This window comes from Nonomuraea aridisoli, assembly GCF_003236395.1.
Lineage (GTDB): Bacteria > Actinomycetota > Actinomycetes > Streptosporangiales > Streptosporangiaceae > Nonomuraea > Nonomuraea aridisoli.
Genome location: NZ_POUD01000006.1, coordinates 1 through 54,957, shown reverse-complemented (window position 1 = coordinate 54,957; position 54,957 = coordinate 1). Strand labels below are relative to the sequence as shown.

Here is a 54,957-nt window from a genome sequence, read left to right as displayed (position 1 = left end):
GGCCCACCAGGGCGTGGCGCAGCTGGGCCATGCGCGAGATCGCGGGCAGGCCGTGGCCGGAGACGTCGCCGATGGCCAGCAGCAGGCGGCCGTCGGGGGCCTGGGCGGCCTCGAACCAGTCGCCGCCGAGGTTCGCGGTCTTCTCGGCCGGCACGTAACGGACCGCGATGCCGGTGTTCGGCAGGTCGAGGCAGCCCGCGGGCGCGGGCAGGATGGCCTCGCGCAGGGCGAGCATGACGTGACGTTCCTCGGCGGCCCGCTCGCGGGCCTCCAGGAGCTGGCGGCGCGACTCCGAGACCATGCGCTCGGCGCGGCGGCGGCCGGTGATGTCCTGGATGACTCCGTGCATGCCGACCGGGCCGCCGGGGCCGGCCAGCGGCTCCAGCACCACCCGCAGGTCGCGCAGGTCGCCGGGGCCGCGCCGGATGCGGAACTCCGCCTGCACCGGCTCCTCGCCCTGCAGCACCGACCAGAGCAGGCGGTCGAGCGTGGCCGCGTCGCCGGGCTCGACGTGCTCGGCCAGGTCGGGCAGGGCGATCGGGCCATGGCCGGGGTCGCGGCCGAAGATGGCGTACACCTGCTCCGACCAGACGGTCTCGCCGGTGTGCAGGTGCCACTCCGCCCAGCCCATGTTGCCGAGCCGTTGGGCGTGCGCCAGCCGTACGGCGAGCATCTCGGCGTCGGGCTCGGCCCCGAGCAGCCCGGCCGCGCCAATGACGTCGACCATGTCTCACTCTCAAAGCGCAGTGGAACTGGACAATTGGCCCCACAATACGTGGTCGGTGATGTGCGCAGCGTGGTGATGGGCGGCCGTGTTGTGAGTCCTTTTCGCGGATTTTAGGCGGCGCCATTACGAGTAGATTGAGCCTGTGACGTCCTCAGACCTGTATCCCGTGTCCCGCCTGGCCGCCGTTCAGGAGGCCACCGCCAAGGCCGGCCTCGACGCCCTGCTCCTGACGCCCGGTCCCGACCTCCGCTACGTCAGCGGTTACGACGCCAAGCAGCTGGAGCGGCTTACGTGCCTCGTGGTGCCCGCCTCCGGCGAGGCGTACATGATGGTGCCCCGGCTGGAGCTGCCCGCCGCGCAGGCCTCGCCGGCCTCCCGTCTGGGGCTGGAGTTCGTGGCGTGGGACGAGACCGACGACCCGTACGCGATCGCCGCGGCGCGGCTGGGCCGCGTGGCCAAGGTGGGTCTGGCCGACCGCATGTGGGCGATGGCGTCGTTGCGCTTCCGCGACGCGCTGCCGGGCGCCGAGCAGGTGCTGGCCGGCAGCGTGCTGCGTGAGCTGCGCATGCGCAAGTCGCCCGCCGAGGTGGCCGCGCTGCGTGAGGCGGGGGCGGCCATCGACGCGGTGCACCGGCAGGTGCCGGAGTTCCTGCGGGCCGGGCGCACCGAGCGGGAGGTGGCCCGCGACATCGCCGAGGCGATCCTGGCCTCCGGGCACGCCGCCGCCGACTTCGTGATCGTCGCCTCCGGGCCCAACGGCGCGAGCCCGCACCACGACGTCTCCGACCGGGTCATCCAGGCCGGTGAGCCGGTCGTGGTCGACATCGGCGGCCACCTGCCCAACGGCTACTGCTCCGACTCCACGCGCACCTACAGCGTGGGCGAGCCGCCCGCGGACTTCACCGCGTACTACGAGGTGCTGCGCCGCGCCCAGGAGGCGTCCTGCGCGGCGGTGCGGCCCGGGGTGTCGTGCGAGTCGGTCGACGCCGCCGCGCGCGACGTCATCGCCGAGGCCGGGTACGGCGAGTACTTCATCCACCGCACCGGCCACGGCATCGGCATCGAGGGGCACGAGGACCCGTACATCGTGGCGGGCAACGGCGAGCCGCTGGAGGCCGGGTTCGCGTTCTCGGTGGAGCCGGGCATCTACCTGGCCGGCCGCCACGGCGCCCGCATCGAGGACATCGTCGTGTGCACCGAGGACGGCGTCGAGCTCCTCAACAACACCACGCGCGAGCTGGTGATCATCTGACGGGGTAGGCGTTCTGGAAGGCGAGCCGGGCGTCGGCGCGGCCGGCGATGCCGGTGAGCAGGTCGTCCAGCTCCATGAACACCTGCCAGGCCGGTGCACGGCCGTTCTCCCGGCCGACCAGGCGGTCGGGACGACCAGTCGCTCCAGGGCGGGCTCGCGCTTCGCCTTCCACACCTTGTCGGCCAGGCTGACCAGGTGGTCCTCGAGCGTCGTGCCCGGCTCGGTCCAGCGAGCGTCGGTGCGGGCGAAGCGGGTCAGGCGCTCCGGGACGCCCCGGGCCAGCAGGAGACGGTGGCCGGCGGGTTCGTGCGCCGAGCCGGGGCCGGTCAGCTCGCCCGGGTGCAGGCACTTGCCGATGTCGTGGGTGTCGGCGAGGGCGCGCTGGAGGGGTGTCACGCTGTCACCCTAGGCGCCGTGGCAGAGTCGCTGTCATGTTCACGGAGATCACGTACGCCACCCGGCCCGGGTCCGGGCGGCCCAACGAGGACCTGGTGGTCGCCGGTCCGTCCTGGATCGTCGTGCTCGACGGGGCCACGGCGGCCGGCGGGGTCGACTCCGGGTGCGTCCACGACGTCGCGTGGCTCGTGGGGCGGCTCGGGGGCGAGCTGGCGGCCGCGCTGTCGGGAGGCGACGGCGGGTCGCCGGCGGCGATCCTGGAGGCGGCCGTCGAACGCACGGCACGGGCTCACGCCGGCACCTGCGACCTGGGCAACCCCGACTCGCCGTCGGCGACCGTGGCCATGGTGCGCGCGCGGGAGGGACGGGTGGAGTACCTCGTGCTGGGCGACTCGCCGGTGGTGCTGGCGTTGGCGGACGGCGGGGTGCGGGTGGTGGCCGACGACCGCTTGGAACGGCTGCCGGGCGGGCGGCCGTACAGCGTGGAGCTGGTGCGCCGGATGCGCAACGCGCCCGGCGGGTTCTGGGTGGCGGCGGCCCGCCCCGAGGCCGCCCGCGAGGCGGTCACGGGCGAGGTGGACGCCGGCGCGCTGCGCGCGGTGGGGGTGTTCACCGACGGGGTGTCCCGGCTGGTCGACTGGTACGGGTGGAGCTGGGCGTCCGTCCTGGCGCTGCTGGCCGAGCGCGGGCCGGCGGCGGTGATCGGCGCCGTGCGCGAGCTGGAGACGGTCAGGGGCCCGGTGTGGGGGAAGCCGCACGACGACGCCACGGCCGCCTGGGGGCGCCTCGGCGCGCCTCGGCGTGGAGGTGTCGGTCACGGGCAGCGAAGCGGGCTGATCGGTCACGCTGCTGATACCTTGATCGATAGTACGTGATCATGAAACAATTCCCGCCACAGGTGTATATCCGTGTATGGGGGGTCGTTCGCCCATGATCCGCGAGCAGATCGAGCGGCCCTAGATGCCGGACGACGAGCTGGGCGAGGCGTACGCGCTCGGTCGGACGTGCGCGCTGGCCGCCGAATGCGGCAGAGACCTGCGGCGCTGCGCGCAGATGTACGGCGGGCTGTTCCCCGCGGCGGCCTTCGGCAGCGAGTTCTTCACCTCCCTCACGCTGGCGACCGCCTTCAGCGCCCCCTGGGCCGGCGCCGAACGCCTGAAGATCCTCAACCGGGCCGCCCTGTGGGTCGCCGCCCTCGACCGGCTGGTCGACCACACGACCACCACCCGCGAGCAGGTCAACCGGCTGACCCGCGAGTGCCTGTCGGTCGCCGACGGGGCGGTGCCGCGCTCCGCGATCACCCGCTTCCTCGCCGACCTGCGCGACGAGCTGGCCACCGTCAATGCCTTCCACGGCCTGCGGGGACTCTGGCGCGACCAGCTCGCCCGGACGCTGGCGGGCATGGCCACGGCGTGGGTGTGGCGCGACACGGGTGCCGTGCCGACCCTGGCGCGCTTCCTCGACAACGCCGACAGCCGGGGGTCGTGCTTCGTGGACCTCTCGCACTGGATCTACACCGCCGACGACTGGGCCAGAACTCACCTGGACGAACTGCGCAGCGTCAGCGGCCACGTGCAGCGTTACCTGCTCCTGCTCGGCGACGTGGCGACCTACCGCAGGGACGTCAGCTGGGGCGACCTGAACGTGCTGGCGCTGGGCGTCAGCCGCGGCGAGGTGACGGCGGAGATGGAGCGGCTGGCCCGCGAGGCGGACGTCCTCATCGAGCGCATCCGCCGGCACAGCCCGCGTACGGCCGCCTATCTGCGGCGGCAGATGGGGTTCAGCGCCGGCTTCACCGGAATTTCGGGTTTGCGGTGGCCGGGGCAGCTCTGATCTTCTGACAGACTGCCTTGACTTTTAACCTGTTAGTACGTCGGATTGCGCTACTTAAAGCGACAAATTGGGACATATTATTCTTGTAAATTATTGCGGCTTGAGTGGGAATTGTGGCGTTGCTAGGGTGTCTCGGTGCCAGGCATGTGGATCTCGACGCGCCTTGACAGGTACCACTGACCACGGCACCTCAGGGGTGGGGTTGTGCATGCGCGGGAAATGTACAGGCGGTGCTGAATGGAATTCGGTCGTTATGACCGTTGGCGGCTGCCGACCGCCATCAAGATCCTGATCGCGGGAGGTTTCGGCGCGGGAAAGACCACCATGGTGAGCGCCGTCTCCGAAACCCGCCCGCTGCGCACGGAGGAGGCTCTCACGCAGGCCGGCGCCCACGTCGACGACCTGTCCGGGGTCGAGCGGAAGCTCACCACCACCGTGGCGATGGACTTCGGCCGCATCACGCTGCGCAACGACTACATGTTGTACCTGTTCGGCACGCCGGGCCAGGAGCGCTTCTGGTTCGTCTGGGACGAGCTGGCGCTGGGCGCGCTCGGCGCCGTCGTGCTGGCCGACACCCGCCGCCTGGAGGACTGCTTCCCGTCGGTCGACTACTTCGAGAAGCGCGACCAGCCGTTCATCGTGGCGCTCAACTGCTTCGACGGCAGCGACCCGTTCACGGTCGGGCAGGTGCGCTCGGCGATCGGGCTGGAGCCCGGCATCCCCATCGTGCGCTGTGACGCCCGTCGCCGCGACTCCGGCAGGGAGGTGCTCATCACGCTGATGGAGCACGCGATGCGCAGGGGCGTCACCCCGGTCGGGACCATGTCATGACCATGACCGGCTACCTTTGACCGATGGAGGAGATCGACCGCCGGATCGTCACGCTGCTGGCCCGCGACGGCCGCATGAGTTTCACCGACCTGGCCAGGGAGACCGGGCTCTCGGTGTCAGCCGTCCACCAGCGCGTACGCCGCCTGGAGAAGCGCGGAGTCGTCCGCGGCTACGCCGCGATCATCGACCACGACGCGGTGGGGCTGCCGCTGACCGCGTTCGTGTCCATCAAGCCGATCGACCCCGCGGCGCCCGACGACGCCCCGGAGCGGCTGGCGCACCTGTCGGCGATCGAGGCCTGCCACAGCGTGGCCGGCGACGAGAGCTACATCCTCAAGGTGCGGGTGGCCTCGCCGGTGGCACTGGAAGACCTGCTGCAGCAGATCAGGGCCTCCGCGAACGTCTCCACCCGCACCACCGTCGTGCTGAGCACCCCGTACGAGCACCGCGCCCCCGAGCTGGCCCCCTCCGAGGAGGCCGGCGAGCCGGAGACCCGGCAGGACGGCATCGCCTGACCGCCTCGCGCAGCCAGTCGGCGGCGGGGGTGAGGTTGGCGGCGTGCGCGGCCGTGCCGCCGGCCTCCTCCGTGGCGGGGTGCGCGGACAGCATGACCGTGTGGATCGGGCCCGGCGGGCGCGGGAAGTGGGCCCGGTGTGGCGTGCTCGTGTGGCGCCGCTCATCCCGGGAGCGGGGAGCCGAGGACCTCTTCCCGTACGGCGTCCAGGGCGACGCTGAGGGCGCCCGCCAGGACGGGGTTGCCGCCGACGGTCGACAGCCGGACCGGCGGCCGGGGGATGGTGAGGGCGTGCAGCTCCTCCTCGACCAGCCGGCGCAGCGGTTCCCCGCCTGCCAGGGGGACGCCGCCGGTCAGCACGATCAGCGAGGGATCGATGACCGAGGTGATCGCCGCCAGCCCCACGGCCAGCCGGGCGGCCACGTCCCGCAGCCCGGCCAGCGACCGGCCCTCGGCCTCGCGCGCGGCATGGGCGACGGCCTGGCGGAAGTCCGCGCCCGGCACGCCGTACGAGCGCAGCACCTGCAGCACCGCGGCCCCGCCGGTCAGCGCCTGCAGGCCGTGGCGGCCGTAACGGCCGGTCTCCCGGGCCGTCGGCGCGCCGGGGGCGGGCATGTAGCCGACCTCGCCCGCGCCGCCGGTCGCGCCCCGGTGCATCCGCCCGCCCAGCACGATCGCCGAGCCGATGCCCTGGTCGGCCCAGAGCAGCACGAAGTCCGCCCGGCCCCGGGCGGCGCCGTGCGCCCGCTCGGCCACGGCGGCGAGGTTGACGTCGTTCTCCACCGCCACCGGGACGCCGAGCCCGGCGCTGAGCGCCGGCACCAGGCCGGGGATCTGCCAGCCGGGCACGTCCTCGGCGGCGGCGTACCCCAGAGCGCCGGTGGAGGGGTCGATCGCGGCCTGCACGCCGATCACGACGCGGCGCAGGGCGTCCGGCGGCCGGGCGCCGCGTAGGGCGGCGGCGAGCCGGTCCACCAGCGTGCCCTGCAGGGGATGGGGGGTGGGCAGTGTGTGCTCGCCGACGACCGTGCCGGTGATGTCGGCGATCCGCGCCTCGATGCGGCCGGGGGTGACGTCGAGGGCTCCGGCGTAGGCCGCCGCCGGGTTGATCCGGTAGACCTCCGCCGTGCGTCCCGGCAGGCCCTCGCGCACGCCGTCGAGCACCACCAGCCCGGCCGCCCGCAGCCGGACCAGCAGCTGGGACGCGGTGGGCTTGGACAGCCCCGTGAGAGCGCCGATCTCGGGACGGGTCAGGGGGCCGCGTTCGAGCAGGGCCCGCAGGGCGGCGCGATCATTGATGGCGCGTAGCAGACTGGGGGTCCCCGGAACCGGTCCGGTCAAGGCGTCTCCGTCGGATGATCTGTCAGGAAGCCTTCCTGACAGGGAGACGACCCTAAAAAGATCCGTGCGGGCCGGTCAAGGGGCGCGAGCACTCGTCCGGAAAGGGGAAAGTGATGGGAGTGCCGCGACGGGCATGCTAATGTCGTCGTTTGTCGTAACAACAAGCAGAATGGCCCGGAGTGTCCCATTAACCACATTAATGGTCAGGTGGCGGCCCGTCAAACCGAGCTCGCCCGAGAGCAGGAGTACGTCGGCCGCCTCTACGACCGGCTCGACACGCTGCGCGAGCGCACCCAGCGTCAGCTCAAGGAGGTGCTGGCCAGCGGCGCCGTCGGCACGATGCAGAACAGGTCGGAGCGCGACACCTTCGCCGAGATGTACGCCACCCGCCTCGCCCGGCTGTGGGCGGTCGAGCGCGGCCTGGTCTTCGGCCGGCTGGACCACGTCGACGAGGGCCGCCTGTACATCGGCAAGCTCGGCCTCACCGACGACGACCAGCAGCGCCTGCTCATCGACTGGCGGGCGCCGGTGGCGCAGCCGTTCTACCGCGCCACCCCGGCCGCCCCGATGGGCGTGACCAGGCGACGGCACCTGCAGACCAAGGGCCGCACCGTCGTGGGCGTCGACGACGACCTGCTCGACCTCGACTCCCTCACCGACGACGACCGCGCCACGCTCAACGGCGAGGCCGCGCTGCTGGCCGCGCTCGACGAGCGACGCACCGGCCGCATGCGCGACATCGTCGCCACCATCCAGGCCGAGCAGGACCGCGTCATCCGCAGCGACCTGAACGGCGTGCTCGTGGTGCAGGGCGGCCCCGGTACCGGCAAGACCGTCGTGGCCCTGCACCGGGCAGCGTACCTGCTCTACACCCACCGGGAGCGGCTGGAGCGCCGCGGCGTGCTCATCCTCGGCCCCAACCTCACCTTCCTGCGCTACATCGAGCAGGTGCTGCCCTCGCTCGGCGAGACGGACGTGCTGCTGTCCACCGTCGGCGAGCTCTACCCGGGTGTGACGGCCACCGCCCGCGAACGCCCCGAGGTGGCCGCGCTCAAGGGCGACCTGCGGATGACCGACGTGATCGCCAAGGCCGTGCGCGACCGGCAGCGGGTGCCGCGCAAGCCGATCGAGCTGCCCCTCGGCCGCGTCACGCTCACGATCGACCGCGCCATGCTGGACGCCGCCAAGAACAAGGCCACCCGCTCGCGCCGGCCGCACAACCAGGCCCGCGCCGTGTTCGTGCGCTCGCTGCTCAACGCCCTGGCCAGGCAGCAGGCCCGCAAGATCGGCAAGGGGCTGCTCGACGAGGACGACCTCGCCGACCTGCGGGAGGACCTGCGTACCGAGCTGGTGGTCAAGACGGCGCTCAACCGGCTGTGGCCGTACCTGACGCCCCAGCGCCTCCTGCTCGGCCTGTACGGCTCCCAGGAGCGCCTCGACCACGCGGCCTCCGCGCTGGCCCCCGCCGAACGCGCCCTGCTGCGCCGCGACGGCGGCCCGTGGACCGACGCCGACGTGCCGCTGCTCGACGAGGCCGCCGACCTGCTCGGCGAGATCGACGAGCAGGTGCTGCGCGCCACCGCGCTGCAGGCCGAGGAGGAGCTGGCCGCCGCCCGGCAGGCCGAGGAGCACGAACGCGAGGCCGAGCTCGCCTACGCCCGCGAGGTCCTGGAGCTGACCGGCCTGTCCGACGTCATGGAGGCCGAGCGGCTGGCCGAGCGCCAGCGCGGCGAGGGCCCCCGCCTGACGACCGCCGAGCGCGCCGCCGCCGACCGCACCTGGGCGTACGGGCACGTCATCGTGGACGAGGCCCAGGAGCTGTCGCCCATGGCGTGGCGGGCGGTCATGCGGCGCTGCCCCACCCGGTCGATGACGATCGTCGGCGACATCGCCCAGACCGGTTCGGTGGCCGGGGCCCGCTCCTGGGGCGAGGTCCTCGACCCGTACGTCGCCGGGCGCTGGCGGCAGGAGCGGCTGACGGTCAACTACCGTACGCCCGTCGAGCTCATGGAGGTGGCCGCCCGCGTCCTCGCCACCGTCGACCCCGCGCTGGAGGCGCCCACGTCGGTGCGCGAGTCCGGCGCGCGGCCGTGGTCGGCGCCCCTGACGGCGCTTCCCGAGATCGTCAAGGCCGAGGTCGGCGAGGGCGGCAAGGTCGCCGTCGTGGTGCCCGACGCGCTGCTGGCCGACCTGGGCGAGCAGATCACCGGCGCGGTGCCCGGCGCCGTCGTCGTACGGCCGGGAGCGGGCCGGGCCGGGGGAGAGCAGGCACTCGACGCGCCGGTCGCCGTCCTCGGCGTGGCCGACGCCAAGGGCCTGGAGTTCGACTCGGTGATCGTGGCCGAGCCGGACCTCATCGCCGCCCAGTCGCCGCGCGGCCCGAGCGACCTGTACGTCGCCCTGACGCGCGCCACGCAGCGGCTCGGGGTGGTCCACGAGCGCCCGCTGTCGGACGCGCTGCGGGGCTTGCCAAGCCGCTCGACGCTGTCGGCAAATGGGGTTTGACCGGCTTTGCAGCCACCGGCCGAACATGTCCCACCTGCGAAAACTTGATGTTTCTGCTGATCGGGACACGGTTGACATCTGAGGTGGAGTCGGTAGTTTGCTGCGCAGTCCAGCACGGGACTTGGCCGGTTGGCCGTCTCTGACATCGCCGGATCCTGCGTCCGTGACGGAGCGTGACTTCGTCCACACAGCCAGGTGCAGGGCCGTCGGTCCGTCGAGTCGGGGCACCCCAACCGGGCGGGGGGTTGGACCCGGGACGGGCCCGGGAGCCCAGTAGACAACGGAATTCCGCGCTCGCCGCCGACGAGACGGGTCCGGTCCGAAGGGTTTCCGGGCCCTCTTCCCGTTCCCGTGCACCAGGACTCGCCTGTGCGCCGGGTGGTCCCGTCAGCCGCGGGATCACCCTGTCGCCTGTTTCCGTCTGATCATCCGGCGCGGGCGCCGACCTGAGCGCCGCCGCGGGGCGGTAGCGTTTTCGCAAGCAGGCGTTGCGAACTGGCGAGGAGACCCCGGAGTGGTTCAGGACAGCACGAGCCTTCCCCCCGCCGCCGGGCCGGACCCGGCGGGCGACGCTCCCGCGCCCCCGGCCGGCGCCCCCGACGACACGCCGTCGCCCGGTGAGGGCGGCGCTTCCACCGGCGCGGGCGAGCGGGAGTCACGGTGGGTGCTGCCCGGCCGGGTCGCGGCGGCCGTCGCGGGCGGGCTGGCCCTCTTCACGGCCTTCCCGCCGCTCGACTGGTGGCCGTGCGCCCCGCTCGGCATCGGCCTCATCGCGGCCTGCCTGTACGGCACCCGCCCGAGGCGGGCCGCCTGGCTCGGCTACCTGGCCGCCGCCGTCTTCCTCTTCCCCACCCTCGCGTGGGTGCGCTCGATCGGCGACGACGTCTGGTTCATGCTGGTCGGTCTCGAGAGCCTCTTCTACGCCGCCATGGCGGCGCCGGCCGCGCTCGTGTTCCGCCTGCGGGCCTGGCCCCTGTGGTTCGGCTGCCTGTGGGTCGCCATGGAATGGGCCAGGAGCCTCGTGCCGATCGGCGGCTTCCCGTGGGCGCGGGCGGCCTTCAGCCAGGGCGAGTCGATGTTCACCCCGTACGCCGCGCTCGGCGGCGTGCCGCTGGTGTCGTTCGCCGTCGCCCTCTGCGGCGCGCTGCTGGCCATGGCCGTCCTGTCCCGGGGCAAGGCGGTGCGCAGGGCCGCGCCGCTGGCGCTCGCGCTGGCCGTGCCCGTGCTGGGCCTCGCCGTCCCCCGGTACGGCGACGAGGGCCGCAGCGTCAACATCGGCATCGTGCAGGGCAACGTCCCCGGCCGCGGCATGTACGCGCTCGGCGACGAGCCGGCCGTCGTGCTGAAGAACCACGCCAACGAGACCAAACGCCTGGCCCAGGCCGTACGCGAGGGCAGGCTGCCCAAGCCCGACCTCGTCGTGCTGCCGGAGAACTCCACCGACATCGACCCCTACCGCGACCCGGTCGCCCGCGCCATCATCCAGGACTCCGTGAGCGACGTCGGCGTGCCCACGCTCGTCGGCGCCGTCGTGGCGATCGGCGAGGAGAACCGCGCCACCCGCAGCCTGGTGTGGGACCCGGTGACCGGGCCGGGCGCCTACTACGACAAGCAGCACCTCGTGCCGTTCGGGGAGTACACCCCGTTCAAGGAGATCGTGCTGGCGCTGTCGGAGCGGGCCAACCTGGTGGGCCGGCAGTCGGTGCCCGGCAACCGGCCCGGCGACCTGAAGCTGGGCCCGGTGACGATCGGCGCGGTCAACTGCTACGAGGTCGCCTACGACGACACCGTGCGCGGCACCGTACGCGCCGGCGGCACCCCGCTCGTGGTGCAGACCAACAACGCCAGCTACGCGCTGTCCAACCTGCCGACCCAGCAGCTGGCCATGTCGAAGCTGCGCGCCGTCGAGCACAACCGCGCCGTGGTCACCGCCGCCACGACAGGGATCTCCGCGTACGTCACGCCTGACGGTAAGGTCTCCTGGCAGACCAAGGAGCTGGTCCCGGACATGAACGTGGTGACGGTCCCGGTGCGCACGAAGGAAACGATCGCCACGAAGGTGGGCGCCCTTCCCGAATGGGCATTGATGGTGATGGGAGCGGCGGCGGTGGGAGTCGCCGTGTGGCGTGGCAGGCGGCGAGGCGACCGGATGAGGAACGACGGATGATGGAGACTCTCGGCCGGGTGCTCGTCGTCGTGCCCACCTACAACGAGCGCGACAACCTGCGCGCGATCGTGGAGCGGGTGCGGGCCGCGGTGCCCGATGCCCACGTGCTGATCGCCGACGACAACAGCCCCGACGGCACCGGCGAGGTGGCCGACGGGCTCGCCGGCGACGACGACCAGGTGCACGTCCTGCACCGGCCCGGCAAGCAGGGGCTCGGCGCCGCCTACATCGCCGGCTTCCGCTGGGGCCTCGACGAGGGCTTCGACGTGCTGGTGGAGATGGACGCCGACGGCTCCCACCAGCCGGAGGAGCTGCCCAAGCTGCTGCGGGCGCTGGCCGAGGGCGCCGACCTGGCGATCGGCTCCCGCTACGTGCCCGGTGGCCGGGTCGTCAACTGGCCGCAGCGGCGCGAGCTGCTGTCCAAGGGCGCCAACATCTACACCCGCGTCATGCTCGGCCTGCCGGTGCGCGACGCGACCGCCGGCTTCCGTGCTTACCGCGCCGCCACCCTGGAGAAGGTCGGCCTGGCCGGGGTCGAGTCGCAGGGCTACTGCTTCCAGGTCGACCTGACGCTGCGGACGTCGCGCCACGGGCTGCGCGTCGTGGAGGTGCCGATCACGTTCGTGGAGCGGACGGTCGGCAAGAGCAAGATGAGCGGCAAGGTCATGTCCGAGGCGCTCTGGCGGATCGGCCTGTGGGGCGTCACCGGCCTGCCCGGGCGCATCAAGGGCCCCCGCCGCCCCTGACCCCCGCGGGCTCGCCGCCGGCGGAACGCATCGGGGCGTCCGCGCGTTGTTCTCACTGACACGCGCGTGCGAAACGAGGAAACGATGCGGCTGCTGCTCTTCCTGGCCTTCCTGGTCGTCCCCGTCCTGGAGGTCTGGCTGCTGATCCAGATCGGCTCCGTGATCGGCGGGCCGCTCACCGTCGCCCTGCTCATCGCCGACAGCCTGCTGGGCGCCTGGATCGTGCGGCGTGAGGGACGCAGGGCCTGGCGCGCGCTGCAGACCGCGTTGCAGACCGGGCGCATGCCCGACCGCGAGCTGGCCGACGGCGGGCTCGTGCTCGTGGGCGGCGCGCTGCTGCTGACGCCGGGCTTCTTCACCGACATCTTCGGCTTCCTGTGCGTGCTGCCGTTCACCCGGCCGTTGATGCGCCGCCTGGGCGCGTGGTTCTTCCAGCGCCGCGTCAAGCGCATGGCCGCCGCCTCGCCGTACGCCGGAATGTTCCCGCCGTCGGCGGGCTTCCCCCCGTCCGCCGGTTTCCCGGGCGCGGAAGCGCCGCAGGGCGGCCGCGTGGTGCACGGCGAAGTGATCCGCGACGACCGCGACTCCTGACACCTCTTTTCGCGCGGCCGTTGTACGTAGGGGGGCTGGTGTCCGCGGGCCTGCGACCTGGGAGTCCGTGCGGTTCCGGTGACGTGGCTGGGATGCATGGTGATGGTGTCGTGGTGGCGAGGTCGTCGCCGTCGCGGATTGAGGGCGGTATTGTGCGCCGCCGTTGCTGTGTGGGACCTCATGCTTGGCGCTCGGCGGTCGTGCTCGGTGAGACCCGGTTCGAGGATGGAGTCGACGCAGCTGCGCGAACTTCATCGCTCCGAGAGTGAACTGCGGCACGTGCTGCTGCGGATGTCGGAGCGGTCCAAGGCCGATCACGAGACGTATCAGGTCACCCGCTGGTGCGCCCGCCAGGTACGCGACCCGCAAAAGCAGAACCCCCGGGCAGGGTGCCCGGGGGTTTCACCGTGAGAGGAAATCAGGCGCTCTTCCGACGCTGGGCTCGCAGGACTGCGAGCCGCTCGTTGAGCACCTCCTCGAGGTCTTCGATGGACCGCCGCTCCAGGAGCATGTCCCAGTGCGTCCGCGGGGGCTTGGTCTTCTTCGACTCCGGCTGCTCGCCGTCCACGCGCACCGCGGTCGCGCCGCACATGCGGCACTCCCAGGTCGCGGGGATCTCAGCCTCTGCGGCAAGCGGAACCTCGAAGCGATGGCCCTTAGGACAGGTGTAAGACACCTCCTGGCGTGGGGCCAGATCCGTGTTACGGTCGTTCTCGTAGCTGGTTGCCCCGAGCCGGGTGCCACGAAGCGCGCGCTCGCCCATGTTTAAATGCCTCCTACAGGGCCCCCTTGCGTGGGGGGTCTGTCTCCCACGGTGGTTAACGCTTGGTACCGTGATGGGATTCCCACCCGTGAGGTGATCCAATCGCGCTTGGGGTCTCAGTTCTTCACGAGATCGCCGACGGGGCCCTCCGCCAGCGGGTGAGGGCGACCGCCAGCCAGAGCCCCGCGACCATGACGAGCACGCCGTGGGCGACGCGCAGCGCGTACCACGGGGCGAAGAACTGCGGGATGAACAGCGCGAACGCCGCCGCGAGCGCCGTCCCGCTCCACTTCGGCAGCACGTTCGTGCGCCACACGGAGACCGCCGCCATGACGGCGCCGGTGGCCAGCAGCAGCAGTCCGGCCGCGAACATGGTCAACGCGACGGGCCCGTACCTGAACTGCTCGGCCAGTTCCATCAGCGCGGGCGTGCCGTCGCGCAGGGAACGCTGGGCGATCACGTTCAGGCCGAAGTCCTCGGCCCCGTAGTACGGCAACGTCAGGCCCGCGCCCGCCCAGGTCACCACCGCGGCCCGCAACGACAGGCGGTCGCCGAGCACCTGGTGCAGCCCGAGCACGGCCAGGCCGAGCAGGACGAACCCGACCATGGCGGCCGCGTGCCCGGCCACCCAGCCGGTGGAGGCCATCGCCGCGGCGTCGTCACCGGAGGGGCGGATCGCCGGATAGAGGAAGAAGAGCACCCCGGCGACGGCGAAGGCCGCGGCTGTGGGAAGGGGGGCGGGTCGGGTTGTCATCGGGGCTCCTTGTAGAGACCGTCGCTCCAATATGAGAGCAATGATCTCTATTTGTAGGATTCCTGTCAAGAGCGATGCTCTCGCTATGGAGCACCGAACGCACGTCTCGGTCGTGGCGTCTCAGCGGTGCTCGACCTCCCTGGAAGCGATTCAGCGCTGCTAAGGAGCTGTGACGACAGTCGGACGGAGGCGGTGAGGGTGAGCCGGGAGCCCGCCGTACCGGCTCCTGGTCGTCGGCGATCAGCGCGCGCGGCCCCGCATGGCCGGGGTGGACGAAGCGCTTGACGGTGTCGGCACCGGCGGCTGAACCGGGCCGATGGGGTGAGGGCCATGTTGGTCAAGGGCGTGGACGCCGGCTGCCGCGCCCCGCTGCTCGTCCTGGGGCTCAACCGGTACTTCCGTCGCCGGGGAGCGCCGCCGTGTCCGGCGAGCAGCCGGTCCGTGAGCTCTTCCGTTGCAGGGGGAGCCAGGCGCGTCATCCTCAACGGGCGTCGGGCGCGAGACGCCGATGGCGGTGACGTGAAGGGGCGCGGCGGAGCCGGACCCCTTCGTTCGCGCCGTCAGATGCGGTCGGGGACCTCGTTGCCGGCCGCTCTGATGGCCTTGGGCAGGTTCGTCAGGGCCAGCAGCACGAAACCGACGACGAAGAAGATGACCATGGAGACGATGGCGATGCGGTAGCTGTTGGTCAGCTGGAGCGCGATCGTGACCGTCAGCGAGCCGATGAACGCCGACCCCTTGTCACTGATCTGCAGCAGGCTGAAGTACTCGGCCTCCCGCCCCTTCGGGATGACCAGCGAGAACAGCGACCGCGACAGCGCCTGCGTGCCGCCCAGCACGAGCGCGATCGCGAACGCCATCAGGTAGAACTGCAGCGCCTGCCCCTCGGCCACGAACAGCCCCATGGCCACGATCCCCGTCCACAACACCAGGCTGGCCAGCACCGTGCGCTTGGTGCCAAATATACGGGCCAGCCGGCCGAGCAGCAGCGCGCCGAAGAACGCCACGAACTGCACCATCAGGATCGCGCTGATCTGCACGGTCTGGTCCAGCTTGAGCGCCTCGGAGGCGAAGGCCGCGCTGTTGCCGATGACCGTCTGCACGCCGTCGTTGTAGACGAGGTACGCCACCAGGAACAGCAGCGTCAGCGGGTACCGGCGCAGCCCGGACAGCGTCCGCCACAGCTGGCGGAAGCTGCCGCCGACCGAGGCCAGCGCCGTGGTCTCGTGCGCCGGCACGGGACGGTTGCGCAGCCGCAGCAGCGGCACGATCGTGAACGTCGCCCACCACAGGCCGGCCGACATCATGCAGATGCGCACGGCCATGCCCTCCTCGACGCCGAAGCCGTCGCGCCCCACGTACAGCACGAGGTTGAGGGCCAGCAGCAGGCCGCCGCCCAGATAGCCGATGGCCCACCCGCGCGAGGAGACCCCGTCGCGTTCCTGCTCGGTGGAGATCTGCGGCAGGAACGAGTCGTAGACCACGATGGAGGAGCCGTACGCCAGGTTGGCGAGGACGAACAGGACGCCGCCCAGCATGTAGCGGTCGCCTTCGACGAAGAACAGTCCCATCGTGGCCAGCGCGCCGACGTAGGCGAACCCCCCGAGCATCTCCCGCTTGCGGCCGGTGTGGTCGGCCAGCGCGCCGACCACCGGCAGCCAGATGATCTGCAGGAACACCGCGACCGTCGTGATCAGGCCGAAGAACGCGGCCGGTCTGATGTCGGCGCCGAAGACGTCGACGTACCCGAGGCCGGGGTTGGCGGCGGCCAGCTCGTCGAAGGTGTCCACGCACGTGGCGGAGGCCATCGCCGGGAAGTCCTGGGCGCAGGCCGCCGTCTTGGCCACCGGGATCAGGTACGGGCCCAGGAAGACCGAGATGACCGTGGTGTAGAAGGCGGAGTTGGCCCAGTCGTAGACGTACCAGCCGCGCCGTTCGCGCCGGCGCGCCTCGGGGGAGTCGTCAAGAGCCGCTGGGGGTGCGGTTTCGGGCATCGGTGGTGTCGCTCTCTGCGGCCGGGGAGAGGCCGCCCGGTGGGGGTCTACGGGGGAAGGGTGTCGTGCCCTCAGGCGACCTGGCGGCCGGGATGCCACACGCCGCGCCGTCGCAGCACGTCGCGCAGGCCGGTGAGGTTGTCGGTCATGATGCCGTCGACCCCGAGGTCGAGCAGGCGCTCCATCCGCGCGGTGTCGTTGATGGTCCACACGTGCACCTGCATGCCGATGGCGTGGGCGGTGCGGACCAGGGCGCGCGTGGTGACGCGCAGCCCGCGGAAGCCGATCGGCACCTGCGCGCAGGGCACCCCGGCGCGTGACAGGCTCGCCAGCAGGCGGCCGTAGCCCGAGGTGCTCGCGGCGGCGCGCAGCGCGGCCACGCCGCGCGGCCCGAGCGCCGAGCACACCTCACGGCCCATCGCCGCCCTGGCCATCAGCAGGCGCTCGTCGGAGAACGACGTCAGGCAGACGCGGTCGTAGGCGTTGGTGCGCCGCACCGCCTCGGCCAGCGGCGCGATGGCGGCCGCCTCCTTGACGTCGATGTTGAAGCGCGCCTCCGGCCAGGTGCCGAGGAGGTCCTCCAGCAGCGGGATCTCGTGCACCCCGCCGATGCGGGCGTGCCTGACCTCCCGGTAGGGAAGCTCGGAGACGCGGCCGCGCCGGTCGGTCACCCGGTCGAGCGTGTGGTCGTGGAAGGCCAGCAGCACGCCGTCGGCGGTGGCGTGCGCGTCGGTCTCCAGATAGACGTATCCGAGCTCGACCGCCCGCTCGAAGGCGGCCATGGAGTTCTCCGCGCCTTCCATCGCCCCTCCGCGGTGGGCGAAGGCCAGCGGAAGCGGATGGTCGAGGAAGGCGAATCGGCGGATCGGCACGACAGGAAGTATGCCCTTCCGGGGTGAACGGTGAGGTTACGAATCGGGGAGTTTCTGCCATTCCTGGCGGCGGGCCTCCGCCAGCGCGATGGCCGCCGCCACGGCGACGTTGAACGAGCCCACCCGGCCGACCTGCGGGATGTAGCAGGCGCCGTCGACGGCGTCGAGCAGGGCGGGGGAGCAGCCGTGGTCCTCGCTGCCGACCACCAGGCACACGTCGCGGTCGAGGCCGGCCCGGTGCAGCGGCACGGACTCGGCGGTCAGCTCGATGGCCAGCACCGCGTAGCCGTCCTCCCTGGCGGCCTTGACGGCCTCGGTGGCGGGCATCGGCTCGTGCCAGGTGACCAGCCGCTCGGTGCCGAGCGCGGTCTTGCCCGCCTTGGGGTTGGTGGGCGGGGTGGCGTTGCCGGCCAGCCAGATCTGGTCGACGCCGAACGCGGCGGCGCTGCGGAAGATTGAGCCGATGTTGAACGGGCCGGTGACCGACTCGATGATCAGGCCGAGGCGGTTTTCGGTGTTCCTGCGCCAGGTGCGGTTGAGCCGCTTGACGTCGGTGGGGCGCAGCTGCCTTCTCATCGGGTCACCTTCAGGATGCGGTAGGCGGCCCGGCTGGCCTCGCGGGAGGCCTGCCAGCCCTGCTCGCCGAGCCAGCGCTGCAGGGAGTCGGAGCCGAGGTGTTTCTGGACGACCAGGTAGGCCACGCCGTCGGGCGTCAGCCGGGTGAGCCACCTGGTGAGCATGTCGTGCAGGGCCTGCTTCCCGATCCGGATCGCAGGATTGGACCAGATAACCCGAAATTTCACGTCATCTGGCACTTCATCGACATGTACTGATCGTACTTTGTAAAGGCGGGCGGCCTGGGCGTTCCGCTCGGTGAGCTCCAGAGCCCGCCGGTTCACGTCGACCGCCCACACCGTCGCCTCCGGCGCCCGCGACGCCATCGTCAGCGCGATGGGCCCGTAGCCGCAGCCCAGGTCGAGCAGGTCGCCTTCCTGCGGCGGCGCCGGGACGCTCTCCAGCAGCACGCGGGTTCCGACGTCGACGCGCTCGGGGGAGAACACGCCGCTGTCGGTCTCCAGCCGCAGGTGCAGGTCGGGCAGGACCAGGTCGACCGTGCCCGGCCTGCTCGCGGTCTTCGGCTGCTCGGAGAAGTAGTGGGCCACGTCGCCAAACGTTACGGGATCCGCGAACCGAACAGCACCGCGGCGCCCGCGACCAGCAGCCCCGCGATGATCGCGGCCACGATGAACCACTGGGTGATCTCCTGGCTGACCAGCCGGTAGCCGAGGGAGGTGCCGATCTGCTCGTAGACCTCGCGCAGCTCGCTGCCGGACTCGGCGGTGTAGGCCCGGCCGCTGGTGCCGTCGGACAACGACTGTAGGGTCTGCTTGTTGACCGGCACGTTCACCGGGCGGCCGTCGATGTTGACGGTGCCCTCCTGGGTGCCGTACGCGATGGTGGAGACGGGGACGCGGGCCTGCTGGGCGGCCTCGATGGCCTCGCTGACCGTGCGCCCGGAGGTGTTGTCGCCGTCGGACAGCAGCACGATCGCGGACGGCGGCGGGTCGGTCGCGGCCTGCTGGTCGAACGAGCGCACCGACTCCAGCGCGTTGAAGACCGCCTCGCCGATCGCGGTGCCGGGGCGGGTGCTGAGGTTGCCGATCGCGGTGACCACGGCCTCGTGGTCGGTGGTGGGGGCGATGATCACGTTGGCGGAGCGGGCGAAGGAGACCACGCCCACGTTGAACCGGTCGGGCAACTCCCTGGCGAACGCCTGCGCGGCGGCCTTGGCGGCGCTGATGCGGTCGGGCTGGACGTCGCCGGCCTCCATCGACAGCGACACGTCCAGGGCGATCATGATGGTGGCGCGGTCGCGGGGCACGCGCACCTGGTCGGCGGGCTTGGCGGCGCCGATGACCAGCAGCGCCATCATGACGAGGAACAGCCCGGGCGCCACGTGCCGGCGCCAGCCGGGCCCCGCGGGGGCGACCAGGTTGAGCAGGGCCAGGTTGGTGAAGCGCACGGTGTAGCGGCGGCGGGCGAACATCGCGATGACGTAGCCGGCCACCAGGAGCAGCAGCAGGACGAACAACCACAGCCAGCCGGGCGCGAGGAACGTCACGGCGTCGCCTCCGCCCCGTGGCCGGTCGTCGTCTTGCTCGTCAGGGTCACGTCGGTCTCCTGGGGGACAGGTGGCTCATGCGGCGCTGGCGCAGGATGAACTGCGCGACGTCGAACACCCAGTCGCGGTCGGTGCGCAGGACGAGGTGGGCGATGCCGGCGCGGCGCAGGGCCCTGCGGGTGCCCTCGCGCTGCAGGGCCGCGGCCTCCGCGTACGCTTGCCGAACTTTGGGCGAAAGGTGCACTTCGCGTACGTTCCCGGTCTCGGGGTCGGCGAACGCGACGCGGCCCACGTCCGGCAGTTCGAGCTCGCGCGGGTCGATGATCTCGACGGCCAGCACCTGGTGGCGGGCCGACAACCGCCTGATGGGGCGCTCCCAGGGGCGTTCGGCGTCGGGGTCGAGGTCGGGGCGGGCGTCGAGGAAGTCGGAGACGACCACCCGCATGCCGCGCCGCCGGCGCGAGGCCGACAGGATCTCGATGCCCTCGGCGAGGTCGGGCGGGTCGTCCACGATCCGGCCGCGCGGGGCGTCCATGAGGGAGTGCAGCAGCCCGTAGAGCGCGGGGCGGCCGGTGCGTGCGGGCATACGGTGAACGTACTCGTCGTGGATGACGAACGCACCGAAGCGGTCGCCGAGGCGGCTGGACAGGAAGCCGATCGCGCCGACGGCGGCCACCACCAGGTCGCGTTTGTCGGTGTCGGCGGTGCCGAAGTCCATGCTGGGCGACAGGTCGACGAGCGCCCAGGTCTCCAGCTCGCGGTCGGCGACCAGATCGCGGACGTGCGGGATGGTCGTGCGGGCGGTGACCGCCCAGTCCATGCGGCGCACGTCGTCCTCGCCGGGCACGTAGACCCGGCTGTCGCCGGCCTCGGTGCCCGCGCCGGGCAGCAGACCCTGGTGGGCGCCGTGGAGCAGGCCGTCCAGCCGGCGGGTGACGGTGAGTTCCAGGCGCCGCAGCGCCTGCTCCGCGGTGTTCATCGGCCGCCCTGTGGTCGGGTCAGTGATGGTCAACGGTTCTGGTTCCAGACGACGAGGGGCGGCGGCACGGCCTGCAGGATCTGGTGGACGACCTGCTCGGGGTCGACGCCGTCGGCCAGGGCGTCGAAGGTGAGCATGAGCCGGTGGCCCATGACGTCCACGGCGACGTCGCGGATGTCGTCGGGCAGCAGGTAGTCGCGGCCGCGCAGCAGCGCCAGGGCGCGTCCGGCCGAGACCAGGCCGAGGGTGGCGCGGGGGCTGACGCCGATCTCGATGGTGTCGGCCAGGTCGGCCAGGCCGTACTCGGCGGGGGCGCGGGTGGCCATGACGAGGCGTACGACGTAGTCGGCGACGAGCTGGTGCACCGAGACCTCCTCGGCGGCCTGCTGCAGGGCCAGCAGCCTCGGCGGGTCGAGCACCCGCTCGGGGACCGGCGGGGTGACGCTCATCCGCTGCAGGATCTGCAGCTCCTCCTGCGCGCTCGGGTGCCGCACGCGCACCCGGAACAGGAACCGGTCGCGCTGCACCTCGGGCAGCGGGTAGACGCCCTCGGACTCGATCGGGTTCTGGGTGGCCAGCACGATGAACGGCTTGGGCAGCGGGTGGGTGACGCCCGCCAGGGTGACCTGGCGCTCGGCCATCACCTCCAGCAACGCCGACTGGACCTTGGCCGGGGCGCGGTTGATCTCGTCGGCGAGCAGGAAGTTGACGAACACGGGGCCGAGCTCGACGTCGAACTTCTCGTTGGACGGGTGGTAGACGCGGGTGCCGATGATGTCGCTCGGCACGAGGTCGGGAGTGAACTGGATCCGGGCGAACGTGCCGCCCACGACGGTGGCCAGGGTGGAGGCGGCGAGGGTCTTGGCGACGCCCGGCACGCCTTCGAGCAGGCAGTGCCCGCGCGCCAGCAGGGCCACGATGAGCCTTTCGACCATGTGGTCCTGTCCGACGATGACACGCCGGACCTCGTCGAGACTCTGACGCAGCAGGGCCGCGTCGTTTCCGCCTGGCAACTCTTCGGCGACGCTCATAGAGGCCATTCCACCAAACGCGCCGCAAACGTGCACGACGCCACGTCTGTGCTTTCATGGCAAACGTGGCAAGTCCCCTGCAGTACGGTGACCCTCCCCGGCTGGGGCCGTTCGTGGTCCAGGCACGCCTGCAGACGGCGCCGGCCGGTTTCGTCTACCTGGGCCAGGCCCAGGACGGCCGGCCCGTGTCCCTTGCGGTGCTCACCCGCGGCGCCGCGTTCGACGCCACGGCGCGCGAGCGGTTCCTGTCCGCGGTCAAGGAGGCCGGCGGACGCGACCGGGCGGGGATGCGCGGCTGGCTGGGACGGCCGGCGCGGGGGCGCGGCGCGGTGATCGACGGCGCGCCCGAGGTGCTGGCCTTCGACGGGGGGCGGGCGCCGTGGGTGGCGGTGCCGTACGCGCCGGGCCGGCCGGGGGCCGAGCGGTTCCTGGAGCCCGTCATGGTGGGCGGGACGTTCATCGGGGAGCCGCACGGGCCGGATTTCGTGCCGTTCTGGGTGACCGACCGGGCGCCGGCGCTGCCGGGCGTGCGGCGGCGGCCGCCGCTGACCGAGACGCGCAGGCGGGTGCTGATGGCCGCGCTGGCGGTGATCCTGCTGCTGCTCCTGGTGGTGGCGATCCTGCTGCTCATGGTGCTCGGCCGCGGTGACAGCGAGCCGCAGCCGCGGCAGTTGCCGCCGACGGTGTTCGTGCCGACGCCGCCGCCCACTCCGGAGAGCCCCGAGCCGGAGCCGTCGCCGTCGCCGTCGGAGTCGCCGAGCCAGAGCGCGCCCGGCACGCCGGGGACGCCGGGAGACGAGCCCGGCGGCCGCGAATCGGACCTGTGACGCCGACTTGAGCCTCACGTAACGTCAGGCTCTAGCGTCGGGCGGCATGGAGATCATCGTTCACGACACCCTCACGGCGATGGACGGCCTGCTCGCCCGGCCGCTCGGCGAGCGGCCCGCGGCGTTGCGGGAGCTGCTCGCGCCGATCCGGCAGTCGATCCCGATGCCCGGCGACATCGTCGACATCCACCACGGCGGCGGCGGCTTCCGCGTCGACATCGAGGACCCGCGTTACCCGGCCGCCGTCCGGAGCATGATCGAGGCCGACGTGCTCGGCCAGGTGCGGCGCGAGCTGGAGCGCGCCGCGCGGCGGCTGGGCATGGCCGGGCGTCCGGGATCGCTGCAGGTCATGTTCATGATGGGGAACCCCGACAACGAGCACCTCATGAAGACCGCCGCCGGCTACTACGGCATGGGCGGCGCGCCCGGCTGGCTCTACCTGCTGGCCTGGCCGTCGGACGAGGTGATCGGCAAGATCGGGCATCTGGCGGTGCACGAGTTCCACCACAACGCCCGCTACCAGACCGTTGAGTGGAACCCGGCCACGGTGACGGTCGGCGAGCACGTCGTGGCCGAGGGTCTGGCCGAGGCGTTCGTCCGGGAGCTGTCGGGGCCGCAGGCCATGGGGCCGTGGTCGTCGATGGTGCGGGGAGAGGCGTTCGAACGCGCGTACGAGCGGATCATGGCCGACTTCGACCTGGCCGGGATGCAGCACACCTCCGCGTACGTGCTGGGCGACGGCCCCACGCGCCGGTTCGGTCAGGAGCCGCGCGGCATCCCGGACATGGCCGGCTACGCGGTGGGGCTGCACCTGGTGGACCGGGCCCTGGCCGTCACCGGGCTCAGCGCGACCGAGGCGACCGTGCTGCCGGCCGGGGAGCTGATGCGGCGCGCGGGGCTGCGCCCGTAGGCCGGGCGTTCTCATATTCGGGATTGAATGTCGATGGAAATTCGCTGAGGGAGTAATGCGCCCTTAGAGAAATGCGCCGCCAGCGAAAAGATTGCGGAATTCGCGGCGCGCGGGTCTAGCGTTTTTCGCGGATATACCCGCGAAGAAAGGCGACCGGCATGACGGAGACCCAGCGCGCCGCGGCCTGGCCTGACCAGCTGAGCCAGCGCCTGCTGAAGGAGCGCATCGTCGTCCTCGGGCAGGAGGTCGACGACGAGATTTGCAACCGGCTCTGCGGCGAGCTGCTTTTGCTCGCGGCCGAGGACCCCAAGCGCGACATAACGCTTTACATCAATTCCCCGGGCGGCTCGGTGACGGCCGGGATGGCGCTCTACGACATGATGCAGTTCGTTCCGTGCGACGTGGCGACGGTGGCGATGGGCTTCGCCGCCTCCATGGGCCAGGTGCTGCTGACGGCGGGCGCGAAGGGCAAGCGCTACGCCCTGCCCAACTCCCGCGTCGTGATGCACCAGCCGCTGGGCGGCATCGGCGGCTCGGCCAGCGACATCCAGATCCAGGCCGACAACATGATCTACACCAAGCGCCGGATCGCCGAGATCATCGCCCACCACACCGGCCAGCCCCTCGAGCGCATCCAGGCCGACTCCGACCGTGACCGCTGGTTCACGGCGCAGGAGGCGCTCGAGTACGGCATCGTCGACCACATCGCCGAAGGGATGAACTGATATGAGCGGCTACATCCTGCCGTCGTTCACCGAGCGCACCTCCTACGGCGTGCGCGAGCTGAACCCCTACACCAAGCTGTTCGAAGACCGCGTCATCTTCCTCGGCACCCCGATCGACGACGGCGTGGCCAACGCCGTGATGGCCCAGTTGCTCACGCTGGAGTCGATCGACCCCGACCAGGACATCAACATCTACATCAACTCGCCGGGCGGATCGTTCACGGCGATGGCGGCGATCTACGACACGATGCAGTTCGTCCGGCCGGAGATCCACACGGTCTGCGTCGGCGAGGCGTCCTCGGCGGCGGCGGTGCTGCTCGCGGCCGGCACGCCGGGCAAGCGGGCGGCGCTGCCGCACGCGCGGGTGCTGCTGCACCAGCCCCACACCGAGGGCGGGCGCGGCCAGGGCAGCGACCTGGAGATCCACGCCAGGGAGATCCTGCGGATGCGCGACCAGCAGGAGGAGATCCTGTCGCGGCACACCGGGCGCGGCGTGCTGGAGATCAGGAAGGACATCGAGCGCGACCGCATCTTCACCGCTGAGCAGGCCCGCTCGTACGGGCTGGTCGACGACATCTACGCCTCCAGGAAGCGCACGCTCGCCGCCACCCGCTGATCCCGCCGGCCCGCCAGGGGGAGCGCCGTGTCCTCGCCGGACACGGCGCTCCCCCTCTTCGGTGCCCGGAGACGATGGCAAAGTTTGGGCGGATTCAGGGGATTAGGTCAACTTTGCCTTGATTTTGAGGGATTCCGTCAGTCAGCATGGGGTCCATGCAAGAAGGCGTCCAGATCGACGAGCTGGACCGGGGGATCGTCGCGGCCCTGCAGTTGAACGGGCGGGCCCCGTGGAGCCTCATCGCCCGGCTCGTCGGCGCGAGCGAGTCCACCGTGGTCCGCCGGGCCGGCCTGCTCGGCGACGGCGGGCTGCTGAAGGTGATCGGCGTGGCCGACGTCCTGCGCTGCGGGCTCGGGGTGCCGGTGCTGAGCCGGCTGCGCTGCCGGCCCGGCACCACGTACGACGTGGCCGCCGCTATCGCCGGCCGGCCGCAGGCCAGGTTCGTCGCGGTGGTGTCGGGCAGCGCCGACTGCGTGGCCGAGTTCGTGGTGCCCTCCCACGCCGACATCGGGCGGATCATGGTGGCCGACGTGCCCGGGGGCGACCGGGTCACCGGGAGCGAGACGCACGCGGTCATGCGGACGTTCGTCTCCAACCACGACTGGAACCCCGGGGTCCTCGACGAGCGGGCCACCGCCGAGCTGCGCGACGCGGCCGAGCCGCCGTTCGAGGACCGCGTCGGCGAGGGCACGCCGGAACGGCTCGACGCGCTGGAGCTGGCGATCATCCAGGCGCTCGGCGAGGACGGCCGCATGCCGTACAAGACGCTGGCCAGGGCCGTAGGCAGTAGCGAGTCGACCGCCAAACGGCGGGTCGAGTCGCTGGTGCGCCGCGGCTGCCTGCGCTTCCGCACGCTGACCGAGCCCGAGGTGCTCGGCTACGCGGTGGAGTTCATGCTCTGGCTGGAGGTCGAGCCCGGCCTGCTAGAGCGGGCCGGGCAGCAGCTCGCCGCGCATCCCTCGACCCGCTACCTGTCGGCCACCACCGGCCGCTTCAACCTGGTCGGGCAGGTGGCGCTGCGCCACTACGGCGGCCTGTTCCGCTACCTGACCGGCGACGTCGGCTCCCTGCCCGGCCTTCGCGCCGCCGACGTGACCCTCCAGCTGACCACGCTCAAACGCGCGTGGGCGCCCACCCCCGCCGCACGAACGGAGAACCCCGCACCATGACCGAACAGCAGCCCTGGCGGTGGGACGAGCAGACCTGGCGCGGTCACGTCGAGCGGGTGCGCGCCGGGCGCAGCCTGCGTCCGCGCACCTGGCCCGGCGGCGCCCGCGTCGCCGTCGCGCTGTCGTTCGACTCCGACCACGAGACGATCCCGCTGCGCGACGGCGAGACCCGCCCCGGCAAGCTCGCCCAGGGCGAGTACGGCTCCCGCGTCGGCGCCCCGCGCGTGCTGCGCCTGCTGGAGCGCTTCGGCGTCCCGGCCTCGTTCTTCATGCCGGCGGTCTCCGCGCTGCTGCACCCCGAGGAGGTGCGCGGCTACGTCGCCGCCGGCCACGAGGTCGCCATGCACGGCTGGATCCACGAGCGCAACATGACGCTGGAGCCGGCGCAGGAGCGGGAGCTCGCCCTGCGCGCCGCCGACACCCTGGAGCGGCTGGCCGGCACACGCCCGGTGGGCATCCGCACCCCGTCGTGGGACTTCTCCGACCACACCCTCGCCATCACCCGCGAGCTGGGCCTGACCTACGACTCCTCGCTGATGGCCGACGACGAGCCGTACGAGCTGCTCGCCGGGGGCGAGCCGACCGGCATCGTGGAGATCCCCGTCGAGTGGATCAGGGACGACGCCCCCTACCTGATGATGGAGCGCTACGGCTCGCTGCGGCCGTACACGCCGCCGCGCGAGGTGGCCGGGATCTGGCGCGACGAGTTCGACGCCGCCTACGCCGAGGGCGGGCTGTTCCAGCTCACCATGCACCCCCACATCATCGGGCACCGCTCCCGCATGGCCGCCCTCACGGAGCTGCTGGAGCACATCGACGCCCACGAGGGCGTCTGGTACGCCACCCATGCCCAGATCGCCGACTACGTCCTGGAGCACGCATGACGGTCGCCGCCCCCGCCCCCACCAAACTCACCCCCGCACAGCGCAAGGCGATCGTCGCCGGCGCGATCGGCAACACCGTCGAATGGGTCGACTGGGCCATCTACACCACGTTCGCCGCGATCTTCTCCCGCCAGTTCTTCCCCTCCGGCGACTCCACCGCGAGCCTGCTGTCCACGCTGGCCGTCTTCGCCGTCGGCTTCCTCATGCGGCCCATCGGCGGCGCCCTGCTCGGCGCGTACGGCGACCGGCACGGCCGCAAGAAGGGGCTGACGCTGACGATCTCGCTGATGGCGGGCGCCTCGTTCGCCATCGCGATCTGCCCCGGTTACGAGACCATCGGCATCGCCGCGCCGATCGTCCTGGTGCTGGCCCGCCTGGTCCAGGGCTTCTCGGCCGGCGGCGAGTTCGGCACCTCCTCCGCCTTCCTCGTGGAGTCGGCGGCGCGCGGGCGGCGGGCGTTCGCCGGGTCCTGGCAGCAGGTCTCGGTGGGCGGCGGCGTGCTGGTCGCCTCCGCGCTCGGCACGGTGCTCACCTCGACGCTGGACGAGGCGGCGCTGCAGAGCTGGGGCTGGCGGATCGCGTTCCTCATCGGCGGCCTGCTCGGGCTGGTCGGCCTCTGGCTGCGGGTCTCGGTGCCCGAGACCGAGGCGTTCGCCGAGGTCAAGTCGTCCGGCCGCACCCGCTCCAACCCGCTGGTCGCGATGGTCAGGGACCATCCCCGGGCCGCGCTGCGGGTGGCGGGCGTGACGATCGCCGGGACGCTGCTGTACTACATCTGGGTCAGCTATATGCCGACATATGCGCATGTGGCCACCGGGATTCCGCTGAACCAGGCGCTGCTGGCCAACACGATCGCGGTGCTGATCTTCCTCATCCTGCTGCCGTTCGGCGGGCTGCTGTCCGACCTGGTGGGACGCAAGCCCACGATGCTCGCCTTCGCGGTGGGCTTCCTGCTGCTGGCCTGGCCGGCGTTCCAGTTCCTGAACGGCGGGTTCGGCTCGCTGCTGGCCATCGAGCTCGTCGGCATGGTGTTCCTCGTGGGCTACTCCGCCAACTGCGCGGTGATCATGGCCGAGCAGTTCCCCGCCGAGGTCCGCACGACCGGGATCGGCCTGCCGTACGCGCTGTCCGTCGCCGTCTTCGGCGGCACCGCCCCGTACGTCACCACCTGGCTGAGCTCCAGCGGCCACGGCGACAAGGTGTGGCTGTACGTGGCCGCCGCCGCGCTCGTCGGCGTCGCCGTCTACGCCACCATGCCCGAGACCCGGGGAAAGGAGCTGACATGACCCGCCACGTCCTGGTCACCGGCGCGGCCGGTGGCATCGGCGCCGCCGTCTGCGAGCTGTTCGCGACCGGCGACCGCGTCACCGCCGTGGACACGCGGCCCGAACCCCTGGCCGAGATGGCGGCCCGCGTCGGCACCGGGCGGATCGTCGCCGACCTGGCCGACGCGGAGCAGGCCGCGGGGCTGGTGGAGCGGGCCTGGCGCGAGCACGGCCCGGTGGACGTCGTGGTGAACGCGGCCGGCATCTACCCGGCCACGCCGTTCCTGGAGATGACCGCCGCCCGGTGGGACCGCGTGCAGCACGTCAACGTCCGCGCCCCCATGCTGGTCACCGCCGCCTTCGGCCGGGCCTGCGCCGCGGAGGGGCGCTCCGGCGTGGTGGTGAACATCGCCTCGGGCGCCGCCCTGCGCGCCCGGCCCGGCGCGGCCCACTACTGCACGTCGAAGGCCGCGCTGGAGATGCTCACCAAGGCCGCGGCCGTCGAGCTCGGCCCGCTCGGCGTGCGCGTCAACGCGGTCAGCCCCGGCTTCGTCACCGTCGACAGCCCCGCCAACCCCGTCACCGAGGAGTACGCCGCCGCCGTCTCGGCCAACCCGCTCGGCCGGCGCGGGCTGCCGGCGGACGTCGCCGGGGCCGTGCGCTGGCTGGCCGGCGAGGAGGCCGGCTGGGTGACGGGCGCCGTGCTGCGGGTGGACGGCGGCGCGTCGGCGGGCACCACCGCCCTGCCCCTGCACTGGAACGGAATGAGCGAGGTGCAACGCGGATGAACGCCCCCTACACGATCGTCGGCGGCGGGGCCATCGGCGGCACCATCGCCTTCCACCTGGCGCGGGGCGGCCACGAGGTGCTCCTCGTCGACGCCGACCCCGCCCACGTGGCGGCGGTCCGGCGCGACGGCCTCGTGCTGCGCCGGGCCGGCGGCGACGAACACGTCCGGCTCGGCGCGGCCACCCCTGAGGAGGCGGACGGGCCACTGCACCGCGTGCTCCTGTGTGTGAAGTCGCAGGCCACGGCCGGGGCGGCGGCCTGGATCGCGCCCCGGCTCGACCCCGGCGGCCACGTCGTGTCGGTGCAGAACGGGCTCAACGAGCAGCTCATCGCCGAGTACGTCGGCGCCGAACGCGTCGTGGGCTCGTTCGTCAACATCTTCGCCGACGTGGTGGAACCGGGCGTCGTGCGCGACGGCGGGCCGGGGGCGTTCGTGATCGGCGAGCTCGACGGGCGCCCCAGCGAGCGGGTGGACCGGCTGGTCGCCGACCTGGCCGGGCTCGGCGCGAAGGCGACCGGCAACATCGGCGGCCACCTGTGGGCCAAGCTCGGGTTCGGGGCCATGCTCAGCGCGACCGCGCTGGCCGACGCGCCGATGGCCGACCTGATCGACCGGCACCGGCCGCTCATGCACGCGCTGGTGGCCGAGGTGTTCGCGGTGGCGGGCGGGCTCGGGCTGCGGCTGGAGCCGTTCGACGCCTTCGACGCCGCCGCCTACGCGCCGGGCGCGCCGGAGCGGGCGCGGGAGGAGGCCACCGACCGGCTCACGGCATGGCTGCGTACCCAGCCGAAGGACCGCAGCGGCATCTGGCGTGACATCGCCGTGCGGCGCCGCCCGATCGAGGTGCACGAGCACTACCGGCCCGTGCTGGCGCGGGCCGGGTCGGACGGGACGCCGGTGCCGCTGCTGCGCGGCCTGCTCGCCCGGCTGGCCGACGTCGAGGCGGGACGGGCTCCCATGAGTGAGGACCACCTCACCGAGCTGGGCAAGGCTGTGTGATCAGCCCGAGGCCGAGCCCCTAAAACCCGACTTATACACTCTTGGGGTTTATCGGGGGATTTTTCGGGGGAGTGGCGCGTGCCGCTGGAGCAGATCCTGGTGTTGCTGGCGGCGGCGGCCGGGGCGGGATGGGTCGACGCCGTCGTGGGCGGCGGCGGTCTCCTGCAACTCCCCGCCATCCTCGTGACCGGCATGCCGACGGTCGAGGCGATGGCCACCAACAAGTTCTCCTCGGTGTTCGGCACGGCCTCCGCCGCCGTCGCGTACGCGCGCTCCGCCAAGGTCGACCGGCGGGTGGCGCTGCCCGGCGCGGCCCTCGCCGTGCTGAGCGCCGGGCTGGGCGCGTGGGCGGCGGCGGCCATCTCCGCCGAGGTGCTGCGCCCGGCCGTGATGGTGGTGCTGGTGGCCGTGGCCGTGTTCGTGACGCTGCGGCCGTCGATGGGCGCCGTGCCGGAGCCGCGGCTGCGGACCGGGCCGCGCGTGGCCGCCGCGGTCGCGACCGCGGGCGTCGGGATCGCCTTCTACGACGGCATCATGGGGCCGGGCACGGGCACGTTCCTCATCATCGCCTTCACCACCATCCTCGGGCTCGACTTCGTCTCCGCCTCCGCCTCCGCGAAGATCATCAACGTCGGCACGAACCTCGGGGCGCTGGCCGTGTTCGGGGCGCAGGGGCACGTGCACTGGGCGCTCGGCCTCGGCATGGCGGTCTGCAACGTGGCCGGCGCCCAGTTCGGCGCGCGGATGGCGCTCAGGCGCGGGGCGGCGTTCGTCCGGATCGTGCTGCTGGTCGTGGTCGTGGCGATGGTGATCAGGCTCGGCTGGCAGCAGTTCGGCTGAGCGGCCGCCCGCGGGGCGATAATGGACAGATGCGTGCCAGCCGTCTGCTCTCGCTGCTGCTGCTCCTGCAGACACGCGGCCGCATGACCGCGCCCGAGATCGCGCGGGAGCTGGAGGTCTCGGTCCGCACGGTCTACCGCGACGTCGAGGCGCTGTCGGCGGCCGGCGTCCCCGTCTACGCCGACAGGGGCCCGGCGGGCGGCTACCGGCTGCTCGACGGCTACCGCACCCGCCTCAACGGGCTCACCGCCGAAGAGGCCTCCTCGTTGTTCCTGGCCGGGCTGCCCGGCCCCGCCGCCGAGCTGGGGCTGGCCGAGGTCGCGGCCAACGCCGAGCTGAAGCTGCTGGCCGCGCTGCCGCCCGAGCCGCGCTCCCACGCCTCGCGGATGCGCGAGCGGTTCCTGCTCGACGTGCCCGGCTGGTACCGCTCGGCCGACGACGTGCCCCACCTCGGCGAGGCGTCCGAGGCGGTCTGGGACCAGCGGCCGCTGCGCATGACGTACCGGCGCTGGGGGAGCCAGGTCGTCGAGCGGGTGGTCCACCCGTACGGGCTGGTGCTCAAGGGCGGGTCCTGGTACATGGTGGCCGCGCCGCCCGGCGGCTCCCCGCGCACGTACCGGGTCGCGCGGATCCTCACCGTGGAGACGCTGCCCGGGCGGTTCGCCCGGCCCGAGGGGTTCGACCTGGGCACGTTCTGGCGGGCGTACGCCGAGGAGTTCCGCGAGCGGATGTACACCGCCGAGGCCGTCATCAAGCTCGCCCCCGGCATGGGCGACCTGCTGGCGTACACCATGGGGCAGGACGTCGTCGGCGCTGCGCTGGCCGCGGCCGGCGAGCCCGACCCCGAGGGCTGGACCACGCTCACCGTGCCCGTCGAGTCGATCACCCACGCGCGCTGGCTGCTGCTGCGCATGGGCGCCGGCGTCGAGGTGCTGGAGCCGCCGGAGCTGCGCGCGCTCATGCGTGAGGCGGTGGAGGAGCTGGCCAAGCTGTACGGCTGAATATCCAGGCGCGATCTGTCGGTGCGTTCTGTCAGCATTGCGGCATGCATCTTCTCGCGTTCGCGGGCGCGTGCGTCCTGGTGGCCATGGTGCCCGGGGTCAGCACGGCCATCATCCTGCGCCAGACGCTGCGCGCCGGCCGCGGCTCCGGCCTGGCGGCCACCCTGGGCAACGAGACCGGCATCCTGCTGTGGGGCCTGGCCGCCGCGTTCGGCCTGTCCGCCCTGCTCGTGGCCTCCCAGGTGGCCTACGACGTCATGCGCGTGACCGGTGCCGTCGTCCTGGTCGTCATGGGGGCGCAGGCGTTGTGGCAGGCCCGCAAGGGGGCGCCGGCCGCGCCCGAGGGGGAGGCGGTGCCCGGGTGGCGCGGCCCGTACCTGGCCGGTCTCGGGACGTGCCTGGCCAACCCGAAGGCGGCGGTGTTCGCGATGTCGTTCCTGCCGCAGTTCGTCCCCGCCGGGCAGAACGTGCCGATGACGCTCGTGACGCTCGCCGTCGTCTGGGTGGCGGTCGACCTGCTCTGGTACGGCGCGCTCATCTGGGCCGTGGCCAAGGCGCGTGACCTGCTCGGACGGCCCGTGGTCCGGCGGCGGCTGGAGCAGTTGTCCGGCGTGCTGCTGATCGGCCTCGGCGTGCGGATGGCGGTGGAGTCGCGATGACGATCTGGCACGCCGAGAAGGGCGCAGGCGAGCCGGTGGTGCTGCTGCACTCGACGGCCGCCGACTCCGGCATGTGGCAGGCGCAGGTGGAGGCGCTGTCCGAGCGGTTCCGGGTGATCACCGTGGACTTCCGCGGGTACGGGCGCACGCCCTACCGCGCGGACGGGCCGTACGGCGACGCCGCCGACGTGGCCAAGGTGCTGGCCGCGCTGGAGATCACGCGGGCGGCCCTTGTCGGCGCGTCCGGCGGCGGCCGGGTGGCGCTGGAGCTCGCCTCGGCCGGGCTGGCCGGGCGGCTGGTGCTGCTCAACCCCGTCGCCGACCTGGAGCCCACGCCGGACCTGCGGGCGTACTGGGCGGAGGAGCGGCGGCTGCTGGAGCAGGGCGACGTCCAGGGGGCCGCGGAGCTGAACGCCCGCACCCTGCTCGGCCCCGAGGCGAGCGAGGACGCGCGGACGCGGCTGGTGGCGATGCAGCGCCACGCGTTCGAGGTGCAGCTCGCCGCCGATCCCGAGCCCGAGCAGACCGAGGGCGAGCTGTCCCTGCCCGGCATCGACGTGCCCGCGCTGGTGGTGGCGGGCGGCCACGACCTGCCGTACTTCCGGGAGAGCGCCCGGCACGTGGCCGGTGAGCTGCCCCGGGCGCGGCTGCTGGAGCTGGAGTGGGCCGGGCACCTGCCCGCGCTCGAACGTCCCGAGGAGATCAGCGCGCTGCTGCTGGATTACCTTTAGTGCATGACGAACGACCTGGCGGCCCTCATGAAGCAGGCGCAGGACGACGATCCGCTGCGCGCCCTGCACGCCACGACCGCGCTGCGCCGCGAGATCGAGCGCCTGGAGGCGGTGCAGGTGCGGCGCGCGCGGGTGGCGGGGCTGGCCTGGTCGCAGATCGCCGACGCGATCGGCGTGAGCAAGCAGGCCGTGCACAAGAAGTACGGCCGCCAGTAGCGCTCGGCCGGCGCTGACCGGCGTCCAGAGGCCCGCGCCTGATCAGCCCTCAGTACGGGACCTGGACGGTGGCGATGCCGAGGGTGCTGGTCATCGGCAGCAAGCCGGCCGCGAAGACCGCGCCCAGGAACGGCGCGATCAGTTGCGCCAGGCGGGCGGCCCGTTCCTCGCCGAGGTGCCGCCAGGGGGCCGCGGCCAGCTGGTCGGTCATCCGCTCCACCTGGTCGCGCAGCGCCCGGCCCTCGTCGGTGGCCGTGCCGTCGGGGTGGACCAGCCCGCGGGCGGTCAGGCGTTCCGTGGCCTCGTTCCACTCCTGCTCGCTCCAGCCGCGCCCGGCGAAGCCGGCCACCGGCGCGGCGCCGATCGCGGCGAACGACACCAGGGCCTCGCATCCGTCCAGCTCGGCCGCGGCCAGCGCCGCCAGGTGGCCGTCGCCGCGGTGCTCGCGCAGCACGGTGGCGGCGTGCCAGAGCGCCAGGTGGGGCTCGTCGGGCCAGGGCAGGTCGAGGTTGGCCGCCGTCAGCGGGCGCCCCGCCACCTGGACGCTCTCCGCCGCCCGCCTGGCGAGCTCGGCGGCCTCGGCCACATCGTCACTGGAGACCGCGTCACTGGAGACCGCGTCACCGGAGACCGCGTCGCCGAGCGACGCGCGATAGGTGCGGTCGACCGCCTCGGCGCGGGCCTTGAGCACCTTCTCGGGGGCGGCGACGTCCCAGACGGCGGGCACGTGCTCGGCCACCGTGCGGGGGCTGAAGCTGTAGTACGCCGCCGTGGCCAGGTGGGCGCCCGTCCTGCCGAGAGGCGCGGTGCGGTAGGCGAAATAGCTGGGCCAGCGTGATTCCACGTCGTAGCCCAGCGCCGCCGCCTCCTCGAACGCCTGCGGGGAGAAGTAGAGCACGGCGTGGAGGGGCTCGAGCTGGTGCCACATGCGGCGGGCCAGGGCTTGCGATGCGCTCACGACGGTTCCTCACTGTCTAGGTAAGATATGCCAGTGACGATAGAGGCATGGCGCATCACTGGTCAATCCCAAATAGACAGTTATGTCGGGAGGTGGGCGGGGCTCGCCGTGCTCCTCGTGAACGAGCTGCACGTCACGCAGGCGCGCGGCCGTTCCCTCGAGCCCCCCGCCGACCGCCGCGCCGCCCTGGAGGCCGCCTTCGCCCACCACGACTGGACCCCCGTGCCGCGGGACGAGTCGGATGAGTCGCCCGTAAGGCTGACGGTGGAGGACGCCGATCGGCTGGCCGGTGTGGCCGCGGAGCTCCATGCGGTCTTCGGCGGTGACGTGGCGGCGCTCAACCGGGCGCTGGTCCGCCACGGTGCGGTGCCGAGCCTGCACGGCGACCCGCCGGTGCTGGCCTTCCACCGGCCGGGGGCCGATCGGGTGGACGCCTGGGCGGCCGACGCGTGCACGGCCCTCGCCATGGTGATCGGGGTGGGACAGGGACGGCGGTTGCGCTCATGCGAGGCGGAGGGGTGCGACCTGGTCTTCTTCGACGTCACACGGAACGCCTCCCGCCGGTTCTGCGGGCTGTCCTGCCAGAACCGGGCGAAGGCCACCGCCTACCGCGCCCGCCGCCGAACGTGACGCCGCCGAACGTGACGCCGCCGAACGTGACGCCGCCGAACGTTACAAGGGGTGCCTTGACGGGCGTGGCGGGGCACACCTGGTGCATGCGACAGATCGCCGAAGCCCCGTCGTGGTACGACCGCCGCCTCGCCGACACCGGGTGAACCCGTGGATCAGGGGCGTGGCCTGGTGCCCGACCGGCTGGTCTCGCGGCTGCTCCTGCTGCTCGCCGCCGCGGCCGGCGCCGTGGACGTGTTGTGCCTGATGAGACTGGGCGGCGTGTTCGCGGGCGTCATCACCGGCAACCTGGTGCACGTCGGCCGGGCCGTGGCGCTGCGCGACGGCGAGCTCGTGCTGGCGGCCGTCATCGCCGTGGTGGGTTACGCCGCGGGTGTCGCGGCGGGCAACCTCGGGCTGCGCTGTGGAAGCCCGCGGCGCGACAGCGGATGGAGCCTGCGGGCCGCGGCCGTCGCGGCGGGGGAGTGCGTCCTGCTGGCCGCAGTGGCGGTGACGTGGGTCGTCACCGGCGGCCGGCCGGGTGAGGGCGTGATGGTGGCGCTGCTCGTGCTCGCCTCGCTGGCGATGGGGGTGCAGAGCGCGCTGTCTCTGGGGGCGGGGGTGCCGGCGGCGTCGACCACGTACCTCACGGGCACCCTGACGGGGGTCGTGGGCGCGTTCACCGGCACCGCGTCGCGGGGAGGCGTGGCGGGCGGCCTCGCCCGGCTGACGGCGCTCCTGTGCGGGGCCGCCGCCGGCGCGCTCCTCCTCGACGTCATGCCGCTGTACGCGCCGTTCTTCTCCGTGGTGCTGGTCGCCGCGGTGGCCACCACGGTCCTGACCGTCGCCCTCCGCCGCAGGAGGTGACCGCCCGCCTCCGCGCTTCGGCCCGATGAACCGATCACGTCCGCGGTGCGTTCCGCTGGACATGATGATGCGCATACTCGCGGTGTTCTCCCTGGCGGCGTCCCTGTCGATGGTCTTCGCGGGGACGGCGCAGGCCCGCGCCGGCTGCTCGTGCGCGACGCGCGCACCGCAGCAGTACGTCGGCGAGGCGGCGGCCGTTTTCTCCGCCACGGTCACGGACGTTCGCGTCGACGAACCGATGCTCGACGGCGGCAGCGTCACCGCAGAGCTCCGCGCCGACCACGTCTACAAGGGCGCGCGCAACGCCGAGTTCGAGGTGGTCACCGCTGCGCAGGGGGCGGCCTGCGGATACGAGTTCGTGAAGGGCGCTCGCTACCTGGTGTTCGCCGGTGCTCGAGACTCCCGGCTGGTCACCACGTTGTGCTCGGGCAACCTGCGTCTCGCCGCCGGTGACCAGCCGTTGCGACCCTCCGGCAAGGCTCAGGGCATGGAGCCCCTCACCCCTGAGCTGATCAACGCACTGGGAACGCCGACCAGGGTGAAGCCCGCGCCCCCGTCCACCACGAACCGGACCGGCCTGATGGCGATCGTCGTGGTGGCGGGGGCGGCCGCGCTGATGGGCGTCACGTGGAAGCGCAGGCGTCAGGCCTTGATCTCGTAGACGGCGGTGGTGCCGCTGATCTCGTTGCCGACGACCAGGAGCGGGGTGCGGGTCGGGCTGTCGTGGGCGTCGACGAAGAGCACGCCCTCCGGGCCGACGTCACCGGCGGTGCCGGCCTCGACGTCGCCGGTGAAGTCGCGCGTGTTGACGTACCCGGCCTGGCGGGGGGCGCGCGGGTCGGACAGGTCGAACACGGCGATGCCGCCGACCCGCTCCAGGCCCACGAAGGCGTACGGCCGGCCGCGTACGGCGCCGACCGTGACGCCCTCCGGCTCGGGGCCCTTGTTGTCGCTGCGCGAGTCGAAGGAGTCGTTCTCCTCGTTGTCGAAGTTGAACTGCCCGGGCAGCTCACGCGCGATCAGCTGCTCCAGCAGGCTGCCGGAGTCCCACACCAGCGAGCCGTCGGCGGCCCGCACCGAGATCGAGCGGCCGCCGAAGACCCGCAGCTCGGTGTACCTGCCCTGCGCGTCCTTGGGCGAGTCGGCCAGCACCGTGAGCCGGCCCAGCTCGGCGTCCTGCTGGAGCCGCGCCGCGTCCGGGAACGCCGTGGGCGACAGCTCGGCGTCCTTGACCCGCACCTCGTCGGCGTGGCACTCCCAGTCCCGGCTGTCGCCCTCGTTGGCCGTCACCAGGTACGTCCGGCCACGGCTGCGGAAGTGGTCGACGGCGTCCGGCATGTACACGCCCTTGACCGGATGCGGTCGGATGTCGATCTTGTCGTCCTTGTCGGAGGCGTCCAGCGCGTTGGCCGGCTTGGCGTGGTCCTTCAGCCCGAGCGGCACGATGTCGCGCACGGCGGCCCGGTCGAGGTCCACGACGGCCAGGGCGTTGTTCTCCTGGAGGGTCACCCAGGCGGTGCCCTTCTCGGTGGTGATGTACTCCGGCTCCAGGTCCTGGGCCACGCTCACGCCGGGGCCGCTGATCCGCACGCCCTTGGCGCGCAGCTGCCGCTCCTTGCCGTTCCAGGCGGTGAAACGGGCGGTGCGGACGGCTCCGGTGCGCACGTCGATGACGCTGACCGAGCCCTCGGGGTCGTCCACGGCGCCGGCGCAGTACGAGGCGGCCTCGCCCTCGTTGGCGACGACGACCTTCCTGCCGTCCTCGGTGAAGGTCAGCATGTCCGGCAGCGCGCCGACGGTCACCTGGCGCAGCTTCTCGCCGGTGGACGCCCGGAAGAAGGCGACGCTGCCCGCGGCCGTCTTGTTCTCGGCCTGCTGGGCGACCGCCACGAGCCCGTCGTGCACCGAGACGCTGTTTGCGCCGGGCGTGGCCAGGGTGGCGACCTTGCGGGGGCTGCGCGGGTCGCGCAGGTCGAGCACGTCCACCGTGCCCCGCTCCGCGTTGATCACGAAGACGCGCCGGGTCTTGGCGTCGTACGCGGTGATCTCCGCGGCGCCGGCCCCGACGGCGCCGGCGGAGTACCGGCCGAGCAGGGACAGCTCCAGGCCGGAGGGCTTGACCTGGGCGGAAGCGGCGACGGCCGGCGCCATCGACAGCAGGCTCGCCGCCGCCAAGGAGAGTGCAAGGGTGGTACGCATGGGGCGGAGTGTCCTGAAATGGCATGACCGGACGTCGCCTCCCGGATGACCGGAACCTGAACCCCCGGTGACGATGTGGCCCGGGACGATGTGGCCCGGACGATGTGGCCCGGATGATGTGCCCGCCGCGTACGGAGCGTTCGGCCGGGTAGCCGTCCGTCATGAGGTTCGGGAACTGGGACGTGCGGCCGCTCGGCGGCTGGATGGGCTGCCTGATGATGATCGCCGTGTCGATCCTGCTGTCCGTGCTGCTGACCGTCGTCATCAACCTGCTGCTGTAGGGCGGGGACGCGCCCGGCGCGCCCCCGCCGGGGCGTCACGTCAGCGGTGCTCGCCGCAGGTCCCAGTAGCCCGTCGCCGGCCGCATGCCGAACGACCTGTTGAGGCCGAGCACGGCCTCGTTCGTCTCGTGGTTGTGCGTCACCACGGACCGGCCCCCCGCGCGGCGGGCGCGCAGGAACGACTCCGTCTTCAGCGCGCGGGCGACGCCCCGCCGCCGGTACGAGGCGTCGACCCCGGTGAACATCGTGTACCAGGCCCCCTCCTCGGTCCGTGGCGCCACGACCGTGACGCCGATGGCGAGCGGCGCGCCCTCCTCCGGCTCCTCCGACTCGGCCAGCAGCAGGATGGCGTCGGCCGGGAAGTAGTCGCGCGCCTGCTCGGGGTCGGCGCTCTGGTCGCTCGGCAGGCCGGGCATGCAGCGAAGGGCGCACTCCAGCACGGTCTCCGGCTCCATCGCCATGTCGGTCCGGCGGATCCTCACCCCGGCCGAGCGGGCCGCCTCGCGGGCCTGCGCCTCGAGGGCGGCGCCCTCGGCGACGAGGTCGAAGCTCCATCCCAAATTGTCGCCCTTCACCGCGAAACCCCGCCGCTCGGCGAAACGCCGGCCGTCCGTCCGGTCGTCACGGAGATGACAGGACGCCGGGAGCGTCTCGTGCGCGAGCCGCTCGTCCAGCAGGTCCGCCAGCGCGCCGCCCAGTCCTCGCCCGCGGTACGGCTCGGCCACCGCCACCAGGGTGATGAGCAAACCGGGGAAGACGGGGTCGCTCGACAGGAGCGCCGCGCCGGCGATCCCGCCGTCCCGTTCCGCCACGAAGGCGTGGCCGTGCCGGCCGGCCTCGGCGGCGGCCAGCTGCAGGGCCACGTGGTGCGGGACGCCCGTGGCGCTCGTCAGCATCAGAAGGTCGGTCGCCGGACCGATGTCGTCTCGGCGCACGGAACGAAAAGCAAAATCGGAAAAAACAGACATAGCGCGCATTTTTGCACGGACGGGATCGCCCGCCCGGCGGGAGGTCCCGTCCGTACGCAACCGGCGCTTCGTGGTGCGGTCTACCGGGGCCGGCGCCGTCACCGGCCCGGACTGTGCCGGTGACGGGCTCGGTGGTCAGACGCCGGTGGCCTTGGCGTAGTCGGTCATGCGGCCGGAGAAGTCGTAGATGACGACCTGCTCGTCGCCGACCACCCAGGCGTCGTGTCCGGGCGGGCAGTCGAAGACGTCGCCCGGGCCGACCTCGGATTCGGCGCCGTCCTCCATGCGGATGCGCATGCGCCCCGCCACGACGAACGCGGAGTGGTGGATCTGGCAGGAGTCCGTGCCGCTGATCTCACGGAGCGACTCCGACCAGCGCCAGCCGGGCTCGTACGTGGCCACCGCGAACGTCAGGCCGCTGAGGTTGCACAGCTCCAGATGGCCCCTCGGGAAGTCACGGCGTTCGTCCGGCTTGTCGATGCTCTTGACCTCGATCATGACGTGCCCCCTTCCGTCACTTCCAGTCTCGCACCGGCCCCGGCCGCGATGAACCCCGTGCGGGTCCACCTTTACGCCCAAGGGCCCACCCCAAAAAGGAAGACGCTCAGTCGGCGGGACATGGCTCCGTTTCCCCCACCTCAACCGTCTCAGGGACAGACAGTCGAATTCGCCCACGAGCCGAGTGATTCCCCTCTGATGACGAAGGGTGACAACCGGATGCATCCCCATGCGCTATTCAGCCGCGCACGTCGGCACGGCTGGGAGATCGAGGCCGACCGCTCTTCCTCTGAGATCGTGGTGACGCTGCGTCGTGATGTGTGGAGGCTGGAGGTCGTCTTCTCCGGCCGAGCCCCCCGGTACGCCACCATCACGGGGCCCGGCTTCTCGGAAGGCCCGTCCGTCAACCTGCGAGCGATCAACGGGTTAGTGCGCTGTGATCCCGGCCGGATCGGCGTGGTGGCCGAGGCGGCGGTCGCCGGCAGGGCGCCTGCCCGCGAAGAGGTGGGCCACACGGGTACGGAGCCATGAGAAGGCGATCTCCCAAGGTCCTCGTCCGCCGCTAGTCGCGGCGTTCGACGGCGTACGTGGACTGCACGACACCCGCCCCGAACGTCCGGGTGGACACGTGCACGAGCGGGACGTCGCCGCCCACCGGCCCGAACAGCGGCAACCCCGACCCGATCAGCACCGGCGCCGTCGTGATCGTCATCGTGTCGATCAGCCCCTCCCGCAGGAACGTCCGGATGACCTGGCCGCCGTCGACGTACACGCCCTTGGCGCCGCGTTCGGTGAGGCCCTTCAGGCAGGAGCCGAGGTCACGGTAGACGGTGATGCGCGGGTCGGCGCCCTCCTCCAGGGTGGTGCTGAGCACGGCGCAGTGCCGGCCCTCGTGCGGCCACGTCTCGAAGGAGAGCCCCGCCTCGTACGTGCCCCGCCCGGTCACGACGGCGTCGATGCCGGAGATGAACGCGTCGTAGCCGAGGTCGCCGCCGGCCGCCTCACCCCGGCTCACGAGCCACTCGAGGTCGCCGTCCTCCCGCGCGATGAACCCGTCGAGGCTGACGCCGATGAACACGGAGCAGGTGAACGGTACGGACATACGTTCCTCCCAATTAGTAAACGTCGATTCGTTTACTAACCTACCGACCCCGAGCCGGATTTGTAAACGCCGATTCACCATCCCGGAGGGCGGTCGCGCTCGTGAGCCGCGCTGACGGCGAACGGCGCGCCGCCGTGCGGCGCGCCGTTGCCGTGCCCGGTCTCTTACGACAGGTCGTACGTCCAGCCGGGCAGCCCGGGCATCGGGCCCGGAAGCGGCCGGGCGCGCAGCGGGGCGGCCTCGGACGGCGGCACGGCCTCACACCGTGCCCCCTCGGCCGGGACGGTGAGCGAGGTCAGGTACGCGTCGATGGCCTCGGTCGGGCAGGGGCCGCGGCCGTAGACGCCGTGTCCCCAGCCCTCGTACGTGAGCAGCCGGGCCTCACGGCCGATCTGCCGTGCCGCGTTGACCGCCCACGGGTAGCCGGTGGCGGGGTCGTGCAGGGCGTTGCCGAGCAGCAGCGGGGGAGTGCCGGACACCCGCAGGCGGTGCTGCGGGTTCGGGATCGGGGCGGGCGTGCCGAGGCAGGCCGCCGTGATCGGGTGGGCCGCCGCGCTGACCAGCATGTCCGGGGCGATCCTGGCCGACCGCTCCAGCAGCCGTGCCCATTCGCGGTGGTCGCGGACGGGCAGCAGCCAGTCCTGGCAGAAGATCCGGGTGGGGTCGTTGATCACCTGCTCCTGCCCGCGGGCGGCGGCCGGCGGCGTCACGATCGGCCGCGCCGTGCCCGCACCGCTCTCCAGGGCCGCCAGCAGCTCGGCCAGCTGCTGGTACGCCGGCCCGTAGAACGCCCCGAACGCCTGCGAGACGAGGGTCATCCTGGTGAGCGGGACACCGGGAGCGCCGGGGAACTCCAGCTCGCCCCGGTCGGCGCGGGCCAGCAGCTCCTTCCACACCGCCCGCACGTCGCGCCCGTGCAGCGCGCACGCGGCGGTCGCCTCGCACCAGGAGACGAACTCGTCGAAGGAGTCCTGCGCGGTCCACGCCTCGGTGTCGAGGAACGCCTTCGTGCCGAGGCTGTGGTCCATGTTGCTGTCGAGCACGAGGGCGCGCACCCGGCGGGGGTGGCGCTCGGCGTACAGCTGGCCGATGAGGGTGCCGTACGAGATGCCGTAGTAGGTGAGCTTGTCGTCGCCGAGGGCGGCGCGCAGGGCGTCGAGGTCGCGGACGACGCTGCCGGTGTCGACGTGGTCGTAGAGAGCGCCCGTGCGCTGCCGGCAGTCCTGCCGGTAGCGCTCGTTGAAGGCCAGCAGCGCGTCGAAGGCGGCCTGGCTGTCGATGGACAGCGTGTCGGGGGCCTGCCTGGCGAGCTCCGCCGAGCACAGGATCGGGTGGCTGCGGGCCACCCCGCGCGGGTCGAAACCCACGACGTCGAAGCGGCTGGTGAGCTCCGGCGTGAAGCCGAGCCCGCCGAGGACGGCGTTCACCCCGGATCCGCCGGGGCCGCCCGGGTTGATCACGAGGGAGCCGATACGGGCCCCGGGGTCGGTGGCCTTGCGGCGGGCGACGGCGAGCTCGAACGTCTCGCCGTCCGGCTCGTCCCAGTCCACGGGAACGGTGAGGGTGCCGCACTCGGCCGTGGCGTCCTCGGGGCATGGGGCCCACGCGATGGACTCGGTCGCGGCGAAGGCGGGGACCGCGGGCAGGAGGGACAGGGTGAGGGAGCCTAAGAGGCCGAGGATCAACGCTGTTCTTCGCATATCACGCCCAATCATCGGGAAAACCCGATCATTGAGCAGAAGGCATGACAGGTCCATCCGACTCAAGGATGACTTCCGGGTCATCCTCAAGATGTGTGGTGTGACAGATGCTTTGGCCGGCCGGAAAATCTGACGGCGCACCGACGTGGGTAAGATGCGCGCATGAGCACCCAGCGACCCGAAGCGACCCCTGAGGAAACCTCCCGCGATGCGGGGGAGAACTTCGGCTGGACGCTCGGGGTGCTGCTGCGCGCCTACCAGAGCTCCGTCGTCTCCGTGATCGGCGACTTCCCGCACGGGCCGCGCGGTTACCAGACGCTCGCCGCCGTCGTGGGCGGCGACCACCCGACCCAGCTCGCCCTGGCCGCCCATCTCGGCATCGACAGGACCGTGCTGACGTACCTGATCGACGACCTGGTCCGGGCGGGTCTGGTGGAGCGGCGGCTCAACCCCGCCGACCGCCGCCGGCGCCGCATCGTGGCCACCCCCGAGGGCGAGCGCGCCTTCCGTGAGCTGGAAGGGCGCGTCCACGAAGCCGAGGACGCCCTGCTCGGCACGCTCTCGCCGGCCGAACGGGCGACGTTCCGGAGGCTGCTGACGCGCGTGGCCTGCGACGTCCGCGACGTCGAGCCCGCCAAGGACCCGTGCTCCGTGGCCGAGGAGATGCTCTCCGACGGCACCCGCCGCTGACCCGGATGGCCAGGCCGGAATAACCGGGCGGAACCTGCTGTTCTGCCGATCGTCTGGCATTGGATATTCTTCGGGAAAACATATCTGTCCCTGTGCGGGGCGGAGGAGGAGCGAGCATGCCTGACTACGGCCACGACCTGCTGTTCGGGTCGTTCATCACCCCGGCGAACGCCGCGCCGCAGGACGTCGTCGCCTTGGCGCAGGAGTCGGAGGCGGCGGGGCTCGACCTCGTGACCTTCCAGGACCACCCGTACCAGGCGGCCTTCCTCGACACCTGGACGCTGATGTCGTACGTCGCCGCGCGGACGGAGCGCGTCCGCCTGTCGGGCAACGTCGTCAACCTGCCGCTCCGCCCGCCCGCCGTGCTCGCCCGCGCCGCGGCCAGCCTCGATTTGCTCAGCGGGGGCCGGTTCGAGCTGGGCCTCGGCGCCGGCGGTTTCTGGGACGCCATCGAGGCCATGGGCGGCCGGCGGCTGACCCCCGGCCAGGCCGTGGACGCGCTGAGCGAGGCCATCGACGTCATCCGCGGGCTGTGGGACACGGCCGACACCTCGCGCTTCCGGGTGGACGGCACGTACTACCAGGTCGCCGGGGCCAAACGCGGCCCGGCGCCCGCCCACGACATCGGCATCTGGCTGGGGGCGTACAAGCCGAGGATGCTCCGGCTCGTCGGGTCCAAGGCCGACGGGTGGCTGCCGTCGCTGTCGTACATGGAGAGCCTGGACGCGATTACCGAGGCCAACGCGATCATCGACGAGGCCGCGGCCGGGGCCGGACGGGAGCCCGCGGCGGTCCGCCGCCTGCTCAACGTGTCCGGGCGGTTCGGGGCCGCGGGGGACCGGCTGCTGTCCGGGCCGCCGGAGCAGTGGGCCGAGCAGCTCGCGGTGCTGACCCTGGAGTACGGCTTCTCGGCGTACATCATGATGGGCGACGATCCGGCAGCGATCCGGACGTTCGGCGGCGAGGTCGCCCCGCTCGTCCGCGAGCTGGTGGCCAAGGAGCGCAGCGCGCGAGGATCGGCGCGTTGATCATGGATTACGGTCATCCCCTCCGCTTCGGCGTCCTGCTCACGCCCGGCGAGCCCGCCGGGCCCGGGGCGCTGGAGGACCTCATGGACCTGGCCCGGCTGAGTGAGGAGCTCGGCTACGACCTCGTCGCCTTCTCCGGCGGGCCCGCGCAGGCCGACCCCTGGACGCTGGCGAGCTGGGCCGCCGGCCGGACGAGCCGCGTCCGGCTGCTCGCCGCGCCCGCGCCGGACGGCAACCCCGCCGTCCTGGCGCGCGCCGCGGCCAGCCTCGACCTCCTCGCGGACGGCCGGGTCGACCTGGCCCTCGCCCCCGCAAGGGATGCCGGCGCCGTGGGGGAGGCGATCGACGTCATCCGGGGGATGTGGTCGGCCTCCGAGCGGTCGCCGCTGTACGTCGAGGGGAAGCACCACCGGGTGGCGGGCGCGGATCGGGGCCCCGCTCCGGCCCGGACCGTCCCGCTGTGGATCGACGGGGCCGACCCCGCCCTCCTGCGCCTGGCCGGCCAGAAGGCCGACGGCTGGACCTCCCCACGCGCCCTCGGAACCCCACCGGCCTCGCCCGGCGACACCGCGGTGGAGGAAGCGGCCGGCCCCGAGGCCGCCCCTGCGGCGGCCGGACTCGCGACGGAAGGCCCCGCGGCGGATCGCTCCGGGGCGGACGGTGCATGGCTCGGTGAGTTGGTGGCGGCGCAGGACGTGATCGACGCGGCGGCGGCCGAGGCGGGGCGCGACCCGCGTGAGATCCGCCGCCTGGCCCGCATCGCCGGCCGCTTCACCCCCGCCCGCGGCGGCTTCCTGGCCGGCCCGCCCGAGAAGTGGATCGCCGACCTCCTCCCGCTCGTCGTCGACGCCGGGTTCGCCACGTTCGTACTGGAGGCCGGCGACCCGGAGACCTTGCGGCGCTTCGCCGCGGAAGTGGTCCCGGCCCTGCGCACGGCCGTCGGGCGCGAGCGCCGGGCCCGCGGTGTCGTGGAGTCCGCGCCGGCGCGCAGCGCGTTCGTGCGGAGCAAGCGCCGCGAGGGCATCGACTACGACGCCGTCCCCGCCTCCCTGGCCGCCACGGCCGTCGAGCCGGGAGACGCCGCGTACGCGCGCGTGCGCTCGACCTACCTGCGCGGCGGCTCGCCCGGCCTGGTCCTGCGTCCCGGCACCCCGGCCGAGGTCGGCGAGGCCATCCGCTTCGCCCGCACCCAGCCGGTGAAGCTGTCGATCCGCAGCGGCGGCCACGGCATCAGCGGCCGTTCCACCAACAACGGCGGCATCGTCATCGACGTCTCCCGGCTCAACACCATCGAGGTCCTCGACAAGGAGACCCGCCGGGTGCGCATCGGACCGGGCGCCCGCTGGAGCGACGTCGCCGCGGCGCTGGCCCCGTACGGGTGGGCGCTCAGCTCCGGCGACTACGGCGGCGTCGGCGTCGGCGGCCTGGCCACCGCGGGCGGCATCGGCTGGCTCGTCCGCGAGCACGGCCTCACCATCGACCACATGCGCGCCGTCGAGATGGTGCTCGCCGACGGCTCCCAGGTGCGCGCCGACGAACACGACAACCCCGAGCTGTTCTGGGGCGTACGCGGCGCGGGAGCCAACTTCGGCATCGTCACGTCGTTCGAGTTCGAGGTCGACGAGGTGGGGGACGTGGGATTCGCCCAGTTCGTCCTGGACGCCACGGACACCGCGGACTTCCTGGAACGCTGGGGAGCCGCCATGGAGGCCGCGCCGCGCGACGTGACCAGCGCCGTCATCCTCGGCCGGCCCCGCCCGGGGCAGCCGCTCATCGCCCAGATGATGGCGGTCGTCGACTCCGACGACGCCGACACGATCGTCAGCCGGCTGCAGCCCCTCGCCGCGACCGCGCCGCTGATGGACTACTCCATTCAGGTGCTGCCGTACGCGGCGGTCATGCACGTCCCGCCGGGCACGCACGACGCCCAGGGGGAGCCGGTGACCCGCGCCGCGCTCGCCGACCACCTCACGCCCGAGCTGTCCGCGGCGGCGGCGCGGCTGGTCCGCAGCGGCCTGACGTACTTCTTCCACATCCGGTCGGTGGGCGGCGCCGCCTCCGACGTCGCCCCCGACGCGACCGCCTACGCGGGCCGCTCGGCGAACTTCCAGCTCGTCGCGTTCGGCCACAACCGCAGGGACCTCGACCCCGCCTGGGACGCCCTGCTGCCGCACTTCTCCGGCCAGTACATCAACTTCGAGACCGACCGGCGCCCCGAACGCGTGCGCGAGGCCTACCCCGGCGACACCCTGCGGCGCCTGCGCGCGCTCAAGCGCCGCTACGACCCCGGCAAGGTCTTCCGCGACAACTTCGCCATCGACCCGGCCGAGGACGATGTCACACCCGGCGCAGCAGCAGGGTGACGAAGCCGAGCACGCCCCGGTAGCCGCGCAGCCACATGTCGCGGTGGCCGCGGGCGGCGGCCAGAGCGGCCTCGCCGTCCGGTCCCGGGTGGTCGAGCGCCCAGGAGGTGAGGGTGCCCGTCCACGACCACTCGTACGCGTCCCACTCGCCGGGGGTGCTGGTGTGGCCGTGGACGGCGGCGAAACCGGCCTCCTCCATGGCCTCCACCGTGCCCGCCAGGTCGGCGAAGTCGCCGGGCTTGGCGTCCATCAGGCGAAGGGCCTCCGGCGTGGGCGGCCGTTCCCAGAAGCCCTCGCCGACCAGGGCGAGGCCGCGCGGGCCCAGGTGGCGGCGGACGGCCGCGAGGGTCGGCGCCAGCCCGCCGAACGCGTGCGTCGCCCCGACGCACAGCACCAGGTCGTACGGCTGTTCGGCGGTGAAGTCCGCGGCGGGGACACGGTGCAGCCGGAGCCGGTCGGAGACGCCGCGGCGGTCCGCTTCATGGGCGGCGGCGGCGAGGGCCGTCTCCGAGACGTCCACCCCGTCGGCGGTCGCGTCGGGGTAGCGGGCCAGCGCCCTGGTCAGCCAGGCGCCCTCGCCGCAGCCGAGGTCGAGGATGCGCGCCCCGCGCGGCGGCTTCGCCCGGGCGAGCAGGCGTTCCACGGAGGTCTCGCTGAGGGGCCCGGCGATCGGATGGTCGCCGTGAGCGATGTGACTGATCGACTCTCGTTCCATCCCCGCGACTATTCCGGACGGTACAGAACCCATCAACGGATTTTCCGGTCCTCCGTCCCGCGTCCGGTCAGGAGGGCGTCGATCGCGGCGTCGCCGGTCGGCGGGGTCAGGCGGGTGGGGGCGCCGGCGGCCACGAGGACGGCCACCGTGCCGGGGTAGTCGCCGTCGGCGGCACGGTTGTGGCGCAGGCCCCATAGGGCGCAGTCCAGCGGGGTCGGGCCCTCCTCGTCGAAGGCGCGGTCGTGGAGGTCGGCCCCGCGCTCGACGAGCAGCCGCACGGTCCGCGCCCGGCCGTGCATGGCGGCCTGGTCCAGCGGGGTGAAGTTGCTCCAGCCGCGGGTGTCCACCGCCATGCCGGCGTCCAGCAGCGTCCGCACCACCTCCGTGCGGCCCAGCTGGGCGAACTGCCCGAGCAGCCAGCCGGAGCCGCCGCCCGGCACGCCGAGCACCGGCGGGGGAGCGGCCGGCAGGCGCGCGGACTCGCCGCGCGCCACCGCCAGCACCGCCGCGTCCACCGCGTCGAGCTCCGCCCGCGCGCCGCGCTCGGCCAGCAGTTCGTACGCCGCCAGGTGCCCGCAGCGGGCGGCCAGCGCGAGGGGGCGGCGGCCGACGTCCCAGCGGTCCCACGGCAGGTTCACGTCGGCGCCGGCGTCCAGCAGCATCGTCAGGACGGTCGTGCCGCGGCCCCGGGCGATCGCGTGGTGCAGGGCGCGGCAGGCGTTCACGTCGGCCCCGTGGTCGAGGAACCAGCGCAGGCCCGCCGCGTCCTCGAAGTCCAGTTTGCGGACGATCAGGCGTTCGAAGCCCGGCCGGTGGAGCAGGTCGAGGAACGCGCCGCCGGAGTGCTCGCAGGCCCGGTAGAAGGCGTCCTCGTCCGGCGGCGCGCCGTACTCCAGCAGCAGGCGGACGAGGGCCAGGTCGCCGCGCGCCACGGCGTCGAACAGCGCGCTGCGCCTGCTTTCGCCGTTCTGCTCGACGGTGTGGCAGGCGGGGTCGGCCCCGGCGTCGAGCAGGAGGCGTGCGCACGCGCGGATCCGCTCGGCCGGGCCGGTGCCGTGCCGCAGCAGCGTGAGCAGCGGCGCCAGCCCGCCGACCGGCTCCGTCGCGGCCCCCGGCCGGGCGGCCAGCAGCGCCGCGAGCGCGTCGGCGTCGGCCAGGGCGAGCGCCCGCTCGACGCCCCGCAGGCCCGTCGCGCGTACGTACGCCACCAGCCTCGGCCAGCTGGGGAAGCCGTGGTCGCGGGCGAGGTCGAACTGCGCCCGGCTCAGCGGCACGCCACGGGCGCGCGCGAGCGCCTTGGCCTGCTTGCGCAGGTGCTCCAGGGAAGGGCGCTGGGGAAGGTCAGGCACGGCGAACCTCCGTCTGCCCGTGTCCGCGTCCGCGGGCCGAGGTCCGTCGACCAGGTGTGCGGTGTCGCCGGTGGGATCGTCCCTGCCCCGCGGACTGGATGCGCCCGGCTGCGCACCGTGGAGTCTACCGGAGAGCCGCCCGGGGCGTGATCACGCGTCTGCGAGGCCATGATGCCGATTGAGGGCGCGGATGCCGATTCCAAGGGGCTTCTGCGGTGGATTGTGCGAGGGTAGGGTGGTGTGCTGTGACGACGTTCAGGATCAGCGAGGCGGCTGCGCTGCTCGGCGTCAGCGCCGACACCGTGCGCCGGTGGGTCGACTCCGGGCGGCTCGCGGCCGAGCGTGACGAGCACGGCCACCGGCGGGTGAAGGGCGCGGACCTGGCGGTGTTCGCCCGATCGCAGGTCGAGTCGCCGGAGAGCGGGCGGTCCTCGGCCCGCAACCGGCTGCGCGGCATCGTCACCGACGTGCTGAAGGACGCGGTGATGGCGCAGGTGGAGATCGCGGCGGGGCCGTACCGCGTGGTGTCGCTGATGAGCCGGCAGGCCGCCGACGAGCTGGGGCTGGAGCCGGGCGTGGTGGCCGAGGCCGTGATCAAGTCCACCAACGTCGTGGTCGAGGTCCCCGGTCGCGAGCGCGCGGGGAGCGCCTCGTGAGGCGCCTCCTGCTGACGGTCCTCGCCGCGGCGCTCGTCCTCGCCGGGTGCGGGGCGGAGCCGTCAGGGGCCGGCGGGAAGGTGACGGTGTTCGCGGCGGCGTCGCTGACCGAGAGCTTCACCCGGCTCGGCGAGGCGTTCGAGGCCGCGCATCCGGGCACGGCGGTGACGTTCAACTTCGGGTCGAGCGCCACCCTCGCCCAGCAGATCGTGCAGGGCGCCCCGGCCGACGTGTTCGCCGCGGCCAGCCCCGCCACCATGCGCACGGTCACCGACGCCTCCCTGGCCGATGAGCCGGTCACGTTCGCGCGCAACAAGCTGGAGATCGCCGTCCCGGCCGGAAACCCGGCGAACGTCCGGGTGCTCGCCGACCTGGCCGATCCGGGGGTGAAGGTCGCCCTCTGCGCTGAGCAGGTGCCGTGCGGGGCCGCCGCCGCCCAGGCGCTCGAGGCCGCCGGGGTGCGGCTCACGCCGGTGACGTTGGAGCAGGACGTCAAGGCCACGCTCACCAAGGTCCGGCTCGGTGAGGTCGACGCGGCGCTCGTCTACCGCACCGACGTGCCGGCGGCGGGTGGCGAGGTGCTCGGCATCCCGTTCCCCGAGGCCGACCGGGCGGTCAACGACTACCCGATCGTGGTGCTCGGCGACGCGCCCGCGGGCGACCTCGCCCGGCGGTTCGTCGAGCTCGTGCTCTCGCCGCAGGGCAAGGACGTGCTGGCCAAGGCCGGATTCGAGGCCCCATGACGACGACCTCCCCGACCGGCCCCGCCCGAGGTGGCGGGCGCGTCGTCGCCGGGCGGTTGCCGTGGGTGCTCGTGGTGCCCGCGCTGCTCGGGCTGGCCTTCCTCGTGCTGCCGCTGGCCGGGCTGCTGATCCGCGCCCCCTGGCCGACGCTGCTGCAGCGGCTGGCCGAGCCGCAGGTCCTCGAGGCGCTGCGGCTGTCGCTGGTGACGGCCACCATCGCCACCGCCGTGTGCCTGCTGCTGGGCGTGCCGCTCGCCTGGTTGCTCGCCCGCGTCGACCTGCCCGGCAGGCGCGTGGTGCGGGCGCTGGTCACCGTGCCGCTCGTGCTGCCCCCGGTCGTCGGCGGCGTGGCGCTGCTGCTCGTCCTCGGCCGGCGCGGGCTCGTCGGCCAGTGGCTGGAGTCGGCGTTCGGCGTCACCCTGCCGTTCACCACCGCGGGGGTGGTCGTCGCGGAGGCGTTCGTCGCGATGCCGTTCCTCGTCATCAGCGTGGAGGGCGCGCTGCGCGCGGCCGACCAGCGCTACGAGGAGGCCGCGGCCACCCTCGGCGCCTCCCGCTGGACGGTCTTCCGTCGCGTCACGCTGCCGCTCGTCGCGCCCGGCATCGTGGCCGGGGCGGTGCTGTGCTGGGCGCGGGCGCTCGGCGAGTTCGGAGCCACGATCACGTTCGCCGGGAACTTCCCCGGCACCACCCGCACCATGCCGCTGGCCGTCTACCTCGCCCTGGAGACCGAGCCGGAGGCCGCCATCGTGCTCAGCCTCGTCCTGCTCGCCGTCTCGGTCGTCATCCTGGCCAGCCTGCGCGACCGGTGGGTGAACGCCGCATGACCGCATCCGGCCTGCGCGCCCGGCTCGTCGTCACCCGGCCCGCGTTCCGGCTCGACGTCTCCTTCGAGGCCGCCCCCGGCGAGGTCGTCGCGCTGCTCGGCCCCAACGGCGCGGGCAAGACCACCGCCCTGCGCGCCCTGGCGGGCCTCACCGGTCTGGCCGAGGAGGGGCACATCACCCTCGACGGCCGCCCCCTGCACACCGAGCCTCCCGACCGGCGGCCCATCGGCATGGTGTTCCAGGACTACCTGCTCTTCCCGCACCTGTCCGCCCTCGACAACGTCGCCTTCGGCCCGCGCTGCCGCGGCGCCTCCAAGGCCGAGGCCCGCCGTGTCGCCGCCGACCTGCTCGAACGCGTCGGCCTGGCCGCCCACGCCGCCGCCAAACCCCGCCGGCTGTCCGGCGGTCAGGCGCAGCGGGTCGCCCTGGCCCGCGCGCTGGCCGTACGGCCGCGGCTGCTGCTGCTCGACGAGCCGCTCGCCGCGCTCGACGCGCACACCCGGCTGGAGATCCGCTCCCGGCTGCGCCGCGACCTGGCCGGGTTCGACGGGGCCACCGTGCTCGTCACGCACGACCCGCTCGACGCCATGGTGCTGGCCGACCGGCTGGTCGTGGTCGAGGACGGCGCCGTCGTCCAGCAGGGCGAGCCGGCCGAGGTGGCCAGGCGGCCCCGTACGGACTACGTTGCGCGGCTGGTCGGGCTCAACCTGTACCGGGGGACGGGCGACGGGGTCCGCGTCAAGGTGGGCGAGCTGCTGTTCAGCACGATCGAGCAGGTGGACGGGCCGGCGTTCGTGGCGTTCTCGCCGGCCGCCGGGGCGCTCTACCGCACCCGGCCCGACGGCAGCCCGCGCAACCTGTGGCAGGCCGCCGTCGAGGGCGTCGAACGCCACGGCGACAACGTACGGGTCCACCTCGGCGGGCCCATCGCCGCGTTCGTCGACATCACGCCCGCCGCCCTCGCCGACCTCGACCTGAGCCCCGGCCGGCAGGTGTGGGCCGCGGTGAAGGCCACCGAGACCCACGCCTACCCGGCCTGACCTCAGGCCGACCTCAAGCAGCGGCCTCCTCGCGGGTGGCGGGCAGGCCCAGCCGCTCGGTCGGCACCCGGTACGTCTCCCGAGCCGTGGCCACCGCGACGGCGCTGATCGCGCAGAGGATGGCGGTGAAGATGCCCACGCCGACCCAGCCCTGCAGGCCCAGCCAGCCCTCCGGCGAGACGATGCCCGCGGCCGAGGCCACCGCGAACCCGGCCACCGCGAAGCCGATCTGGGTGCCGATCGCCATGCCCGACAGCCGCACCTTCGTGCTGAACATCTCGCCGTACAGCGCCGGCCAGATGCCGTTGGAGGCGCTGTAGACGACGCCGAGCGTCAGGATGCCGACCAGGAAGACCAGCGCGTAGTTGCGCGAGTTGATCGCCGCCAGGTAAGCGAAGATCATGATCGGGCTGCCGATCGCGCCCACGAGGAAGACGGGCTTGCGGCCGATCCGGTCCGACAGCCGCGCCCACAGCGGGATCGCGACCAGCGCGACGGCGTTCGCGGCGATGCTCACCCAGAGCATCGTGGCGTTGTCGAGGCCGATCTCGTCGCTGGTGGCGTAGTTGAGCGCCCACACCGTGAAGATCGTGCTGACGGTGGCGATGAGCGCCGCGCACACCACGCGCACCACACTGCGCCAGTGGTCGCGGAACAGCACGGCCAGCGGCATCCGCGGCACGGTGCCCCGGGCGACCTCCTCCTCGAAGGCCGGGGTCTCCTCCAGCCGCCGGCGGATGATCCAGCCGACCACGGCGACGGCCACGCTCAGCCAGAACGGCACCCGCCAGCCCCAGCTCAGCAACTGCTCCTCCGGCAGCGCCGCCACCGGGATGAACACGAACGTGGCCAGGATCTGGCCGAACTGGGTGCCGTTCAGCGTGAAGCTGGTGAAGTAGCCGCGCCGGTCGGCGGGGGAGTGCTCCAGGGTCATCGAGTTGGCGCTGGCCTGCTCGCCCGCCGCCGACAGGCCCTGCAGGATGCGCAGCAGCACCAGCAGCGTGGGCGCGAGGTTGCCGATCTGGTCGCGGGTGGGCAGGCAGCCGATGAGGAACGTGGAGACGCCCATCAGCACCAGCGTGAACACCATGATCTTCTTGCGGCCGAACCGGTCGCCCACGTGACCCAGGATGAACGCGCCCACGGGCCGGGCGGCGTAGGCGACGCCGAAGCTGGCCAGCGACTGCAGGGTGGCGGTGGCCGGGTCGGAGTCGTCGAAGAAGACCCTGCTGAAGATCAGCGCGGCGGCGCTGCCGTAGATGAAGAAGTCGTAGTACTCGAGAGCGCTGCCGATCCAGGCGGCGACGGCGGCCTTGCGGGGGGTGCCCCGGCTCAGGGGGGTGTCCGGTGAGCTGTCGGTCACGGTTGCTCTCCTCGGTGAGCGTGGTCCGGCGGCCCCCGACGCGCCGTTTACCTGCGTTTTACGAACTAGATAGTTAATTAACGTTGCGGCAATGCTGCAGGGCCGTGCGGCGGCTGTCAAGGGACCGGGCCGCCGTACGGCGCCGCGGGCGGTCATTACTATGGGCGGATGACCTCGCAGCCGGCCACCCAGCACGCCACCCAGCCGGCCGGCGGCCCGCGCCGGCGTGACGCCGAGCGGACCCGGGCGGAGATCCTCGCGGTCGCGCAGAGCGAGTTCGCCCGCCACGGATACGCCGGGGCGCGGGTCGACGAGATCGCCGAGCTGATGCGCACGACCAAGCGCATGATCTACTACTACTTCGGCAGCAAGGAGCGCCTCTACATCGCGGTGCTGGAGAAGGCGTACTCCGAGGTGCGGGCCGTCGAGCGCACGGTCGACGTCGAGCACCTGGCGCCCGTCGAGGCGATCCGGACGCTGGCCGAGCTGACGTTCGACCACCACGACGCCCACCGCGACTTCATCAAGCTCGTCGCCATCGAGAACATCCACCAGGGCGAGCACATCCGCAAGTCGGAGGTGCTCGCCAACCTCGGGGCGCCGGTACTCGACCTCATCTCGCGCATCCTCGAGGCCGGGCGGGCCTCGGGCGACTTCGTCACCGAGGCCGACGCCATCGACGTGCACATGATGATCAGCGCGTTCTGCTTCTTCCGGGTGGCCAACCAGCACACGTTCGGGGCACTGTTCGGACGCGACATGGCCGCCCCCGAGCATCGCGAACGGCTGCGCCGCATGGTGGGCGAGATGACCGTGGCCTACCTCCGCGGCGCCTGACGGTCACGTCAGGGCGTCGAGGGCCCGGTCCACGTCGTCGGTGGTCGTGTAGACGTGGAAGCCGGCGCGGACCTTGCCCGCCCGCACGGCCGCCCTGATCCCGGCCGCCTCCAGGCGTTCGCCTGGGGCGTCGACCGACACGATGGCGGTGTCCGACGGCTCCAGGCCGAGGCCCGTCCTGAAGCGGTTGGCCAGGGCCACGTCGTGCTCGTGGATCCGTTCGACGCCGATCTCGTTGAGGAGTTCGAGGGCGGGGGCCGCGCCGACGTAGGAGAACCAGGCGGGCGACAGGTCGAATGCGCGCGCGTCGCCGGCCAGGCGCAGCGGCGGGCCGTAGTAGGAGCCGCCCTCGTCGGCGCCGCCGTACCAGTTGGCCGCCAGCGGGCGCATCCGCTCGCGCAGGCCCGGCGACAGGTAGCCGAACGCCGCGCCGCGCGGCGCCATCAGCCACTTGTACGCGGCGCAGGCCAGCGCGTCCACGCCCGTCACGTCCACGGGCAGCCAGCCGCACGCCTGCGAGCCGTCGGCGATCACCAGCGCGCCGTGGGAGCGGGCGGCGGCGACGATGTCGGCGAGCGGGGCGACGTACCCGGTGGCGGACTGCACCAGGCTGAACGCGACGGCGGCGGTGTCACGCGTGATCGCGTCGGCGAGACGGTCGGCGGGCACCGTACGGACACGGGCGCTCACCATCCACGGGAACAGGTTGCTGGTGAACTCCTCCTCCGGCACCACGACCTCGGCGCCCGCCGGCAGGGCGGTGGCCACGACGGACATGATCTGCGAGACCGTCGAGCTGATCATCACGTCGGCGGGGTCGGCCCCGACCAGGCGGGCGAACGCGGCACGGGAGCGCCCGACGGAGGCGTCCCACGGTTTCCAGTCGCTGCTCCCGTGCCGCCACTGGGTCAGTGCGGTCTGGAGCTCCTCGAACGCGTGGCGTGGGGGGATGCCGTAGGAAGGGGTGTTCAGCCAGCCCGGGTCGGCGTCCCAGAGCTTGACGGCCGTGGCGATGTCCATGCGCCCACCCTAGGCAGCCCACCGCCCCTTCACGAGATCGCCTCAGCCCGGGGCATCCGGCGCGGTGCCCAAACCCTGCCTCTTATACACATCT

Annotated in this window: 56 protein-coding genes and 1 pseudogene (1 of these 57 only partly in view); 35 read left to right on the top strand and 22 right to left on the bottom strand. The window is 72.8% G+C overall.

Annotation, left to right across the window (positions count from 1 at the left end; translation table 11 throughout):
* Nucleotides 1-727 carry the 5' portion of a PP2C family protein-serine/threonine phosphatase gene (locus C1J01_RS02930; protein ID WP_111175667.1) on the bottom strand. 467 nt of this gene lie to the left of the window's left edge, so the window shows 727 of its 1,194 coding nt (coding positions 1-727); it begins with the start codon at nt 725-727; the stop codon falls past the left edge of the window.
* 142 nt (nt 728-869) lie between these two features.
* On the opposite strand from C1J01_RS02930, the gene C1J01_RS02925 reads away from it, so the two are divergent.
* Entirely contained in the window at nt 870-1,979 is a 1,110-nt protein-coding gene (locus C1J01_RS02925) for a M24 family metallopeptidase (RefSeq protein ID WP_235854213.1), read from the top strand.
* Here C1J01_RS02925 and C1J01_RS48970 read toward each other — a convergent pair.
* Nucleotides 1,972-2,151 carry a hypothetical protein gene (locus tag C1J01_RS48970; RefSeq protein ID WP_146615453.1) on the bottom strand — a complete coding sequence of 60 codons (180 nt, stop codon included), beginning with the start codon at nt 2,149-2,151 and terminating at the stop codon, nt 1,972-1,974. The two genes, C1J01_RS02925 and C1J01_RS48970, sit on opposite strands and share 8 nt — an antisense overlap.
* A gap of 259 nt (nt 2,152-2,410) precedes the next feature.
* Between C1J01_RS48970 and C1J01_RS02920 the strand changes: the two genes are divergently transcribed.
* The 4 genes from C1J01_RS02920 (at nt 2,411) to C1J01_RS02905 (ending at nt 5,554) form a co-directional block, all read left to right on the top strand.
* Nucleotides 2,411-3,250, top strand: coding sequence for a protein phosphatase 2C domain-containing protein (locus C1J01_RS02920; protein ID WP_111175665.1), 840 nt, complete (start codon nt 2,411-2,413; stop codon nt 3,248-3,250).
* Between the two features lie 85 nt (nt 3,251-3,335).
* On the top strand, nt 3,336-4,208 hold the full coding sequence (locus C1J01_RS02915; RefSeq protein WP_111175663.1) for a terpene synthase family protein: 873 nt from the start codon (nt 3,336-3,338) through the stop codon (nt 4,206-4,208).
* A 237-nt stretch (nt 4,209-4,445) separates the two neighbouring features.
* Nucleotides 4,446-5,039: a GTP-binding protein gene (locus tag C1J01_RS02910; RefSeq protein WP_111175661.1), complete on the top strand. Its 594-nt coding sequence runs from the start codon at nt 4,446-4,448 to the stop codon at nt 5,037-5,039.
* A gap of 23 nt (nt 5,040-5,062) precedes the next feature.
* Nucleotides 5,063-5,554, top strand: a complete 492-nt coding sequence (locus C1J01_RS02905) for an Lrp/AsnC family transcriptional regulator (RefSeq protein ID WP_111175659.1) — start codon at nt 5,063-5,065, stop codon at nt 5,552-5,554.
* A gap of 161 nt (nt 5,555-5,715) precedes the next feature.
* Here C1J01_RS02905 and C1J01_RS02900 read toward each other — a convergent pair whose 3' ends face one another.
* The gene (locus C1J01_RS02900; protein WP_111175657.1) at nt 5,716-6,894 is read right to left on the bottom strand and encodes an ROK family transcriptional regulator; all 1,179 of its coding nucleotides are present in this window, start codon (nt 6,892-6,894) and stop codon (nt 5,716-5,718) included.
* Nucleotides 6,895-7,101: 207 nt separating this feature from the next.
* On the opposite strand from C1J01_RS02900, the gene C1J01_RS02895 reads away from it, so the two are divergent.
* The 4 genes from C1J01_RS02895 (at nt 7,102) to C1J01_RS02880 (ending at nt 12,903) form a co-directional block, all read left to right on the top strand.
* The gene (locus C1J01_RS02895; RefSeq protein ID WP_181448542.1) at nt 7,102-9,399 is read left to right on the top strand and encodes a HelD family protein; all 2,298 of its coding nucleotides are present in this window, start codon (nt 7,102-7,104) and stop codon (nt 9,397-9,399) included.
* Nucleotides 9,400-9,913: 514 nt separating this feature from the next.
* A complete protein-coding gene (lnt, locus tag C1J01_RS02890) occupies nt 9,914-11,566 on the top strand; it encodes an apolipoprotein N-acyltransferase (RefSeq protein WP_235854212.1) in 1,653 nt (550 codons plus the stop codon).
* Entirely contained in the window at nt 11,563-12,312 is a 750-nt protein-coding gene (locus C1J01_RS02885; RefSeq protein WP_111175653.1) for a polyprenol monophosphomannose synthase, read from the top strand. Before lnt ends, C1J01_RS02885 begins: the two co-directional genes overlap by 4 nt.
* Nucleotides 12,313-12,378: 66 nt before the next feature.
* On the top strand, nt 12,379-12,903 hold the full coding sequence (locus tag C1J01_RS02880) for an FxsA family protein (protein WP_235854211.1): 525 nt from the start codon (nt 12,379-12,381) through the stop codon (nt 12,901-12,903).
* A 418-nt stretch (nt 12,904-13,321) separates the two neighbouring features.
* Here the strand turns inward: C1J01_RS02880 and C1J01_RS02875 are convergent, their stop codons facing one another.
* From C1J01_RS02875 to C1J01_RS02835, 9 genes are all read right to left on the bottom strand, one after another.
* A complete protein-coding gene (locus C1J01_RS02875; protein WP_043625492.1) occupies nt 13,322-13,666 on the bottom strand; it encodes an RNA polymerase-binding protein RbpA in 345 nt (114 codons plus the stop codon).
* Between the two features lie 124 nt (nt 13,667-13,790).
* Nucleotides 13,791-14,420 (bottom strand): hypothetical protein, encoded by a 630-nt coding sequence (locus C1J01_RS02870; protein ID WP_146615452.1) that lies wholly within the window; start codon nt 14,418-14,420, stop codon nt 13,791-13,793.
* Nucleotides 14,421-14,980: 560 nt separating this feature from the next.
* Nucleotides 14,981-16,414, bottom strand: coding sequence for an MFS transporter (locus C1J01_RS02865; protein ID WP_111175647.1), 1,434 nt, complete (start codon nt 16,412-16,414; stop codon nt 14,981-14,983).
* 71 nt (nt 16,415-16,485) lie between these two features.
* Complete coding sequence (locus C1J01_RS02860; protein WP_235854210.1) at nt 16,486-17,286, bottom strand: glycerophosphodiester phosphodiesterase family protein; 801 nt, start codon at nt 17,284-17,286, stop codon at nt 16,486-16,488.
* Nucleotides 17,287-17,322: 36 nt separating this feature from the next.
* Nucleotides 17,323-17,862 (bottom strand): TrmH family RNA methyltransferase, encoded by a 540-nt coding sequence (locus C1J01_RS02855; protein ID WP_111175645.1) that lies wholly within the window; start codon nt 17,860-17,862, stop codon nt 17,323-17,325.
* Nucleotides 17,859-18,449 carry a class I SAM-dependent methyltransferase gene (locus C1J01_RS02850; protein ID WP_111175643.1) on the bottom strand — a complete coding sequence of 197 codons (591 nt, stop codon included), beginning with the start codon at nt 18,447-18,449 and terminating at the stop codon, nt 17,859-17,861. The genes C1J01_RS02855 and C1J01_RS02850 overlap by 4 nt, the downstream gene beginning before the upstream one ends.
* Nucleotides 18,450-18,460: 11 nt before the next feature.
* Complete coding sequence (locus C1J01_RS02845; RefSeq protein ID WP_111175641.1) at nt 18,461-19,408, bottom strand: VWA domain-containing protein; 948 nt, start codon at nt 19,406-19,408, stop codon at nt 18,461-18,463.
* Between the two features lie 46 nt (nt 19,409-19,454).
* Nucleotides 19,455-20,387, bottom strand: a complete 933-nt coding sequence (locus C1J01_RS02840; protein WP_111175639.1) for a DUF58 domain-containing protein — start codon at nt 20,385-20,387, stop codon at nt 19,455-19,457.
* A gap of 29 nt (nt 20,388-20,416) precedes the next feature.
* Nucleotides 20,417-21,418, bottom strand: a complete 1,002-nt coding sequence (locus tag C1J01_RS02835; protein ID WP_111175637.1) for an AAA family ATPase — start codon at nt 21,416-21,418, stop codon at nt 20,417-20,419.
* A gap of 56 nt (nt 21,419-21,474) precedes the next feature.
* Here C1J01_RS02835 and C1J01_RS02830 point away from each other — a divergent pair, with 56 nt between their 5' ends.
* From C1J01_RS02830 to C1J01_RS02765, 14 genes are all read left to right on the top strand, one after another.
* The gene (locus C1J01_RS02830) at nt 21,475-22,245 is read left to right on the top strand and encodes a hypothetical protein (protein ID WP_181448541.1); all 771 of its coding nucleotides are present in this window, start codon (nt 21,475-21,477) and stop codon (nt 22,243-22,245) included.
* Between the two features lie 46 nt (nt 22,246-22,291).
* Complete coding sequence (locus C1J01_RS02825) at nt 22,292-23,155, top strand: DUF2268 domain-containing putative Zn-dependent protease (RefSeq protein ID WP_111175633.1); 864 nt, start codon at nt 22,292-22,294, stop codon at nt 23,153-23,155.
* Between the two features lie 158 nt (nt 23,156-23,313).
* Entirely contained in the window at nt 23,314-23,880 is a 567-nt protein-coding gene (locus C1J01_RS02820; protein ID WP_111175631.1) for a ClpP family protease, read from the top strand.
* Nucleotide 23,881: 1 nt separating this feature from the next.
* Nucleotides 23,882-24,496, top strand: a complete 615-nt coding sequence (locus C1J01_RS02815) for an ATP-dependent Clp protease proteolytic subunit (protein WP_111175629.1) — start codon at nt 23,882-23,884, stop codon at nt 24,494-24,496.
* 155 nt (nt 24,497-24,651) lie between these two features.
* Nucleotides 24,652-25,665 carry an Lrp/AsnC family transcriptional regulator gene (locus C1J01_RS02810; RefSeq protein ID WP_111175627.1) on the top strand — a complete coding sequence of 338 codons (1,014 nt, stop codon included), beginning with the start codon at nt 24,652-24,654 and terminating at the stop codon, nt 25,663-25,665.
* Nucleotides 25,662-26,549: a polysaccharide deacetylase family protein gene (locus tag C1J01_RS02805; protein WP_111175625.1), complete on the top strand. Its 888-nt coding sequence runs from the start codon at nt 25,662-25,664 to the stop codon at nt 26,547-26,549. The genes C1J01_RS02810 and C1J01_RS02805 overlap by 4 nt, the downstream gene beginning before the upstream one ends.
* On the top strand, nt 26,546-27,835 hold the full coding sequence (locus C1J01_RS02800) for an MFS transporter (protein ID WP_111175623.1): 1,290 nt from the start codon (nt 26,546-26,548) through the stop codon (nt 27,833-27,835). Before C1J01_RS02805 ends, C1J01_RS02800 begins: the two co-directional genes overlap by 4 nt.
* Nucleotides 27,832-28,602: an SDR family NAD(P)-dependent oxidoreductase gene (locus C1J01_RS02795; protein WP_111175622.1), complete on the top strand. Its 771-nt coding sequence runs from the start codon at nt 27,832-27,834 to the stop codon at nt 28,600-28,602. The genes C1J01_RS02800 and C1J01_RS02795 overlap by 4 nt, the downstream gene beginning before the upstream one ends.
* The gene (locus tag C1J01_RS02790) at nt 28,599-29,603 is read left to right on the top strand and encodes a ketopantoate reductase family protein (protein ID WP_111175620.1); all 1,005 of its coding nucleotides are present in this window, start codon (nt 28,599-28,601) and stop codon (nt 29,601-29,603) included. The genes C1J01_RS02795 and C1J01_RS02790 overlap by 4 nt, the downstream gene beginning before the upstream one ends.
* 78 nt (nt 29,604-29,681) lie before the next feature.
* Nucleotides 29,682-30,443, top strand: a complete 762-nt coding sequence (locus C1J01_RS02785; protein ID WP_111175618.1) for a TSUP family transporter — start codon at nt 29,682-29,684, stop codon at nt 30,441-30,443.
* Between the two features lie 29 nt (nt 30,444-30,472).
* Nucleotides 30,473-31,444 carry a helix-turn-helix transcriptional regulator gene (locus tag C1J01_RS02780; protein ID WP_111175616.1) on the top strand — a complete coding sequence of 324 codons (972 nt, stop codon included), beginning with the start codon at nt 30,473-30,475 and terminating at the stop codon, nt 31,442-31,444.
* A gap of 44 nt (nt 31,445-31,488) precedes the next feature.
* Nucleotides 31,489-32,103, top strand: a complete 615-nt coding sequence (locus C1J01_RS02775; protein WP_111175614.1) for a LysE family translocator — start codon at nt 31,489-31,491, stop codon at nt 32,101-32,103.
* Nucleotides 32,100-32,834, top strand: coding sequence for an alpha/beta fold hydrolase (locus C1J01_RS02770; RefSeq protein WP_111175612.1), 735 nt, complete (start codon nt 32,100-32,102; stop codon nt 32,832-32,834). The genes C1J01_RS02775 and C1J01_RS02770 overlap by 4 nt, the downstream gene beginning before the upstream one ends.
* Nucleotides 32,835-32,837: 3 nt before the next feature.
* A complete protein-coding gene (locus tag C1J01_RS02765) occupies nt 32,838-33,050 on the top strand; it encodes a hypothetical protein (RefSeq protein WP_111175610.1) in 213 nt (70 codons plus the stop codon).
* A gap of 49 nt (nt 33,051-33,099) precedes the next feature.
* Here the strand turns inward: C1J01_RS02765 and C1J01_RS02760 are convergent, their stop codons facing one another.
* The gene (locus tag C1J01_RS02760; RefSeq protein WP_111175608.1) at nt 33,100-33,978 is read right to left on the bottom strand and encodes an SCO6745 family protein; all 879 of its coding nucleotides are present in this window, start codon (nt 33,976-33,978) and stop codon (nt 33,100-33,102) included.
* A 138-nt stretch (nt 33,979-34,116) separates the two neighbouring features.
* On the opposite strand from C1J01_RS02760, the gene C1J01_RS02755 reads away from it, so the two are divergent.
* From C1J01_RS02755 to C1J01_RS02745, 3 genes are all read left to right on the top strand, one after another.
* Nucleotides 34,117-34,638 carry a CGNR zinc finger domain-containing protein gene (locus C1J01_RS02755; RefSeq protein WP_235854208.1) on the top strand — a complete coding sequence of 174 codons (522 nt, stop codon included), beginning with the start codon at nt 34,117-34,119 and terminating at the stop codon, nt 34,636-34,638.
* A gap of 150 nt (nt 34,639-34,788) precedes the next feature.
* Nucleotides 34,789-35,484 carry a DUF1275 family protein gene (locus C1J01_RS02750; RefSeq protein ID WP_111175606.1) on the top strand — a complete coding sequence of 232 codons (696 nt, stop codon included), beginning with the start codon at nt 34,789-34,791 and terminating at the stop codon, nt 35,482-35,484.
* Nucleotides 35,485-35,545: 61 nt separating this feature from the next.
* The gene (locus tag C1J01_RS02745) at nt 35,546-36,145 is read left to right on the top strand and encodes a hypothetical protein (protein ID WP_181448539.1); all 600 of its coding nucleotides are present in this window, start codon (nt 35,546-35,548) and stop codon (nt 36,143-36,145) included.
* Here the strand turns inward: C1J01_RS02745 and C1J01_RS02740 are convergent.
* The 3 genes from C1J01_RS02740 to C1J01_RS02730 form a co-directional block, all read right to left on the bottom strand.
* Nucleotides 36,127-37,683, bottom strand: coding sequence for a choice-of-anchor I family protein (locus tag C1J01_RS02740; protein ID WP_111175602.1), 1,557 nt, complete (start codon nt 37,681-37,683; stop codon nt 36,127-36,129). The genes C1J01_RS02745 and C1J01_RS02740 overlap by 19 nt on opposite strands.
* A gap of 316 nt (nt 37,684-37,999) precedes the next feature.
* A complete protein-coding gene (locus C1J01_RS02735) occupies nt 38,000-38,860 on the bottom strand; it encodes a GNAT family N-acetyltransferase (RefSeq protein ID WP_181448538.1) in 861 nt (286 codons plus the stop codon).
* 207 nt (nt 38,861-39,067) lie between these two features.
* Nucleotides 39,068-39,430, bottom strand: a complete 363-nt coding sequence (locus C1J01_RS02730) for a cupin domain-containing protein (protein WP_111175598.1) — start codon at nt 39,428-39,430, stop codon at nt 39,068-39,070.
* A 198-nt stretch (nt 39,431-39,628) separates the two neighbouring features.
* Here C1J01_RS02730 and C1J01_RS02725 point away from each other — a divergent pair, with 198 nt between their 5' ends.
* Nucleotides 39,629-39,961: a hypothetical protein gene (locus C1J01_RS02725; RefSeq protein WP_111175596.1), complete on the top strand. Its 333-nt coding sequence runs from the start codon at nt 39,629-39,631 to the stop codon at nt 39,959-39,961.
* 31 nt (nt 39,962-39,992) lie between these two features.
* On the opposite strand, the gene C1J01_RS02720 is transcribed toward C1J01_RS02725, so the two are convergent.
* Nucleotides 39,993-40,532 carry a dihydrofolate reductase family protein gene (locus tag C1J01_RS02720; RefSeq protein ID WP_111175594.1) on the bottom strand — a complete coding sequence of 180 codons (540 nt, stop codon included), beginning with the start codon at nt 40,530-40,532 and terminating at the stop codon, nt 39,993-39,995.
* A 164-nt stretch (nt 40,533-40,696) separates the two neighbouring features.
* Nucleotides 40,697-42,232: an alpha/beta hydrolase gene (locus C1J01_RS02715; protein ID WP_111175592.1), complete on the bottom strand. Its 1,536-nt coding sequence runs from the start codon at nt 42,230-42,232 to the stop codon at nt 40,697-40,699.
* Nucleotides 42,233-42,394: 162 nt separating this feature from the next.
* On the opposite strand from C1J01_RS02715, the gene C1J01_RS02710 reads away from it, so the two are divergent.
* The 3 genes and pseudogenes from C1J01_RS02710 to C1J01_RS02700 all read left to right on the top strand — a co-directional run bounded on the left by C1J01_RS02710 (nt 42,395) and on the right by C1J01_RS02700 (nt 46,313).
* Nucleotides 42,395-42,922: a MarR family winged helix-turn-helix transcriptional regulator gene (locus tag C1J01_RS02710; protein ID WP_111175590.1), complete on the top strand. Its 528-nt coding sequence runs from the start codon at nt 42,395-42,397 to the stop codon at nt 42,920-42,922.
* A gap of 116 nt (nt 42,923-43,038) precedes the next feature.
* Nucleotides 43,039-43,941 (top strand): annotated as a pseudogene (locus C1J01_RS02705) (LLM class flavin-dependent oxidoreductase); the annotation flags it as partial.
* Nucleotides 43,942-43,952: 11 nt separating this feature from the next.
* Nucleotides 43,953-46,313, top strand: a complete 2,361-nt coding sequence (locus tag C1J01_RS02700) for an LLM class flavin-dependent oxidoreductase (RefSeq protein ID WP_111175586.1) — start codon at nt 43,953-43,955, stop codon at nt 46,311-46,313.
* Here the strand turns inward: C1J01_RS02700 and C1J01_RS02695 are convergent.
* Nucleotides 46,288-47,028, bottom strand: a complete 741-nt coding sequence (locus tag C1J01_RS02695; RefSeq protein WP_111175584.1) for an SAM-dependent methyltransferase — start codon at nt 47,026-47,028, stop codon at nt 46,288-46,290. The genes C1J01_RS02700 and C1J01_RS02695 overlap by 26 nt on opposite strands.
* A gap of 32 nt (nt 47,029-47,060) precedes the next feature.
* The gene (locus C1J01_RS02690; protein WP_220039710.1) at nt 47,061-48,377 is read right to left on the bottom strand and encodes an ankyrin repeat domain-containing protein; all 1,317 of its coding nucleotides are present in this window, start codon (nt 48,375-48,377) and stop codon (nt 47,061-47,063) included.
* 245 nt (nt 48,378-48,622) lie between these two features.
* Between C1J01_RS02690 and C1J01_RS02685 the strand changes: the two genes are divergently transcribed.
* The 4 genes from C1J01_RS02685 to C1J01_RS02670 are packed head-to-tail and all read left to right on the top strand — an operon-like array spanning nt 48,623 to nt 51,643.
* Nucleotides 48,623-49,033 (top strand): TOBE domain-containing protein, encoded by a 411-nt coding sequence (locus C1J01_RS02685; RefSeq protein WP_111175582.1) that lies wholly within the window; start codon nt 48,623-48,625, stop codon nt 49,031-49,033.
* Nucleotides 49,030-49,776 (top strand): molybdate ABC transporter substrate-binding protein, encoded by a 747-nt coding sequence (gene modA, locus C1J01_RS02680; RefSeq protein WP_111175580.1) that lies wholly within the window; start codon nt 49,030-49,032, stop codon nt 49,774-49,776. The genes C1J01_RS02685 and modA overlap by 4 nt, the downstream gene beginning before the upstream one ends.
* Nucleotides 49,773-50,603, top strand: coding sequence for an ABC transporter permease (locus C1J01_RS02675; protein WP_111175578.1), 831 nt, complete (start codon nt 49,773-49,775; stop codon nt 50,601-50,603). The genes modA and C1J01_RS02675 overlap by 4 nt, the downstream gene beginning before the upstream one ends.
* Nucleotides 50,600-51,643: an ABC transporter ATP-binding protein gene (locus tag C1J01_RS02670; protein ID WP_111175576.1), complete on the top strand. Its 1,044-nt coding sequence runs from the start codon at nt 50,600-50,602 to the stop codon at nt 51,641-51,643. The genes C1J01_RS02675 and C1J01_RS02670 overlap by 4 nt, the downstream gene beginning before the upstream one ends.
* Nucleotides 51,644-51,656: 13 nt before the next feature.
* On the opposite strand, the gene C1J01_RS02665 is transcribed toward C1J01_RS02670, so the two are convergent.
* Nucleotides 51,657-53,006: an MFS transporter gene (locus C1J01_RS02665; protein ID WP_220039709.1), complete on the bottom strand. Its 1,350-nt coding sequence runs from the start codon at nt 53,004-53,006 to the stop codon at nt 51,657-51,659.
* A 168-nt stretch (nt 53,007-53,174) separates the two neighbouring features.
* On the opposite strand from C1J01_RS02665, the gene C1J01_RS02660 reads away from it, so the two are divergent.
* Nucleotides 53,175-53,843, top strand: coding sequence for a TetR family transcriptional regulator (locus C1J01_RS02660; RefSeq protein WP_111175572.1), 669 nt, complete (start codon nt 53,175-53,177; stop codon nt 53,841-53,843).
* 3 nt (nt 53,844-53,846) lie between these two features.
* On the opposite strand, the gene C1J01_RS02655 is transcribed toward C1J01_RS02660, so the two are convergent.
* Nucleotides 53,847-54,863 (bottom strand): aminotransferase class V-fold PLP-dependent enzyme, encoded by a 1,017-nt coding sequence (locus tag C1J01_RS02655; RefSeq protein WP_111175570.1) that lies wholly within the window; start codon nt 54,861-54,863, stop codon nt 53,847-53,849.
* Between the last annotated feature and the right edge of the window lie 94 nt (nt 54,864-54,957).

Coding starts and splice junctions, on each gene's coding strand:
- C1J01_RS02730 (WP_111175598.1), bottom strand. CDS start 39,430: ATGATCGAGGTCAAGAGCATCGACAAGCCGGACGAACGCCGTGACTTC.
- C1J01_RS02855 (WP_111175645.1), bottom strand. CDS start 17,862: ATGAGAAGGCAGCTGCGCCCCACCGACGTCAAGCGGCTCAACCGCACC.
- C1J01_RS02885 (WP_111175653.1), top strand. CDS start 11,563: ATGATGGAGACTCTCGGCCGGGTGCTCGTCGTCGTGCCCACCTACAAC.
- C1J01_RS02910 (WP_111175661.1), top strand. CDS start 4,446: ATGGAATTCGGTCGTTATGACCGTTGGCGGCTGCCGACCGCCATCAAG.
- C1J01_RS02765 (WP_111175610.1), top strand. CDS start 32,838: ATGACGAACGACCTGGCGGCCCTCATGAAGCAGGCGCAGGACGACGAT.
- C1J01_RS02780 (WP_111175616.1), top strand. CDS start 30,473: ATGCGTGCCAGCCGTCTGCTCTCGCTGCTGCTGCTCCTGCAGACACGC.
- C1J01_RS02775 (WP_111175614.1), top strand. CDS start 31,489: ATGCATCTTCTCGCGTTCGCGGGCGCGTGCGTCCTGGTGGCCATGGTG.
- C1J01_RS02830 (WP_181448541.1), top strand. CDS start 21,475: ATGGCAAACGTGGCAAGTCCCCTGCAGTACGGTGACCCTCCCCGGCTG.
- C1J01_RS02740 (WP_111175602.1), bottom strand. CDS start 37,683: ATGCGTACCACCCTTGCACTCTCCTTGGCGGCGGCGAGCCTGCTGTCG.
- C1J01_RS02735 (WP_181448538.1), bottom strand. CDS start 38,860: ATGCTGACGAGCGCCACGGGCGTCCCGCACCACGTGGCCCTGCAGCTG.
- C1J01_RS02810 (WP_111175627.1), top strand. CDS start 24,652: ATGCAAGAAGGCGTCCAGATCGACGAGCTGGACCGGGGGATCGTCGCG.
- C1J01_RS02720 (WP_111175594.1), bottom strand. CDS start 40,532: ATGTCCGTACCGTTCACCTGCTCCGTGTTCATCGGCGTCAGCCTCGAC.
- C1J01_RS02905 (WP_111175659.1), top strand. CDS start 5,063: ATGGAGGAGATCGACCGCCGGATCGTCACGCTGCTGGCCCGCGACGGC.
- C1J01_RS02655 (WP_111175570.1), bottom strand. CDS start 54,863: ATGGACATCGCCACGGCCGTCAAGCTCTGGGACGCCGACCCGGGCTGG.
- C1J01_RS02820 (WP_111175631.1), top strand. CDS start 23,314: ATGACGGAGACCCAGCGCGCCGCGGCCTGGCCTGACCAGCTGAGCCAG.
- C1J01_RS02800 (WP_111175623.1), top strand. CDS start 26,546: ATGACGGTCGCCGCCCCCGCCCCCACCAAACTCACCCCCGCACAGCGC.
- C1J01_RS02760 (WP_111175608.1), bottom strand. CDS start 33,978: ATGTGGCACCAGCTCGAGCCCCTCCACGCCGTGCTCTACTTCTCCCCG.
- C1J01_RS02875 (WP_043625492.1), bottom strand. CDS start 13,666: ATGGGCGAGCGCGCGCTTCGTGGCACCCGGCTCGGGGCAACCAGCTAC.
- C1J01_RS02815 (WP_111175629.1), top strand. CDS start 23,882: ATGAGCGGCTACATCCTGCCGTCGTTCACCGAGCGCACCTCCTACGGC.
- C1J01_RS02660 (WP_111175572.1), top strand. CDS start 53,175: ATGACCTCGCAGCCGGCCACCCAGCACGCCACCCAGCCGGCCGGCGGC.
- C1J01_RS02700 (WP_111175586.1), top strand. CDS start 43,953: ATGGATTACGGTCATCCCCTCCGCTTCGGCGTCCTGCTCACGCCCGGC.
- C1J01_RS02715 (WP_111175592.1), bottom strand. CDS start 42,232: ATGCGAAGAACAGCGTTGATCCTCGGCCTCTTAGGCTCCCTCACCCTG.
- C1J01_RS02915 (WP_111175663.1), top strand. CDS start 3,336: ATGCCGGACGACGAGCTGGGCGAGGCGTACGCGCTCGGTCGGACGTGC.
- C1J01_RS02675 (WP_111175578.1), top strand. CDS start 49,773: ATGACGACGACCTCCCCGACCGGCCCCGCCCGAGGTGGCGGGCGCGTC.
- C1J01_RS02770 (WP_111175612.1), top strand. CDS start 32,100: ATGACGATCTGGCACGCCGAGAAGGGCGCAGGCGAGCCGGTGGTGCTG.
- C1J01_RS02670 (WP_111175576.1), top strand. CDS start 50,600: ATGACCGCATCCGGCCTGCGCGCCCGGCTCGTCGTCACCCGGCCCGCG.
- C1J01_RS02805 (WP_111175625.1), top strand. CDS start 25,662: ATGACCGAACAGCAGCCCTGGCGGTGGGACGAGCAGACCTGGCGCGGT.
- C1J01_RS02695 (WP_111175584.1), bottom strand. CDS start 47,028: ATGGAACGAGAGTCGATCAGTCACATCGCTCACGGCGACCATCCGATC.
- C1J01_RS02870 (WP_146615452.1), bottom strand. CDS start 14,420: ATGACAACCCGACCCGCCCCCCTTCCCACAGCCGCGGCCTTCGCCGTC.
- C1J01_RS02825 (WP_111175633.1), top strand. CDS start 22,292: ATGGAGATCATCGTTCACGACACCCTCACGGCGATGGACGGCCTGCTC.
- C1J01_RS02920 (WP_111175665.1), top strand. CDS start 2,411: ATGTTCACGGAGATCACGTACGCCACCCGGCCCGGGTCCGGGCGGCCC.
- C1J01_RS02840 (WP_111175639.1), bottom strand. CDS start 20,387: ATGAACACCGCGGAGCAGGCGCTGCGGCGCCTGGAACTCACCGTCACC.
- C1J01_RS02790 (WP_111175620.1), top strand. CDS start 28,599: ATGAACGCCCCCTACACGATCGTCGGCGGCGGGGCCATCGGCGGCACC.
- C1J01_RS02745 (WP_181448539.1), top strand. CDS start 35,546: ATGATGATGCGCATACTCGCGGTGTTCTCCCTGGCGGCGTCCCTGTCG.
- C1J01_RS02865 (WP_111175647.1), bottom strand. CDS start 16,414: ATGCCCGAAACCGCACCCCCAGCGGCTCTTGACGACTCCCCCGAGGCG.
- C1J01_RS02725 (WP_111175596.1), top strand. CDS start 39,629: ATGACGAAGGGTGACAACCGGATGCATCCCCATGCGCTATTCAGCCGC.
- C1J01_RS02710 (WP_111175590.1), top strand. CDS start 42,395: ATGAGCACCCAGCGACCCGAAGCGACCCCTGAGGAAACCTCCCGCGAT.
- C1J01_RS02835 (WP_111175637.1), bottom strand. CDS start 21,418: ATGAGCGTCGCCGAAGAGTTGCCAGGCGGAAACGACGCGGCCCTGCTG.
- C1J01_RS02795 (WP_111175622.1), top strand. CDS start 27,832: ATGACCCGCCACGTCCTGGTCACCGGCGCGGCCGGTGGCATCGGCGCC.